This window comes from Candidatus Omnitrophota bacterium (assembly GCA_041653595.1).
Lineage (GTDB): Bacteria > Omnitrophota > Gorgyraeia > Pluralincolimonadales > Pluralincolimonadaceae > Pluralincolimonas.
Window position 1 is genome coordinate 1 of sequence record JBAZFB010000002.1, and the last position, 54,940, is coordinate 54,940.

The following is a 54,940-nucleotide window of genomic DNA, read 5'->3' on the forward strand; positions in this document are numbered from 1 at the left end:
ACTCATAATCCCCGTAGCCTTAGAGAAGGGCTTGCGCTTCGCCATACGCGAAGGCGGCCACACCGTAGGCGCGGGAGCGGTATCAGAGGTTATAGCGTAATCTTATGCAAGAGCAAGTGATTTTTGAATGCACGACCTGTAAGAACCATAATTATTCTTCGTCGAAGAATAAGAAGAACGTTACTGAGCGAATAGAACTGAAGAAATACTGCAGGTTCTGTAAGAAGCATACTGTCCACAAGGAAAAGAAATAGCAAGACCAAACCGCCTTCGGAAATTGAGTCCGCGAAGGCGGATTTAATTTTAGGCCAGTAGCTCTAATTGGTAGAGCAGCGGACTCCAAATCCGCCTGTTGGGGGTTCGAGTCCCTCCTGGCCTGCCAGAAAAAAATGCGATGAAAGCGATAGAAAACGTAAAAACATTTTTGAACGAAGTGAGGGCCGAGATGAAGAAGGTCTCGTGGTCGAGCCGCCAGGAACTGGTAGCTTCGGCGTGGATCGTCATCGTCTCCGTGCTGGTCTTCACCGTGATCTTGGGGTTCTTTGATTTTTCATTCTCGAAAATAGTCCATTTGATATTGAAACAAGGATTGTAAGCGAAGATGGCGAAGAAGTGGTACGTTATCCATACCCAGACAGGCGCGGAAGAGAAAGTTAAGTCCGCGATAGAGAAGCGCGCCGAGTCGAATAATATGAAGGAAGCCATCGCCCAGGTCCTCATCCCGACCGAACAGGTCTCGGAAGTAAAGGAAGGCAAGAAGAAGATAACCCAGAGGAAGTTCTTTCCCGGTTATGTCCTTGTCGAGATGGACCTTAACGACAATACATGGTACCTCGTCAAGAATACCACCGGCGTCACCGGTTTCATCGGCGCCAGGACAAAGCCCGTAGCCCTCAGGGAAGACGAAGTGCAGTCCATATTGAAACAGAGCGAGGACCGCAAGGTAAAACCGACGCCGAAGGTCATATTCGAGAGGGGCGAATCGGTAAGGGTGACGGACGGCCCGTTCACGAATTTTAACGGTGTAATAGAGGAAGTAAACCCGGATAAGGGTAAGTTGAAGGTTTCAGTCACGATATTCGGACGGTCGACCCCGGTCGAATTAGAATACTGGCAGGTAGAAAAACTCTAAAATGGCAAAGAAGATAAAGGCAACCATCAAATTGTATTGCCCGGCAGGCCAGGCTAATCCCGCGCCTCCGGTTGGTCCGGCGCTCGGTCAGCACGGCGTGAACATCATGGAGTTCTGCAAGAAGTTCAACGAGATGAGCAGGTCGCAGGAAGGCCTGACCCTCCCGGTAGTTATCTCGGTTTACGAAGACAAGAGTTTCAGCTTCATCGTGAAGAGCCCGCCCTGTTCGGTCCTGTTGAAGAGGGCGTGCAACCTCGCCAAGGCTTCGGGCGTCCCGAACAAAGAGAAGGTCGGCAAGGTCACGAAGGACCAGCTCATCGAGATAGCGAAGATAAAATTCAAAGACCTTAATACGGAAGATATTAACGAGGCGATAAAGATCGTAGCAGGAACCGCCCGCAGCATGGGCATCGACGTTGAAGGTTAAGGAAGAATCTAAAATGGCAAGCAAAAGAGTAAAGGCTTTCGAAGGTCTGGTAGACAAAAATAAGAAGTATTCACTTAAGGAAGCGATCTCCTTATTAAGGAAAGCTCCCAAGACGAAGTTCGACGAATCGGTGGATCTGGCCATAAAGCTGGATATAGATCCGAAACAGTCCGAACAGATGGTGAGGGGCACTATCGTCCTGCCGCACGGTACCGGTAAGACCAAGAGGGTCGCGGTATTCTGCAAAGGCGAATCGCAGCACAGGGCTAAGGAAGCCGGCGCTGAACATGTCGGCGCGGAAGACCTGATAGAAAAGGTGTCAAAGGGATTCCTCGATTTTGACGTCGCCGTCGCCTCGCCCGAGATGATGAGGGAACTCAGTAAACTCGGAAAAGTGCTAGGCCCGAAAGGCCTCATGCCTAACCCGAAGGCCGGCACGGTCACCGAAGATGTGGCCAAGGCCGTAAAGGAAGTCAAGGCCGGTAAGGTCGAGTTCAAGATGGACAAGATCTCCAATATAAATATATCCGTCGGGAAGGCCTCATTCGAAGATAACAAGATATATGAGAACGCTTATACCCTTATCGAGGCGGTACAGCACGCAAGGCCGGCCACGTTAAAGGGCAATTACATCAGGTCCATATCGATATCGACGACAATGGGTCCCGGAGTTAGGCTGGACCTTTCTAACCTGGCAAGGGGTTAATGGAAATGGAAAAACTTAGCCGCAAAGTCAAGGGAGTGATGGTAGATGAGGTCGCTGGCCTGATAAAGAATAACCCGTACCTCTTCTTCGTAAATTTTGAGAAGGTCAAGGCGTCAAAAACCGAGAAGCTGAGGAAGATGCTTAAGAAATCGTCTTCCGAGCTCAAGGTCGTAAAGAGGTCGATACTTAAGCTCGCGCTCAAGAAACAAAAGCTCGAGCCGTTATGCGATATCGCCGAGAAGTCATCGGCGGTTACGTTCTCCAAGGACGACCCGACCAAGGCCTCGAGGATATTATACGATTTCGCCAAGGCCGAACAGAACATGGTCATAAAGGGCGGGTATATGGACGGCCAGGTGCTTTCGACCGAAAGTGTCAAGGAATTAGCCATGCTGCCGCCGCGGGAAGTCATGCTGGCGAGGGTCATGGGCGGGATGAAAGCGCCTATTCAGGGCCTGGCTAATGTATTGAGGGGAAATTTGCAGAAACTGGTCAGGGTGCTGAACGAAGTCTCAAAGAAAAAGAGCAATTAAAAAAGAAGGAGAAGGAGGTTAAGATGGCAGAAGTGACGGAGAAGGTGGAACTTAGCAAGAAGTTGAATGACATAATGAAGTCGGTCGAGGAGATGAGTGTCCTTGAGCTTTCGACACTTGTTAAGGCGATGGAAGAGAAGTTCGGCGTGACTGCGGCTGTCCCGATGGCTGCAGCGGCTGCAGCGGCTCCCGCAGCAGCTGCCGCGGTAGAAGAGAAATCGACCTTTACCGTAGTTTTGACTGATTGCGGCGCCAACAAGATAAACGTCATCAAAGAGATCCGCTCGGTGACTACTCTCGGTTTGAAGGAAGCCAAGGACCTCGCTGATTCGGCCCCGAAACCGGTAAAAGAGAACGTTCCCAAGGAAGAAGCTGAAGCTATCAAGAAAAAGCTTGAAGCTGCCGGCGCAAAGGTCGAACTCAAGTAACGTTTTTGTTTAAAACCAAATCCGGGAAAACCAAATGGCGATAAAAAGGAAGAATTACGCGAAATTACCTGAACTTTTCGAGATGCCCAACCTTCTCGACGTGCAGGTCCGTTCGTATTATGATTTTCTCCAGACGGACGTGCCCAAGGCGAAGAGAGGGCGTACGGGGCTTGAAGAGGTATTCCATGAATTCTTCCCAATAGAGAGCCCAGACGGTGCGTATAAGCTCGAGTATGTCAACTACTCTCTCGGGAAGCCTAAGTATGACGATTTCGAATCGTTAAAGCTTGGCATGACATTCGCCGTACCCCTTAAACTTAAAATACGCCTAAGGGGAAAGAAGGACATCAAGGAGCAGGAAGTCTATTTAGGCGAACTGCCCCTTATGACCAGGACGGGGACCTTTATCGTGAACGGCGATGAAAGGGTCATCGTAAGCCAACTGCACCGTTCCCCGGGCGTCTCCTTCGAGGAAGAGACCCACCCGAACGGGAAGAAGCTCTTTTCGTCAAGGGTGATACCTTACAGGGGCTCCTGGATAGAGTTCGAGTTCGACGTAAACGATTGCCTGCACGCGGTCATCGACAGGAGGAAGAAAGTCCTCGCTACGGTGCTTTTACGCGCGATGGGCTATTCGACAGACGGCGATATACTTGACGCGTTCTGCGGCATCGATACAAAAACGCTCAAGGAGAAGCAGGACCTCAAAGACCTTATCGGCCATACGGTAGCCGCCGACATCGTGGACGAGAAGAGCGGAGAGGCGCTTAACCTGAAATACAAGAAGCTCGATAAAGAGCTCGTGGAAGAGCTTTGGGACAAGCATCACGTGAGATCGATACAGATACTAAAGCAGGCCTCCCTTGAAATAGAGAATACGCTCCAAAAAGACCATCTCAAGTCGAGGGATGAGGCGCTCATAGATATATATAGGAAGCTGCGCCCCGGCGACCCGGCTACGGTCGAATCGGCGCAGAACCTGATAAACCGGCTATTCTTCGATCCCAAGAGATACGACCTGGGCCGCGTCGGCCGTTATATCATAAACAGGAAAGTCGACCTGAACCTGCCTCTCGACCAGAGGACGATAACTCCCCAGGACCTGGTAGCGATAATCAAATATCTTATAAAGCTCAAGAACGGCGAAGGCCAGCTCGACGATATAGACCATCTCGGGAACAGGCGCATCCGCACCGTCGGAGAGCTGCTGCAGAACCAGTTCAGGATCGGTCTCGCCCGCCTCGAAAGGTCTATACGCGAGAGGCTCTCGATATACGACCTCGAGAACATAATGCCGCATAACCTGATAAATTCCAAACTGGTCTCAAGCGTGATCAGGGATTTCTTCGGACGTTCGCAGTTGTCGCAGTTCATGGACCAGACGAACCCGTTAGCCGAGATGACGCACAAGCGCCGCTTGAGCGCGCTCGGTCCAGGCGGCCTCTCGCGCGAGAGGGCCGGTTTCGAGGTCCGCGACGTCCATCATTCGCATTACGGCCGTATCTGCCCTATAGAGACGCCTGAAGGCCCGAACATCGGACTCATAGCTTCTTTATGCACTTACGCGCGCATTAACGAGTTTGGTTTCATAGAGACGCCTTACAGGAAAGCCGAAAAGGGCAGGGTCACGGAAAAGACCGATTATCTTTCTGCTGACATCGAAGATAAATATATAATCGCCCAGGCGAACGCAAAGCTCGAGTCGTCGGGCCGTTTCGCGGAAGGCGATGTGCTTTGCAGACATAAGGGCGATTTCCCGCTCACGCCCAGGGAAAAAGTCGATTACATGGACGTGAGCCCGAGACAGCTCGTTTCTATCGCTGCCAGTCTTATACCGTTCCTCGAGCATGATGACGCGAACCGCGCTCTTATGGGTTCGAACATGCAGCGCCAGGCCGTGCCTCTCATGGTCACCGAGGCCCCGCTTATCGCGACGGGAATAGAATACAGGGCCGCGAAAGACTCCGGCGCCGTGATAATAGCGGAAGAGGAAGGCGTCGTGAAATCGGTACAGGCCGATGAGATAACGATAGGCGATAAGACATACAGGCTGCGCAAGTTCATGCGTTCCAACGCGAATACCTGCGTCAACCAGAGGCCGATAGTCAAGATCGGTCAGAAGATAAAGAAGGGCGAAGTCATAGCAGACGGCCCCGGCACCTCGGAAGGCGAGCTTGCGCTGGGGAAGAACGTATTGGTCGCTTTCATGCCGTGGAGAGGTTATAATTTTGAAGACGCGATCATAATAAGCGAAAAGCTGGTCAAGGAAGACCTTTATACTTCCCTGCATATAGAAGAATTCGACAGCGAGGCACGCGATACCCGTTTGGGCAATGAAGAGGTTACGCGCGATATACCGAACGTGAGCGAAGACGCGCTCAAGAACCTCGATGAGCACGGTATCGTCAGGATCGGCGCCGAAGTCGAGCCCGGCGATATTTTGGTCGGAAAAGTCACGCCTAAGAGTGAGACCGAGCTTTCCCCCGAAGAGAAATTGCTCCGCGCCATATTCGGCGAGAAAGCCGGCGACGTCAGGGATACTTCCCTGACAGTCCCGCCCGGCGTAGAGGGTACGGTCGTCGAAGTCAAGGTCTTCAGCAGGAAGGGCGGAAAATCGAAGACCAAAGAAGAAGCGCAGAAAGAGATAAACGAGACCGATAAGATCAAGAAGGAATATAGCAGCCAGATAAACAACATACAGAAACAGAAGGCGCAGAAGCTCTCGAAGGTCCTGGTAGGCCAGAAGCTCGCCGCGAGCCTCGTCGATGACGAGACCGGCGAGACCCTCATCGCTAAAGACAAGACGATAAGGCAGACTGACCTCAAGAAACTCGAGAGATGCGACCTGGATAATATAAAGCTTCCCGAGAACAAGGAAGCCGAGGAAGAGATAAAACGCATCATAAAGATACTCGACGACCAGATACACGAACTCGAGTATGAGGAAGAGCGCGAGATAGACAAGATAAAGAGGGGCGACGAGCTCCCGGCGGGCGTATTGAAGAAGGTCGTAGTAATGGTCGCCACAAAGAGGAAGATCCAGGTCGGCGACAAGATGGCCGGTCGCCACGGGAATAAAGGTGTCGTCGCGAGGATAGTCCCGGAAGAGGATATGCCTTTCCTCCCGGACGGCACGGCCGTCGAGATAATATTGAACCCGTTGGGCGTTCCTTCCCGTATGAACGTCGGGCAGATACTGGAGACGCACCTTGGCTGGGCCGCGAAAGTGCTGGGTTTTCATGTCGCTTCGCCGGTCTTCGACGGCGCCAGGGAGGAAGAGATAAAGAAGGAATTGAAAGCCGCCGGCTTGCCCGAGGACGGCCGCATAACCCTCTATGACGGTTTAATAGGCAAGGCTTTCGACCAGAAAGTAACGGTCGGCTACATATATATGCTGAAACTTATCCACCTTGTGGATGAGAAGATACACGCCCGCTCGATCGGCCCGTATTCCCTCGTTACCCAGCAGCCGCTCGGCGGCAAGGCGCAGTTCGGCGGACAGAGGTTCGGCGAGATGGAAGTCTGGGCGCTCGAGGCCTACGGCGCAGCTTTCACTTTGCAGGAATTATTGACGGTCAAATCTGACGATGTCGTGGGACGCACGAGGATATACGAGGCGATAGTGAAGGGCGAGAACGCGCTTCAGCCCGGCACCCCCGAATCGTTTAATGTCTTGTTAAAAGAACTCCAGAGCCTGTGTCTTGACGTAAGGACGGAGAAGAAAAAATAATGTTAAAAGAAGATATTTTAGAAAAAGCCGGAAAGAAATCGAAGAAGGACGATATGTTCCTGAAGCCCCGCGATAAGTCGATGGAGGAACCCACTACCTTCGACGCGATAAGCATCAAGATCGCATCTAACGAGACTATCCGTTCCTGGTCGCGCGGCGAGGTCAAGAAACCCGAGACGATCAACTACAGGACGCTCAAGCCGGAAAAAGACGGCCTCTTCTGCGAGAAGATATTCGGCCCTACAAAGGACTGGGAGTGCAACTGCGGAAAATACAAGAGGATAAAATACAAGGGCATAGTCTGCGACAGGTGCGGCGTCGAGGTGACCCTCTCTAAGGTAAGGCGCGAGAGGATGGGCCATATCGAATTGGCCGCTCCGGTATCTCACATATGGTTCTTTAAGGCCATGCCCACCAGGATGGGCGCTCTCCTGGACATAAATTTAAGGGATCTCGAAAGGGTCCTCTATTACGAAGAATATATCGTCGTCGACCCGGGCGAATCTTCCCTCAAGAAGAAACAACTCCTGACCGAAGAACAGTACCAGGAGGCGCTTGAGAAGTTCGGCCATAAGTTCGAAGCCAGGATGGGCGCAGAGGCGATAAGGGAGCTTATCAAAGAGATAGACCTTGATAAGATGGCTACAAAACTGCACGCCGACCTCAAGAAGGCCAAGGCCGAACAGGCCCAGAAGAAGATAGCCAAGGTCTTGAAGATAGTCGAGGCCTTCAGGAAATCCGGCAACAAGCCCGATTGGATGATAATAGATGTCATCCCGGTCCTGCCGCCTGACCTCCGTCCGCTGGTCCCGCTTGACGGCGGAAGGTTCGCGACGAGCGACCTAAACGACCTCTACAGGAGGGTCATAAACAGGAATAACCGTCTTAAGAAATTACTCGAGCTCAAAGCGCCCGAGATAATCATAAGGAACGAGAAGAGGATGCTCCAGGAAGCTGTCGACGCGCTCTTCGATAACGGCCGCCACGGCAGGCCGGTCCTCGGTCCCGGGAACAGGCCGCTCAAGTCCTTGAGCGATATGCTTAAGGGCAAGCAGGGTCGTTTCCGCCAGAACCTCCTCGGCAAGCGCGTAGATTATTCGGGCCGTTCGGTCATCGTCGTAGGGCCTGAACTTAAGCTTAACCAGTGCGGCCTTCCGAAGAAGATGGCGCTCGAGCTCTTCGAGCCTTTCATCATAAGGAAGCTCAGGGAACAGGGTTTCGTCCATACGATAAAGAGCGCGAAAAAGATGGTAGAGAAGGCGCGCCTTGAGGTATGGGATATACTTGATGACGTCATCAAGGAACACCCGGTCATGCTGAACCGCGCCCCGACGCTCCACAGGCTCGGCATCCAGGCATTCGAGCCGGTCCTTATAGAAGGTAAAGCCATAAGGATACATCCGCTGGTCTGCACCGCTTTCAACGCCGATTTCGACGGCGACCAGATGGCCGTCCATGTGCCGCTTTCGATAGAGGCGCAGATGGAATGCAGGCTCCTCATGCTCTCTACGAATAATATATTCTCGCCGGCTAACGGCAACCCGATAACCACCCCGACGCAGGATATAGTCCTCGGCTGCTATTATTTGACGAAGGACAAAGACGGGGCTAAGGGCGAAGGCAAGGTCTTCAGCGACAAAGAGGAAGCCCTTATCGCTTTTGATGACGACCAGATAACGCTCCACTCGAAGATAAAGGTGAGGATAGACGGCAAGATCATCGACACGACCGTAGGAAGGGTCATATTCAACAACGTCTTTCCCGAAGGTTTCCTGTTCGTCAACAGGCCGATGAGCAAATCCGAACTCGGCGGCGTTATATTGGATGTGCACAAGCAGTTCGGCCAGAAAAAGACCGTCGAGATACTGGATAAACTCAAAAAACTCGGCTTTGAATACGCCACTATAGCCGGCATATCAATAGCGATCGACGACCTCCATATACCGACAGAGAAAGATAAGTTTATCAAGGAAGCCCGCGAAGAAGTCCTCCATGTCGAGACCCAGTACAGGAAGGGTCTTATAACCGACGGCGAAAGATATAACAATGTCATCGACATCTGGACAACTACGACGGACAAGATCTCGGACAAGATATTTGAAGAGCTTGATCAGTTCAATCCTATATTAATGATGGCCAACTCCGGCGCGCGCGGTTCGAAACAGCAGATCAGGCAGCTCGCCGGTATGAGAGGCCTCATGGCCAAACCTTCCGGCGAGATCATTGAGAGCCCGATCACCGCGAATTTCCGCGAGGGCCTCACGGTGCTGGAATACTTCATCTCGACGCACGGCGCGAGGAAGGGTCTTGCTGATACCGCTTTGAAGACCGCCGACTCGGGTTACCTGACCCGCAGGCTCGTAGACGTCGCGCAGGATGTCATTATAGCCGGCGACGACTGCGGCACATTGAACGGTATTTTCGTCAGCGCCATCATCGAAGGCGATGAGGTGGTCGTGCCCCTGAAGGAAAGGATCATCGGCAGGGTAGCGCTGGATAATATAGTGGATATAATCACCGACGAGGTCATAGTCTCGGCCGGCGACCAGATAACCGAAGAGGCCGGCGAACGCATCGAACAGGCGGGGATCGAGAGGATAAGGATAAGATCGGTCCTGACCTGCGAGGCTGACCACGGCTTGTGCGCCAAGTGTTACGGCCGCAACCTTGCGACAAACAGGATGGTAGAGTTAGGCGAGGCTATCGGCATAATCGCGGCGCAGTCTATCGGCGAACCCGGCACCCAGCTGACGATGAGGACTTTCCATATCGGCGGTACGGCGTACCGAGTCGTCGCGCAGTCTTTCATCAAGTCGAAGAACAAGGGTATCGTCAAATACCACAATCTTAAGGTCGCGGAGAAGGAGAAGGGATTCGTGGTCCTGAACAGGAACGGGCAGATCTCCGTCAATGACGAGAACGGCCGCGAACTTGAGAGATACACGGTCCCGCACGGCTCGCTTTTAACGGTCGGGGAAGAAAAGAAGGTCTCGAAGGACGAGATATTCGTCAAATGGGATCCTTACACCGTCCCGATACTTACGGAAGTCTCAGGCAAGGTCCGTTATGAAGATATTAAAGACGGCCAGACGATCAGGGAAGAGGCCGACTCCGAAACAGGGCTTACCGAAAGGGTCGTCATCGAGCATAAGGGCGAATACCATCCGCAGATCGTCATACTCGATAATAAGGATGAAGTCCAGGCCCTTTATTCGATCCCGTCCGGCGCGCACATCGTCGTAAAGGACGGACAGAAGGTTGCGGGCGGCGACCTTATAGGAAAAACACCGCGTAAGACCATCAAGACAAAAGACATTACCGGTGGTCTCCCTCGCGTAGCCGAACTATTTGAGGCACGCAGGCCTAAAGACCCGGCTATCATAAGCGAGATCGACGGTGTCGTGGAATTCGGTCCCTCGAAGAAGGGACAGCGCCGCGTCGTCGTAAAGAATCCGCAGACTAATATGAAGAAGGAATATCTGATCCCGCACGGAAAGCACCTTAACGTGTACAAGGGTGACAAGGTCGTCGCGGGCCAGCAGCTTATAGACGGACCCGTAGTCCCGCAGGATATACTGCGCGTTTCGGGCGATAAGAAACTCCAGGAATACCTCGTGAACGAGATCCAGGAGGTTTACAGGTTCCAGGGAGTCAAGATAAACGACAAGCATATCGAGGTCATTGTCCGCCAGATGCTCAAGAAGGTCAGGATAGACGAGCAGGGCGACACCGATTTCCTCGTCGGTAGCCAGGTCGACAAGTTAAAGTTCCTCGAAGAGAACGAGCGCGTAAAGAAGAAGGGCGGCAAGCCTGCGAGCGCGACACAGATGCTTCTCGGCATAACCAAGGCCGCGCTATCGACCGAAAGTTTCATCTCGGCGGCGAGCTTCCAGGAGACGACAAGGGTCCTTACCGACGCGGCCGCAAGCGGGAAGCGCGATGAGCTCAGGGGCTTGAAAGAGAATGTCATCATGGGCCATCTCATACCCGCGGGAACGGGTTTTGAGGCACACAGGAATATAGAAGTCGGAAAAAATCTGTAATCAGGAGATTAAATGCCAACGATATCGCAATTGATAAGGTACGGCAGGGAACAGAAAAAAAAGAGGACAAAATCCCCGGCGTTGAAGAAATGCCCGCAGAAACGCGGCGTATGCCTTCAGGTCAAGACGATGACGCCGAAGAAACCTAACTCGGCGTTAAGGAAGATCGCCAGGATAAGGCTGACTAACAGCGTAGAGGTCACGGGATATATCCCGGGTGAGGGCCATAACCTTCAGGAGCATTCTATCGTATTAGTCAGGGGCGGAAGAGTTAAAGATTTGCCCGGAGTCAGATATCACATCGTCCGCGGGACATTGGATGCCGCGGGAGTAAACCAGAGGAAGAAGTCGCGCTCGAAATACGGCGCGAAGATGCCCAAGTAAGGTTAAATAAAATATGAGAAGACGTAAAGCCGAAGGAAGAGAGATTTTACCGGACCCGAAATTCAAGTCGAAGATCGTCTCCAAGTTCATGAATATGATCATGGAGTGCGGGAAGAAATCGACCGCCGAACAGATCGTATACGGCGCATTTGAACAGGCGGCAAAGAAAGTCGGCAAAGAGCCGCTCGAGACTTTCCAGAAGGCGATCGATAACGCCAGGCCCCTGGTAGAGCTCAAATCCAGGAGAGTCGGCGGCGCGACATACCAGGTCCCGATCGAAGTGCGCCAGGACAGGGGAATCTCGCTCGCGATGAGGTGGATCAGGGATTTCGCAAGGAGCCGCAAAGGCAAGCCGATGGTCGATAAGCTGGCTGCCGAGATAATTGATGCTTATAACAGCACGGGATCCGCGGTAAAGAAACGCGAGGATATCCATAAGATGGCAGAGGCGAACAAGGCCTTCAGCCACTTCAGATGGTAAAAATGGACGACGATGGCTATAACAACACAGGTTGTACCAAATAGACAAAACATGGCTAGAGAATACTCTTTAGAGAATACAAGGAACATAGGCATCATAGCTCATATAGATGCCGGAAAAACGACCACGTCCGAAAGGGTGCTCTTCTATACGGGCCGTGTCCATAAGATCGGCAGCGTCGACGAAGGCACCGCTACGATGGACTGGATGGCCCAGGAGCAGGAACGCGGGATCACCATTACCTCGGCCAGCACGACGTGCTTCTGGAAAGATGTGCGAATAAACCTTATTGATACGCCGGGACATGTGGACTTCACGGTAGAAGTCGAGCGTTCGCTCAAGGTGTTGGACGGGGCTGTCGTCGTATTCTGCGCGGTCGGCGGTGTCGAGCCCCAGTCCGAGACGGTCTGGCGCCAGGCAGACAGGTACAAGGTCCCGAGGATCGCTTATATAAACAAGATGGACAGGACAGGAGCTGATTTCTTCGGGACGGTAAAACAGATGATAGAGAGATTGGGCGCTGTGCCTGTTCCGATACAGATACCTTACGGCAGTGAAGAGAATTTCAAGGGCATAGTCGACCTTATCGAGATGAAAGCCCTTAAGTATGATGACGTAAAAGGCGTGGAATTCGAGACACAGGATGTGCCGGCCGACCTCCTCTCGATGGCGAAGGAATACCGCGCGCATATGATAGAGAAGATAGCCGAAGTCGACGACCACCTCATGGAAAAATTCGTCCACGGTCAGGAGCCGACCATCGAAGAGATAAAGAAGGCGTTAAGGAAGGCCGTTATCAAGAGCGTCGTGGTCCCGGTCGTCTGCGGCAGTTCGTTCAGGAACAAAGGGGTCCAGCCGGTTTTGGACGCGGTATGCGATTACCTCCCGAGCCCGCTCGACGTGCCCTCCATGAAGGGATTAAATCCCGAGTCGGGACAGCACGAGGAGAGGACGGCATCGGATGACCAGCCGTTCTGCGCGCTGGCTTTTAAGATAATGTCAGACCCGTACGTCGGAAAGCTTACTTATTTCAGGGTATATTCCGGCGTGCTTGAGGCTGGTTCATATATCTATAATTCGAACAAGGACGTCAAGGAGCGCGTCGGCAAGATAGTGCGTATGCATGCCAACAAGCAGGAGATAGTCGAGCAGGTCTATTCCGGTGAGATCGCCGCGGCGGTCGGGTTAAAGGACACAAAGACCGGCGACACGATCTGCGATGAGGAACATCCGATAACTCTCGAGTCGATGCATTTCCCCGAGCCTGTCGTTTCGCTCGCTATCGAGCCGGCGACCAAGGCCGACCAGGACAAACTCGGTATGGTCTTGAATAAATTCATGGAAGAGGACCCCTCTTTCAGGGTCAATTATAACCAGGAGACCGGACAGACCATAATATCCGGTATGGGAGAACTCCACCTTGAGATCATCGTCGATAGGATGATGAGGGAATTCAAGCTCGAGGCGAATGTCGGTAAACCGCAGGTCGCGTATAAGGAGACCGTGACGAAACCTTCGCACAGCGTCGGGAAGTTCATACACCAGTCCGGCGGCCGCGGCCAGTACGGCCATGTGGTTTTGGATATGGAGCCGGGCGAGCCGAATTCGGGCATTACTTTTATAAACAAGATCGTCGGCGGATCTATCCCGAAGGAATATATACCCGCGGCAAAAGCCGGCGTATTGATGGCGGCCAAGAGCGGCGCTCTCGCGGGATATCCGGTAATAGATGTCAAGGTCACATTAGTCGACGGCTCGTATCATGAGGTCGACTCATCGGAAATGGCGTTCAAGACCGCCGGCTCCATGGGCTTTGTGGACGGCCTGAAACGCGGGGGACCGGTATTACTCGAGCCTATCATGGAGATAGAGGTCACTATACCCGATGAATTCATGGGCTCGGTCATAGGAGACCTTAATTCACGCCGCGCAAAGATAGATTCCATCAACCAAAGGGCTAACGCGAAGGTCCTCGCAGGGACCGTCCCGCTGGCCGAGATGTTCGGATACGCATCGGCCCTAAGGTCCTTGACACAGGGCCGTGGAACATATACAATGGAACCTTCGTGCTATACGGAAGTTCCGAGACAAATAGCGGAAAAAGTTATAGCTTCCGCGACGAAAGGCTAAAAGGAGGAATCCAATGGCAAAGGAAAAATTTTTACGCAATAAGCCCCACGTTAACGTAGGCACAATAGGCCACGTAGACCACGGCAAGACGACATTGACCGCCGCCATTACCATGTGCTTGAACAAGAAGGGTATGGCCGAGGTAAGGGCCTATGATTCTATCGATAACGCGCCCGAAGAGAAAGAGCGCGGCATCACGATAAACATCGCCCACGTAGAATACCAGTCCGACAAGCGCCATTACGCCCACGTCGACTGCCCGGGCCATGCCGACTACATAAAGAACATGATCACCGGCGCCGCCCAGATGGACGGAGCTATCCTTGTCGTATCGGCCCCTGACGGCCCGATGCCCCAGACAAGAGAGCATATACTCCTGGCCCGCCAGGTAGGCGTCCCCTATATAGTCGTATTCATGAACAAATGCGACGTAGTCGACGATAAAGAGCTCTTAGACTTAGTCGAGCTCGAAGTAAGAGAACTCCTCACCAAGTATGAATTCCCCGGGGATAAGACCCCGATAGTCCGCGGCTCGGCCCTAAACGCCATGAACTGCGCCTGCGGCAAAGACGACTGCCCCAACTGCAAACCCATCTTTGAACTGGTTAAAGCATTAGACACCTACATCCCCGAACCCAAACGCGAGACCGATAAACCCTTCCTGATGGCCATCGAAGACGTATTCTCCATCACAGGCCGCGGCACCGTCGGCACCGGACGCATCGAGCGCGGTGTCGTCAAGGTAAACGACGAGGTCGAGATCGTAGGTATGCGCAAGGATACGCGTAAGACAGTAGTAACCGGCATCGAGATGTTCCGCAAGCTCCTCGATGAGGGCATGGCAGGAGATAACGCAGGAGTCCTCTTAAGGGGCATCGAGAAGAAAGACCTGGAGCGCGGCCAGGTATTGGCCAAGCCGGGTTCTATCACCCCGCACACCAAGTTCAAGGCCCAGGTCTACATCCTGACCAAGGAAGAGGGCGGCAGGCACACGCCGTTCTTTACCGGATACAGGCCCCAGTTCTACTTTAGGACCACAGATGTCACCGGCGTTTCCACATTGCCCGCGGGTGTCGAGATGGTCATGCCCGGAGATAACGTATCATTCGAAGTCGAACTCATAATCCCCGTAGCCTTAGAGAAGGGCTTGCGCTTCGCCATACGCGAAGGCGGCCACACCGTAGGCGCGGGAGCGGTATCAGAGGTTATAGCGTAAATATGACTACCACAGTCCAGAAAGCCAGGATCAGGATAAAACTTAGGGCATACGACCACAGGGTCCTCGACCAATCCGCGGCCGAGATAGTGGAGACCGCGAAGAGGACCGGAGCGAAGGTCCTGGGACCGATACCCCTTCCGACGGATAAGGAAGTATATACGGTCCTGCGCTCGCCGCATATCGACAAGAAATCGCGCGAACAATTCCAGCTCAAGACGCACAAGCGCGTTTTGGATATCGTCGAGCCTACATCGAAGACGATCGATGCCTTGAAAAAACTCGATCTTCCGGCCGGTGTGGACGTGGAAATAAAGTAAATGAACAAAAGGATCAGGTAACCGTAAAATGCCAGTAGGAATATTAGGAAAAAAAATAGGAATGAGCCAGGTCTTCAGGGATGACGGGAGGGTCATACCCGTCACCGTGATCGAGGCCGGCCCTTGCAATGTTCTGCAGATAAAGACAAAGGTCAAAGACGGATATGACGCCATCCAGATCGGCTTTGGCGAAAAGAAAGAAAAGAACGTAAGCAAGCCTGACATGGGAAAATTCAAGAAGACAAAAGTGACCCCTAAAAGGTACGTCAGGGAGATCAGGATTTCAGCCGACCAGAAGTTCGAGCTCGGCCAGCAGGTAAAGGTCGATGTTTTCGCCGCGGGCGATGCCGTAGATGTCATTGGCACCTCCATAGGTAAAGGGTTCCAGGGCGGCATGAAGAGATGGCACTGGAGGGGCGGAAAGAAGACGCATGGTTCCACATCGCACCGCAGGGTCGGTTCAATAGGTTCATCTACTACCCCCGGTAGGGTTATAAGGGGTCATCATATGCCCGGGAGAATGGGCGGCGATACTGTGACCGTCCAGAACCTCGAGGTGGTAAAGATAGATACGGAGAATAACCTCCTTGTAGTGGAAGGCGCTGTCCCCGGGCCTGCTAACAGCCTTTTGGTCATAAAGAAGGCGTTGAAACGCGCCAAGGCCAAGATCCCGCAGCTGGTACTCACCATGGAGAAGAAAGACAAGAAGAAGGAAGCGGCCCCAAAGAAAGAGGCTAAGAAGAAATAATGGCAGAAATAGAGATTTATAATATAAAAGGTAAATCGGTCGGAAAGATCGAACTCGATAAAGATATATTCAACGGCGAGGTCAACGAAGCGATACTTCACCAGGTGATAAGGATGTATGAAGCCAACCAAAGGCAGGGCACCGCTTCCACGAAGACGCGTTCGGACGTTTCCGGCGGCGGCAAGAAACCTTGGAAGCAGAAGGGCACCGGCCGCGCCAGGGCAGGCACCATAAGGTCTCCTTTGTGGAGAGGCGGCGGTATAGTATTCGGCCCGCATCCGAGGGATTATTCCTACCAGGTGCCAAGGTCGGTTAAGAGGCTCGCGCTGATCTCGAGCCTTAACGCGAAATTAAACGACAAGAATATGATAGTTATTGATGAGATTAAGCTCGAGAAGGCGAAGACGAAAGAGATCGCCGCAGCACTGCGTAATTTAAAGGCCGAAAAGAAACCTTTGCTGGTGCTGGAAGAAAGAAATGAGACGGTGGTCAGGGCTTCCCGTAATATAGCCAACCTCCTGCTGAGGGATTACAAGTCGCTCAACGCGTACGAAGTGCTGAAACAGCAAAAGCTTGTTATGACCCAGAAGGCGCTTGCCGCCCTCACTAAAATACTGGTGAAACAATGATACGGAAATATAAGATATTGAAAGGATTGCTCCATTCGGAGAAGGGTTCGACGCTGCTGCCTTTTAATAAATATGTTTTCGAAGTCTACAAGGACGCCAATAAGGCGGAGATAAAGAAAGCCATCGAGCTGGTATACAAAGTCAAGGTGAAAGACGTCAACACCATGATAATGTCCGGCAAATGGCGCAGGGTAAGGTTCAAACCGGGCAAGACGCCCGATTGGAAGAAGGCGATAGTGACATTGCGCAAGGGCGACAAGATAGACGTGACGACATAAGGTAAAGCAAATGCTAAAGACATATAAACCATATACGAAATCGAGAAGGTGGATGACATCGTCGGATTTCTCGATGTTGACGAAGAAAGAGCCGGAGAAGAATCTTCTCCTTCCGAAGAGGAAGAAGGCCGGGCGCAATAACCACGGCCATGTGACCGTACGCCACCAGGGCGGCGGCCATAAGAGGATGATCAGGATTGTGGATTTTAAGCGTGACAAGGCCGGCGTACCTTCCAAGGTCATCGCGCTGGAGTACGATCCGAACAGGTCGGCTTTCCTCGCGCTGCTTGAATATGAGGGCGGGGAGCGCAGGTATATCATAGCCCCGGTTGACCTGAAGGTAGGAGATGCGGTGATGTCCGGACCCGATGCCGATATAAAACCCGGCAATGCGCTCCCTATAAAGAATATACCGGTAGGTACATTTATACATAATATCGAGCTGGCCAAAGGTATGGGCGCGAAGATCGTCCGTTCGGCGGGAACGAGCGCGCAGCTCATGGCGAAGGAAGGCGAGTACGCCAACATAAAACTGCCTTCGGGCGAGATACGTCTTATCCACCTGGACTGCTATGCGACGATCGGTCAGGTCGGCAACGTCGACCACGGAAAAATATCGATAGGAAAGGCCGGAAGGAAGAGATGGATGGGTATACGCCCGACGGTAAGAGGCGTTGCGATGAACCCGCACGACCATCCGCACGGCGGCGGCGAAGGCAAGTCCGGGCAGGGTAACCCGCATCCGGTTTCACGTGAGGGTTTGCTTGCCAAGGGTTTTAGGACCAGGAAAAAGGGCAAGTATTCTGACAGATTGATAATTAAGCGGAGGAGATAATAGATGGGTCGTTCGGCTAAAAAAGGGCCGTTTGTTGAACCGAAACTGCTCAAGAAGATAGAGAAGATGAAGGGCGACAAGAAGCCCATCAAGACATGGTCAAGAAGGTCGACCGTCATCCCGGAATTTATCGGTTATACTTTCCTGGTGCATAACGGGAACAAGTTCATCCCGGTCTTTGTCACCGAGAATATGGTAGGGCACAAACTGGGGGAGTTTTCCCCAACGAGGACGTTCAGGAAGCATGGCGGCGTCAAGTCTAAAGAAGCGCCGGCTGTAACTTAAACCAGAGGATAATCGGAAGAGATGGTATCAGCAGGAAGAGTAGTAGCTAAATATATCAAGACATCCCCTTATAAGATGCGCAAGGTCATGGACGTTATCAGGGGCAAGGACGTGAATTCAGCGCTCGGCATTTTAGAGAATATCGAAAAGCGTTCCCGCATCTACCTGATCCGCGCTTTGAAATCAGCGATCGCCTCGGCAAAGCAGGGCGGGAAGGTAAAGCAGGATGAGCTTTTCATCTGGAAGATAACCGCAGATGACGGCCCCACAATGAGGCGGTATAAAGCCGCGGCTATGGGCAGGGCGACTATGATACGCAAGAGGACCAGCCACATAATAATTGAACTGGGCATGATGGAAGTGCCGGTCAAGAAAACTCCCGCCACGGGTGGGGTCAAAGGCGCCGCGCCAAAAACGGGGAAGAAATAGGAGGGGTTAGTGGGTCATAAAGTAAATCCGATATCAATGAGGTTGGGATACATAAAGACCTGGAAATCCCGTTGGTTTGCCAGGAAGAAGGGTTATGCCGATTTCCTCCACGAGGATCTAGATATCCGTAAATACGTCAAAAAGAGTTTTTCCGCGGCCGGCATATCATCCATTGATATCGAACGCGCCAGCAACAAGGCGAAGGTTATAATTTATACCGCCAGGCCCGGTATCATAATCGGCAGGAAGGGCGCCGATATCGACCGCCTGCGCGACGACCTCCAGGATAAGACGAAGAAAGAAATATATATAGAGATAAAAGAGGTGAAGAACCCCTCCATAGATGCACAGCTTGTGGCGGAGAACATCGCCTTCCAGTTGGAGAAGCGCATCGCCTTCAGGCGCGCAATGAAGAAAGCGGTCCAGCAGGCGATGAATTCCGGCGCCCAGGGCATAAAGGTCAAATGCGCGGGAAGGCTCGGCGGCGCAGAAATGTCACGTACCGAGGGTTATAAAGAAGGAAAGGTCCCGCTGCAGACTTTCAGGGCGGACATAGATTACGGCTTCACCGAGGCGCATACTACCTACGGCCTCATAGGCGTAAAATCGTGGATATACAAGGGCGATATCCTCGACAAGAAAGAGATAGCGAAGGCATCGGGTGAGGATACTGAGGGAACAGGTAAGGCGCCCGAGGCGCCCGCGCAAAGTTAATCAAGCCCCGCAAAAAACGCGCGGGACGAGGAGCATTTAGATGGCGTTATTTCCAAAAAGAGTAAAATACAGAAAGTCGCAAAGAGGCAGGCGCAAGGGCGTAGCGATGACCGGCTCGTCGATAGCATTCGGCGAATACGGCCTCCAGTGCCTCGAGAACGGCTGGATAAAGAATACACAGATAGAGGCGGCAAGGGTAGTCATCTCGCGCCACCTTAAAGGCGGCGGCAAGGCCTGGATAAGGATATTCCCGGACAAGCCGGTCAGCAAGAAGCCCGCTGAAACGAGGATGGGTAAAGGAAAGGGCATGACCGACCACTGGGTCGCCGTAATAAAGCGCGGAAGGATCCTGTTCGAGGTCGAGGGCCTTCCCGAGTCGATAGCCAAAGAGGCGATGCGCCTGGCTTCCTCGAAACTTCCTTTAAGAACTAAATTTGTGGCCAGGGCCAGAGCGGCCGCATAACCCGGGGAATTAACTTAAGATGCCGATAAAAACACAGGAATTAAGGAATATGGCGGCGGAGGAGCTTAAAGCGAAATATAGCCTGCTTACGGAATCGCTTTTCAAGCTGAACCAGCAGGCTAAGATCGGGAAGCTCGAGAAGCCCGACCAGATCCGCCAGATGAGGAAGGATATCGCGCGGATACTGACCATAATAAGGGAAAAGGATATCAAGATATGAACGAAAGAGGAAACAGGAAAGAATTATTAGGGATAGTGACCAGCGACAAGATGCAGAACACCATCGTCGTGAAGGTAGAGTCCTTCTCGAAGCACGCTGCCTACAAGAGGACCATCCGCAGGGTGAAGAAATTCAAGGTCCACGACGAGGAAAAGAAGGCGAAGGTCGGGGACAGGGTAAAGATAGTCGAGACACGCCCGATCTCCAAAGACAAGAGATGGAGATTGGTTGAGGTACTGAAATGATACAGTTGCGTTCTATATTGGTTGTAGCCGATAATACCGGCGCGAAGAAAGCCGCCATGATACAGGTCCTGGGACGCCACGGAAAGGTAATGGCAGACCTTGGGGATATAATCAAGATACACATAAAGGAGTCGACGCCGGACGCGATAGTAAAGAAGGGCGAGGTCGCCAACGCCGTAGTGGTAAGGCTGAAATCGCCGACCAGGAGATCCGACGGTTCTTATCTCAGGTTCGACAGCAACGCGATCGTCATAATAGACACCCAAAAGAACCCCAGGGGCACGAGGATATTCGGCCCGGTGGCAAGGGAACTGCGCGACAGGGGTTTTTCGAAGATAATATCGTTAGCTCCAGAGGTAATATAGATGATAAGGATAAGGAAGAACGACACGGTAATGATAATGAAGGGCAGGGATAACGGCAAAACGGGCCGCGTCATGAGGATACTGTCCGGTACCGGTAAGGCTATAGTCGAGGGGCGTAACTTCGTGAAGAAACATGCCCATAAGACACAGAAGAATCCGCAGGGCGGGATAATACAGATAGAGAGCCCGATAGCGCTGTCGAATATCATGCCTGTCTGCCCCAAATGCGGAAAACCGGTCAGGATCGGGATAGCGGCCGGTAAGGACGGCAAGAAGACGAGGATATGCATGAAATGCAAGGAGGCGCTTGCCTGATGAAAACGGCCACTATTACACCCAGGCTCGTCGGCTTCTACCATAAGGAAGTGATACCGCAGCTGACCAAGAAATTCGGATACAAGAATCTCTTCCAGGTGCCGCGTATAAAGAAGATCGTCGTAAATATGGGGGTCGGGAAAGGCGCGGAAGACATAAAGATACTCGAAGCGGCGCTTGCCGACCTCACTACCATAACCGGGCAGAAGCCGGTAATAACGCGCGCCAAAAAGGCTATCGCGAATTTCAAGATAAAAGAGGGTTCTCCCATAGGATGCAAAGTGACCCTGCGCGGCGCGAAGATGTATGAATTCCTGGACAGGTTGCTCAATATCGCCCTCCCCAGGATCAAGGACTTCCGCGGCGTGCCGGCAGATACGTTTGATGGGTCCGGCAATTACGCCCTCGGCCTGCGCGAGCAGACGATATTTCCGGAGATAGAGGTTGACAGGGTCGCGAGGGTCCAGGGTATGGATGTCATAATCGTGACGAGCGCCAAGTCGAATGACGAGGCGAGTGAGATGCTGCGTCTTTTCGGTATGCCTTTCAAAAAACAAGGTTAGGATATGGCTAAAAAATCTTTGATAGAAAAATGGAAGAGGCCGGCTAAATTCTCGGCTAGGAAATACAACAGGTGCCGTCTCTGCGGCAGATCAGGCGGTTATCTGCGCAGGTTCGAGCTCTGCCGTATCTGTTTCAGGGAATTGGCATCGAAGGGTGAGATCCCCGGTATAACAAAAGCGAGCTGGTAATAATCTAAAAGGAATAGAAATGTCCATTACAGATCCGATAGCTGATTTTTTGACACTGATAAGGAACGCGACCCGCGCCAAGAAAGAGAACGTGGATGTCGTGAAGTCCAGGATGAACAAGGAGATCCTCGAGATCATGAAGAGGGAGGGCTACATCTCCGACTTCAAACCGCTCGAAGAGTCACGCAAGGTCCGTGTCTACCTGAAATATTCATCGAACCGCAGCGTCATAAAGAATGTGAGGAAGATATCTAAGCCGGGTTTAAGGGTATATACGCCTTATAGCAAGATCCCGATCGTACTGCGCGGGCTCGGCGTGGCTGTCATATCGACCTCCAAAGGCGTAATAAGCAATAAAGAAGCCCGGGAACTTAAAGTGGGCGGCGAAGTATTGTGCTATATATGGTAATTCCCCCTCAGGGGATAAACCCGCTTCGGGGGATAAAAGGTGAAAAATGTCAAGAGTAGGTAAGAAACCAATACAGATAATCAAAGGCGTCAAAGTCAGCGTTAACGGGGATTCCGTGATTGTGGAAGGCCCGAAAGGCAAACTTTCGATGCAGGTACATCCCGCGATCAAGGCCGAAGTGAAAGGCGAGCAGGTCATAGTGGCTCCCCACGAGGCCAGCGAATCGCTTAAGAGCGCGGGCGCGCTGCACGGCCTTACCAGGTCGCTCATCAACAACATGATCATAGGCGTCACAAGCGGCTATCAAAAAGAACTTGAGATACAAGGCGTAGGTTTCAGGGCCCAGGTCAGCGGGAAAAAACTCGTGTTACTGGTCGGGTTTTCGCATCCGGTGGATTTCCCGATCCCTGATGGGATAGTTATCGAGGCGCCGAAACCCACGCAGTTGATCATAAAGGGAATAGACAAACACAAGGTCGGACAGGTTGCCGCGGAGATAAGGGATATATTCCCGCCTGAGCCGTATAAGGGCAAAGGCATCAGATATTTGGGCGAATACGTGAGGAAAAAAGTAGGAAAGGCGGTAGGTTAATACCCATGGCTGTTAATAAAGAATTCCACAGGAAGAGGCGTCATAATAGGATCAGGAGAAGGATCATCGGCACTAAAGATAAGCCGAGGATGTCCGTCCATAGGAGCATAAACAATATCTGCGTCCAGCTCATAGACGATATCGGCGGCGTGACGATCTGCGGCGTGTCGACTATGGACAAGGGTTTTAAGGAAAAGGCCAAGACCGGCGGGAACGTAAAGGCCGCTCAGGCTTTAGGCGAGATGATCGCGAAAGCGGCCCAGGCAAAAGGCGTAAAGAAGGTCGTCTTCGACAGGGGCGGGTATCTTTATCACGGCAGGATCAAGGCCCTGGCAGATTCCGCCAGGAAAGCCGGACTCGAATTTTAGCCCTAAGGGGTTCGAAAAAAAGTAATCCAGGAGAGAAAAATTGGCAGAACGCAGAGATCAGGATAAGCAATTAACCGAAAAAGTATTAAGCATTAACCGCGTCGCTAAGGTCACCAAAGGCGGCAAGAAGATGTCGTTTTCCGCACTGCTCGTCGTCGGCGACGGAAAAGGTAAGGTCGGATTCGGATACGGCAAGGCTAACGAAGTGGCTGAGGCTATCAGGAAAGGCCTTGTCGACGCGAGAAGAAGGATGTTCCAGGTGGAGATTTGCGGAACGACCATACCCCATGAAGTGATAGGCAAATACGGCGCGGGTAAGGTATTGCTTAAGCCCGCTTCTCCCGGTACCGGAGTAATCGCCGGAGGTCCGATAAGGGCCCTTTGCGATGCCGCCGGGATAAAGGATATACTTTCCAAGTCATTTGGCTCGGACAATGCCATAAACGTCATCAAGGCGGCGGTCGTGGGCCTCAAGAGCCTCAGTAACAGGGAAGAGAGCAAGAGAATAAAAGGAGCGATCTAAGTGAAGCTAGGTGAGATACATGTCCCGGTAGGGGCAACGAAAAAAAGAAAAATAGTAGGCAGGGGCCCGGGTTCCGGCCACGGCAAGACCTCCACGAGAGGCCAGAAGGGCCAGAAGTCCAGGTCCGGCGCCCATATCCATCCGGAGTTCGAAGGCGGCCAGATGCCTTTGATAAGAAGGATCCCGAAGAGGGGTTTCACGAACAGGTTCAAGAAAAAGTTCCAGATCGTAAACCTCGCGGACCTTAAGTCCTTTAAGGAGAACTCCATAGTCACTCCCGAGGAGTTGCTTAAGGAAGGTATCATCAAAAATACGAAAATTAAGGTCAAGATATTGGGCGGCGGCGAGATATCGAAGCCCCTGACCGTAAAAGCGGATTCGTTTTCGGCGGGCGCGGCCGAAAAGATACAAAAAGCTGGCGGTAAAGCAGAGATCACCAAATAATGATCAGGGCGTTCGGCAATATATTAAAGATACCCGAGTTAAAAAGGAAGCTCCTCGTCACTGTGGCGCTTCTCGCGGTCTACTGCCTCGGCAGGTACATACCGACGCCGGGTATTGACGGTCACGCTCTTTCTCAATTTATAGAGCAGGAATCCAAGAGGTCGGGCGGGTCGCTGTTCGACATAATGGACCTTTTCACCGGAAACGCCATGTCCCAGATGACGATCTTCGCGTTCGGCATCATGCCTTATATATCGAGCTCCATCATAATGCAGCTTTTGACGTTCGCTTTCCCTTATTTCGAGAAACTTGCGAAAGAAGGCGGGGAGCACGGCCGCAGGATGATAACCCAGTATACGCGTTACGGGACCCTCGTGATCGGCGCCATACAGGCGTTGTTCACCAGTTTCTGGCTCGAGAACCTCCATAACACTATCGGTATCCAGATAGTCCAGAACCCGGGCTGGGGTTTCCGCCTGGTGACCATCCTGACCCTGGTCAGCGGCACCGCTTTCATCATGTGGCTCGGCGAACAGATAACCGAATACGGCATCGGCAACGGCATGTCCATAATAATAACCGCGTCCATAATTTCGAGGATACCGACGGCGATGCATAACCTCGCCACCCTCGTTGGCGCCGGTCAGTTGAGCGTATTTACCCTGATCTTCATGGCGGTGATGATCTTCGCGGTGATCATCGCGGTCATAATGATAACCCAGGCCCAGAGAAGGATCCCGGTGCAATACGCGAAACGGATCGTAGGAAGAAGGGTGATGGGCGGCCAGAGCACATATCTCCCGTTGAGGGTGAACCAGGCCGGTGTCATCCCGATAATCTTCGCCCAGTCGATCCTGCTATTTCCCGCGACGATAGCGCAATTTATACCCAACCAGACGATAAAGAGCATGCTGGCGTTCCTGCAGCACGGCGGCGTCGTCTACACGATATTCTACGCGGCATTGATCATATTCTTCACATATTTTTACACGGCGGTAACGCTTAACCCGCGCGACCTGGCGGATAACATGAAAAAATACGGCGGTTTCGTCCCGGGAGTAAGGCCGGGCAGGCCGACCGAGGATTATTTTAATTTTATTTTAAACCGCGTCACGTTGCCCGGAGCTATTTTCCTGGCGATAATAGCCGTGATCCCTGATTTCATCGGGAAATGGCTCCAGATACCATATTTGGTGGCGAGCTTCTTCGGCGGCACCGCGCTCCTTATCATAGTCGGTGTCATGCTCGATACGATGAAGCAGATCGAGTCGTTCCTTTTGATGCGCCACTATGACGGTTTCATGAAGTCGGGCAGGTTGAAGTCGAGGGGCCGTTGAGGCTCGTGCTCCTGGGCCCGCCCGGCGCCGGAAAAGGGACGCAGGCAAAAGTTCTTTCTAAGGAATACAATATTCCGCATATCTCTACCGGGGATATCTTGCGCGAAGCCGTAAAGACTAAGACGCCGATAGGCCTGAAGGCGAAGGTCTATATGGATAAGGGCGAGCTCGTTCCCGACGATGTCGTGATAGAGATGGTCGCCCAGCGCGTCGCGAAACCGGATTGCGAGAATGGTTTCATGCTCGACGGTTTCCCGAGGACAGCGGCGCAGGCGAAGGCCCTCGACGCCACGCTGGCGGAACTCAAACGGCCGGTCGACCTGGTCCTTTATTTCAAGACGTCGGTCGAAACGATAATACAGCGGCTCTCCGGAAGGAGGGTCTGCAGGATCTGCGGCGAGAATTACCACGTAAAGAATATACCCCCGAAGGTAGCCGGCAAATGCGATAAGGACGGCGGCGAGCTTTACCAGAGGGATGACGATAAGGAAGATACGATCTTAAACAGGATAAAGGTCTACGACAAGACGGTCCCGGAGATAATAAGTTATTACGAGGGCAAGGGCATGCTCAGGACCGTATCCGGGGATTTCGACGTAGATGAGGCGCACGATTACCTGTCTAAGCTCTTTGTCAAAGAGAATCTAAAATAGGGCAGGGCGGCAGATGATAATGCTAAGGTCCGGGGCCGAGGTCGAGAAGATCGAAGCGGCCTGCAGGATCGTCGCAGATACCCTGGAATATCTCGGTTCGAAGATAAAACCGGGTATGGCGACGGCAGAATTGGACAGCCTTGCCGAAGTATATATTAAGGCGAGAGGGGCTGTTTCCGCCTTTAAGGGATATAAAGGATTTCCGGCGAATATATGCACGTCGGTGAATGAGACCGTGGTCCACGGCATCCCGGGGAAACAGACCTTGAAAGAAGGCGATATAATCGCCTTGGATATAGGTGTCAAATTAAACGGTTATTTCGGCGATGCCGCGATGACGTTCCCGGTAGGCGGGATCTCCGAAGAGGCAAAGAAGCTCATCACCGTGACGGAAGAATCCCTTTATAAGGGAATAGAAAATGCCCGTCCGGACAAAAGGCTCTGTGATATATCGAGCGCGGTCCAGGAATATATCGAGAATAACGGGTTCTCGGTTGTGCGCGAATTCGTAGGGCACGGCATCGGCACAAGGATGCACGAGGATCCGCAGATCCCAAATTACGGCGTGCCGGGCACAGGGCCGAGATTAAAGGCTGGGATGGTTCTCGCGATAGAGCCGATGGTCAACGCCGGGACGCACAAGGTAGAGATATTGGAGGACGGGTGGACAGCCGTGACGAAAGACAGGAAACTGTCGGCCCATTTTGAACACACGGTTTATATAGGCGATAACGGTCCGGAGATATTGACGGAATGGCGAAAGAAGAAGCTATAGAAGTAGAGGGCGTGGTGCTTGAGGCGCTGCCGAACGCGATGTTCCGCGTGGAGCTCGACAACGGCCATAAAGTGTTATCCCACGTCTCCGGAAAGATGAGGATGAACTTCATCCGCATACTCCCGGGTGACAGGGTCAAACTGGAGCTTTCGCCGTACGACTTAACCAGGGGCAGGATAACTTTCAGGGTGAAATAAGATGAAAGTCCGTTCAAGTGTAAAGAAGATATGCGAGAAGTGCAAGATAGTAAAAAGAAGGGGAATAATCTACGTGATCTGCGCTAACCCGAAACACAAGCAGCGCCAGGGTTAGGCCGATAATTTAGGAGGACGTAATGCCGAGGATTTTAGGTATCGATCTGCCGAAGGAAAAAAAGATAGAGTTCTCTCTCTGCTACCTCTACGGAATAGGCAGGGCACTCTCGAGGAAGATCCTCAAGGAGGCGAACATCAATCCCGATGTGCGCGCAAAGGACCTTACCGACGAAGAGGTGTCGCGCATAACGACGATCCTGCAGAAGGAATATAAGGTCGAGGGAGACCTGAGGAGAGAGATCGCGCAGAATATAAAGAGGTTGATGGACATCGGCTCGTACAGGGGGATCAGGCACAAGAGGGGCCTGCCGGTGCGCGGCCAAAGGACAAAGACTAACGCAAGGACAAGGAAAGGCCCGCGCAGGATGGCGGTCACTTTAAAGAAGAAGGATACCAAGCCGGGAGCATAATATGGTAGAAGAGAAGAAGGAAGAAGAGCATAAGCCTAAGAAGAAAAAGACAAAGAAGAAAGTCGCCAAGAATATACCGAACGCGATAGCGCATATCCAGGCGACTTTCAATAATACGATCGTTACGATCTGCGATAAGTCGGGAAATACCATCTGCTGGGCGTCAAGCGGCGGAAGCGGTTTCGCGGGATCGAAGAAGTCGACGCCGTTCGCCGCGCAGGTGGCTGCGGAAGTTGCCGCAAAGAAAGCCATGGAACACGGCGTAAAGGAAGTCGAAGTCTACGTAAAAGGCCCCGGCGCCGGACGCGAATCCGCGATACGCGCGCTGCAGGCGACCGGCCTGGCGATATCGTTAATAAAAGATGTCACGCCTATTCCACACAACGGCTGCAGGCCGCCGAAGAGAAGGAGAGTATAGTAAATGGCGAAATACAAGGATGCCGTATGCAGGCTATGCAGGAGGGAGGGCTCCAAGCTTTTCCTCAAAGGCACGCGCTGCTATACGCCGAAATGCGGGATCTCCCGCCGCGAGTACGCGCCGGGCCAGCACGGCCAGGGCAGGATCAAGCTGTCCGATTACGGCCTTCAGCTGAGGGAGAAGCAGAAGCTCAAGAGGATCTACGGAGTCCTTGAGAAGCAGTTCAGGAATTACTTCAAGATGGCGAATAAATCGAAGGGCGTCACCGGTGAGATCCTGCTGCAATTACTTGAGAGAAGGTTCGATAACACATTGTTCCGTTCCGGCCTGGCTAATTCCACCGCCGACGCGCGCCAGATCATCGCGCACGGCCATGTGAAGATAAACGGCCGCAGGACCGACATACCTTCGTATTCGGTCAAGGTCGGAGATACAGTAAAGATAGAGAGCAAGGAAGGTATCGTAAAACATATAAAGAGCAACATCGAGCTTACGAAGGACAGGGGCATCCCTAAGTGGATGGCGGTCGACGCAAACGGCCTTGAGGTAAAGATCGTCAAGCTCCCGTCCAGAGAAGATATCGGGTTCCCCATCCAAGAACAATTAATAGTCGAGTTGTATTCGAAGTAAGAGGAGAAAAATAATATGGGTATTGCCTGGAAAGATTTTGAAATGCCAAAGAAGTTGGCTTGCGATGACGCTAGCTATTCGGATACCTACGGAAAGTTCACCGCAGAGCCTTTTGAGCGCGGCTACGGCACTACGCTCGGCAACGCTTTAAGGAGGGTGCTGCTTTCCTCGATAGAGGGAAGCGCGGTGACCTCTATCAAGATAGATTCCGTCCACCACGAGTTTTCCAGCGTGCCCGGCGTCTCGGAAGATATACCGGAGATAATCCTGAATATCAAAAAACTCGTCCTGCGCTCCCATTCAAGGCAGCCCAAGGTCATCGAGATCAAGGCCGACAGCAAGGGCGACGTGAAGGCCAAGGACATAATCCATGACGAGACGATAGAGATAATTAATCCCGAACTGCATATCGCCACGCTGACGAAGAACGCCAAGTTCCACGTCGAGATGGAAGTAGGCAGGGGAAGGGGTTATTATCCGGCCGAGAAGAACAAAAGGGAAGGCCAGCCGATCGGGGTCATACCCGTGGACTCGATATTTACCCCTATCGTGAAGGTCAACTTCGAGGTGGAAAATACCCGCGTCGGCCAGATAACCGATTACGACAAGCTCATATTGGAGATATGGACCAACGGAAGCGTGACGCCGAAAGACGCGTTGCTATATTCGGCCCACATACTCGAGAAACACCTCGAGATATTCCTCGATTACGGGAAACTTCCGGAAGAGGAAGTCGAGGAAGAGATCAAGGTCGACGAAGAGCTCTATACGAAGCTCAGGATGCCCGTCTCGGAGCTCGAGCTTTCCGTGAGGAGCGCCAACTGCCTCAAGGAAGCGAAGATAAAGACGATCGGAGAACTCGTCCAGAAAAATGAGGCGGAGATGCTCAAGTACAGGAATTTCGGTAAGAAATCCCTGGCGGAGATAAAAGAGATCATAACCGGGATGGGTTTGGGCCTCGGCATGAAAGTCGATAAAAAGTTACTGAAGAAGGAATAACGGGTATACAACCATGCGCCATAAAAAACTGAACAAGAAATTCGACAGGAACAAGCCCGAAAGAGATTCGATGATGAATAATCTCGTGAAGGGGCTTTTCATCTACCAGAGCATCACAACCACGACCCAGAAGGCGAAAGAGGCCCGCAGGTTCGCCGAGAAGCTCATAACGACCGCCAAAAAGGACGATCTTAGCTCCCGGAGGAAGGCTTTCTCGATCTTAAGGGACGAGACCCTTGTCGGGAAGTTGTTTAAGGAGATCGCCCCGCTTTTTAAAGACAGAAAAGGCGGGTATACGCGGATAATCCACCTTGGGAAACGGAAGGGCGACAATGCCGAGCTTTCGATACTTGAATTGACAGAGAAGAAAGTCATCGCTCCTAAGGTAAAGCATAAGAAAGAGAAACCGGCCGAGGCCAAACCGTCCGCGGCAGAAAAGGCTCCCGCAAAAGGAGCCGGTCCCCACGCTCCGGAAAAGGCTAAAGAAGCGGCGCACGAAAAGAATATCCCGCCTAAGAAAGAGGAGAAGGAGACACATAAAACGCCGACCCATAAGGCGCCGGCCGGCGGTTTTGTCGGGACTCTCCGCAAGTTCTTCAGGGGCAGGACCAAGTAATCCGCTAAGGCGGGTATATATAAGAGGGGATAACCTTGAAGATCTCAAGACGTATTGAGAAAGTCAAAGAATCTCCTACGCTCGCCATCACCGCCAAAGCCAAGGAGATGAAGCTTAAGGGCGAAGACGTCGTAAGCTTCGGCGCCGGCGAACCGGATTTTGATACACCCTCCCACATCAAAGCCTCCGCGATAAAGGCCATTGAGGGCGGTTTCACCAAATATACCGCGTCTTCGGGGATCCCCGAGCTAAAAAAAGCTATCTGCGAGAAATTCCTGAACGATAACGGCCTCTCCTATGAACCTTCCCAGATCGTAGTATCGTGCGGCGCAAAACACTCACTCTATAATATATTCCAGGCGATCTGCGACGAGGGGGATGAAGTGATCATCCCTTCGCCGTATTGGGTAAGCTATACCGAGATGGTAAAACTTGCCGGCGGGAGGCCTGTCATCCTGGACACGAAACAGAGCGACGGGTTTAAAGTTAAGCCCGATGCCTTGAAGAAGGCTATCACTAAAAAGACGGCCGCATTCGTCCTCAACAGCCCGTCCAATCCCACCGGATGCGTCTATAACAGATCCGACGTCGAAGGCATAGCGGATATCCTTATCAATGATAAAATAACAGTGATCTCGGACGAGATATACGAGAAATTGATATACGACGGCGAGAAGCATATCTCGTTCGCCTCTCTCGGCAAGGAGGCGCACGGCCTCACTTTTACCGTGAACGGCATGTCCAAATCTTATTCTATGACCGGCTGGCGCATCGGTTACCTGGCCGCGCCGACGAATGAACTGGCGGCAGCGGTCGGAAGGCTCCAGGACCATTCGACCTCAAATCCCGTTTCGTTCGCGCAGAAGGCGGCGCTCGAGGCGTTGAAGGGCGACCAGAAGTGCGTCGCGGAGATGGTCGAGGAATTCAAAAAGAGGCGCGATTATATGGTTGACAGGATCAACCGGATGAAGAATATCAGCTGCGTAAAGCCTAAAGGCGCGTTTTATGTCTTCTGCGACATATCGAAGACGAAGATGGGCTCTTTCGATTTCTCGAAGAAGCTACTTGAAGAGGCGAAGGTGGCGGTCATCCCGGGCGAGCCGTTCGGATGGGATACCCACATTAGGCTGAGTTTCGCGACCGGCCTCGACGATATCAAGAAGGGCCTCGACAGGCTGGATAACTGGCTTAACGCCAGGCAATAAAGGAGATATCTTGGGACACAAGATCACTTTCATACCCGGCGACGGCGTAGGGCCGGAACTCTCGGATGCGGCGAAACGCTGCATAGAAGCGACCGGCGTCGATATCGAATGGGAAATCTTCGACGCGGGCATAGATGTCATGGAGAAATACGGCACGCCGCTTCCCGAGCACGTCCTCGCTTCCATAAGGAAGAACAAGGTAGCCATCAAAGGGCCGATCACGACGCCTGTCGGCACCGGAATACGCAGCGTAAACGTTGAGCTCAGGAAAGCCCTGGAATTATACGCCTGCCTGCGCCCGTGCAAATCTTATAAAGGGGTCAGGAGCAGGTACGATAAGGTCGATATCGTTATCGTGCGGGAGAATACCGAGGACCTTTACGCGGGAGTGGAATTCGAACCGGGCACCCCGGACTGCAAGAAAGTCATAGACAATATCAACGCCTTATCCAAAAAACAGATAAGGCCGGATTCAGCGATAAGCATAAAACCGATATCGAAGTTCGCATCGGAACGGATAGTGAAATACGCTTTTGAATACGCGGTAAAGAACGGCAGGAAGAAGGTGACCTGCATACATAAAGCTAATATCATGAAGGCGACCGACGGGTTGTTCCTCGCGACAGCGAGGGAAGTCGCCGCTAAGTACGCGGGAAAAGTGGAATTCGAGGACAGGATCGTCGATAACATTTGCATGCAGCTCGTCCAGAGGCCCGAGGAATATGATATTCTCGTCCTTCCCAACCTGTACGGCGACATAATATCCGACCTTTGCGCCGGGCTTGTCGGAGGGCTGGGGCTGGCTCCGGGCGCGAACATCGGCGATAATTGCGCGGTCTTTGAGGCGACTCACGGCAGCGCGCCTAAATATAAAGGCATGAACAAGGTAAATCCCACCGCTATGATCCTTTCCGGAGTGTTGATGCTGCGCCATATAGGCGAGAAGAATGCCGCAGACCGGCTGGAGAACGCCGTGAAGAAGATGATCGCCGACGGAAAATTCGTCACTTACGACCTGAAGGCGGAACGCAGCGACCCGACCGCGGTCGGCACACGCCAGATGGCAGACGCGATAATAAAGGCGCTCTAACCCGCCGGAATATCTTCCCATGAAAAACTACGATATATGCATCATCGGCGCAGGACCCGGCGGCACGGCCGCGGCGCTCGAGGCCTCATTTCTGGGTGCGACGGTTGCGCTCATCGAAAGGGATGAGATCGGCGGCGTATGCCTGAATAGGGGCTGCATCCCGACCAAGGCCCGTTTAAAGTCCGCTTTTCTTTACGATGAATTCAAGCGTTCAGCCGAATTCGGCATAACGTCAAAAAATTTCGACTTCGACCTTTCTTCCATACGCCACCGCTCCTCCGATATAGTGGCCCGCCTGAAAGACCAGCTCGACCAATCGCTAAAGGCCCGGAAGGTGGATGTAATAAAAGGCGAGGCGGTTTTTGAGGATAAAGGGACGGTAACTGTCGGCGGAGAGAAGTTATCCGCGAGCGTCTTTATTATAGCGACCGGGTCCACGCCGAAAGCGCTCGGGACGGCCAAGTCGGACAAAAAAAGGATATTCTATTCCGAAGAGATACTCGGCCTCGATAAGATGCCTGAGGATATCACGATAATCGGCGGCGGCGCCATAGGATGCGAATTCGCGTCTTTCTTCTCGGCCCTTGGCTCCAAAGTTACCATTATAGAGATGATGGAGCGGATATTGCCGAGGGAAGATAAGGATCTTTCGAACAGGCTCGAAGGCATATTTAAGAAAAAAGGCATAGAGGTGATAACAGGCGTGGCTTCGCCGGATATCGGCAAGATCTCCTCCGAGGTCATCCTCGTCTCGGTCGGACGTTCGCCGAATACGGTCGGAATGGGATTGGAAAAAGCCGGCGTATCCGTAAAGGACGGCCGCATAATCGTCGACGGGTATTTAAAGACATCGGCCCCAAATATTTTCGCCAGCGGGGATTGCATCGGAAGATATAACCTCGCGCACGCCGCGTCGGCCGAGGGAAAGGCTGCCGCGCGAAACGCCCTCGGGAAAGAGGCGGCGATGGATTACGGGATAATGCCTGTTTGCGTCTATTCGTTCCCGGAGGCCGGGAGCGTAGGCCTGAACTCAGATGAGGCGGGTAATAAAGGATATGAGGCGGTAACCGGCCGCGCTTTCTTCGCGGGATCGGGAAGGGCACTCGCCCAGCGGGAAACGGAAGGCTTTGTAAAGTTGACGGCCGACAAAAAGACAGGCAAGATACTCGGGGCGCAGATATTGGGCTATAACGCGTCGGAACTCATTGGCATAATAAGCGTCGCCATAAAGGGCGGGCTATCCCTAAGAGACCTGGCCGATGTCGTCCAGCCGCATCCGGCTTTCTCCGAGGCGGTCCAGGAGGCTGCAGCAAATATATTGAGGCAGCCGAAATGATAGCCAAGCCCCGCTGGCTTAGAAGGGATATCGTATCCTCGCCGAAGATAGAGGAGACAAGAAAATTCCTCAGGGATTCTTCGGTCAACACCGTCTGCGAAAGCGCCAAATGCCCTAATTTATGCGAATGCTTCGGCAGGGGCGTGGCGACTTTTATAATTCTCGGCGATACCTGCACGAGAGGATGCAGGTTCTGCGCGGTAAATGAGGGGATCCCTTCCGCGCCTGACCGGGAAGAGCCTTCGAAAGTTTACGAGGCCGCCAGGAAATTAAACCTTAACTATATTGTCGTCACATCGGTCACAAGGGATGACCTCCCGGACGGGGGAGCGGCGCATTATGCCGCGACTGTCGGATACCTGCGCGAGAGATTAAGCGGCGTAAAAATAGAGGTCCTCGTCCCGGATTTCATGGGGCGGGCGGAGCATATCGATAAGGTATGCGGAGCGGGGATAGATGTCTTCGCGCATAATCTCGATACGGTCAGGAGGCTCCATAAAGCCGTCAAGCCGAAAAGCGATTACAATCTTTCGCTTACCGTATTGGGGAAAGCCAGGGATATATCGCGCGGCGGCATACCTACCAAGAGCGGCCTCATGCTCGGCCTCGGCGAGACAGAGGAAGAAGTGGTCTCAACGATGAAGGACCTGCGATGGGCGGGGTGCGATATTATCACTCTCGGGCAATACCTGAAGCCGTCCCTGGGCAAGACAGAGGAGCGTGAGTTTATATCTCCAAAAATGTTTGAAAAATACGAAGAAATAGCGTATAATTTAGGCTTTACAAGGGTGAGCTCAGGACCGTTTGTCAGGAGTTCCTATCATTCAACCTGTTAAGTCAATTTTGGGTCAAGGAGGAGGATATGGCAAAAGTCATATTGCCTGAAGTCGGAGAAGGGGCCCGGGAAGCCACCATATCTTACTGGCATTTCGAGGAAGGCGACAGGATAGAGGAAGGCGAAGACCTTGTGGAGATCGCCACGGACAAGTCCGCTATCAACGTGCCGGCTCCGTGCTCCGGAGTATTGACAGAAGTTTATTTTGAAGAAGGCGATATAGTCGAGGTCGGAGAAGTCCTCGCCAATATCGAAGAGGAAGAAGCGCTTTTTGAAGAGGAGGAATAAGTTAAATTAGATGCATGAAGCTAACAGGCTTAAAAGGTTACCGCTGTATCTTTTCACTATCCTTGACGAGCTGAAGGAGAAGGCCAAGTCCCAGGGCATGGAGGTCATAGACCTCGGCATGGGCAGTCCTGACCTTCCGCCGGCCCGCCATATAGTGGATGAATTATGCGAGCAGACCAAACACGTCGTCAACCACCGCTATTCCAGGCCTACCGGAGAAGTCGAGAAGGCCTTCAAGAAGGCGATAGCCGATTGGTATAAGACCAAGTTTAACGTGGATCTCGATCCCCGGACCGAAGTATTGCCTCTCATCGGTTCTAAGGAAGGCATCGCGAACTTATGCCTCACGTTCCTCAACAACGACGATATAGCCATAGTGCCGAGCCCGGGATATACCGTTCATTTTAACGGCCCGATCATGGCCGGGGGCATATTATACAGCTTGCCTATAAGCAAGGAGAACGGGTACAAGCCGGACTTAAAGAGCCTCGGCCGGGAGATCACCAGGATGGCCAAGATACTTTTCCTTAGCTATCCGCATAATCCCACCACAGCTGTCGCCGACCTGGCTTATCTTGAAAGCGTCGTCGATTGGGCGAAGGACAAGGATATAATAATAGCTTACGACAACGCCTATTCTGACTTTGTCTTTGAGGGGCCGCCTGCCCCGAGCATACTCCAGGTAAAAGGGGCTAAAGATAAATGCGTGGAGTTCCACACGCTGTCCAAGTCGTATAACATGGCGGGGTGGAGGATAGGCACGGTCGTAGGCAACTCCAACATCATACGCTCCCTTGAAAAGACGAAGAGCTACATAGACTTCGGCCTTTTCCGGCCGATACAATACGCCGCTATAAAGGCGTTGACCGGCCCTCAGGACTGCGTAAAGGAACTCGTTGCTACATATAAGAAGAGAAGGGATGTCTTTGTCGACGGGCTTAACAAGGCCGGTTGGGAGATCGACAAGCCGCAGGGGACTTTTTATGTCTGGGCCCACATCCCTCCCAAGTACAACGCTCTTACATCTATGGAATTTTGCGCGCTTCTGGTCGAGGAAGCGGGCGTCGTATCTTCCCCGGGGACGGGCTTCGGAGAATTCGGAGAAGGTTTCGTGAGGTTCGCCCTCGTGGAACCCGAAGACAAACTTAAGATAGCCGTCGACAGGATAAAGAGACTCCTGGAGAAGAAAGACTAAACGCATTCTTTAAGTTGCCGTACGATACGCCCGCCAGGATAACGGCGGGCGTATTTCATTGGAGGCCTATGTCGGCGAAGAAAAGGGTCCTGTTGCTTTATATCTCGGTCAACTCCGGGCACCAGAAGGCCGCGCTTGCCATCGAGAAGGCGCTGCGGCTTCTGACCCCCGAAGCGGAGATCCTTGCCGTAAACTCCTTCAATTACACGAACCCGCTCGTCGAGAAAGTCATAAACAGGACCTACCTGGGAGTGATAAAGAACAAGCCTGAAGTCTGGGAATATCTCTACGACAACCCGAAGGTCTTCCGGAGCTTGGGGAGATTGCGCGATTTCATACATAAATTCAATTCCGGGAAACTGAAGACCCTCCTCGATGAGTTCAAGCCGGACGTCATCGCCTGCACCCAAGCGTTCCCTTGCGGGATGATCGCGGATTATAAGACGTCATTCGGGTTGAAAGTGCCGCTTATCGGCGTGCTCACCGACTGCTACCCGCATTCCTACTGGTTCTTCGATTCGGTCGATCATTATATCGTCAACTCCGAGGCGGCGACAAAAAGACTGGTCGAACACGGCATCCCCAGGGAAAAGATAAAGGATTACGGCATCCCGATAGACCCGAAATTTACCGAGAAGGCCGATGACGAGGGAGTAAGGAAGAAACTCGGGCTTGATCCGGGATTGCCGACGGTCTTGATAATGGGCGGCAACCAGGGGCTCGGACCGCTCGCGGAACTCGTGAACGAGCTGAACAGGATATCGTGTCCCCTCCAGCTGATCGTCGTGGCCGGAAGCAATAAGCGGCTGTTTGACTGGCTGGAGAGGAGGAAACGGTCTCTAAGGTTCAAGACCGTTGTCTACGGCTATACTACGGAAGTATACGAGCTGATGTCGGTCTCGACGCTAATAGTGACTAAACCGGGCGGACTTACGATATCCGAAGCCCTTTCAAAGGATTTGCCGATCATAATCCTGAACCCGATACCGGGACAGGAGGCCAAGAATACCGAGTATCTGACAAACGAGGGCGCCGCCGTTAAGGCGGACAGCGCTGCAGATGCAGCGTTACTGACGGAAATGCTCCTGGGCAACAGGTCGAAGCTCGAACATATGCGCGGAAACGCCCGGCGGATAGCGAAACCGCGGTCATCAACCGATATAGCGAGGCTTATTCTCGAATGTGCGAACTCCTGATATACAGGTTAGGACAATTCCTGGCGCTGGCCCTGCCGCTTAATGCGGTATACGCTGTCGCGGCCTTCCTGGCGAAGCTGCAGTATTCTTTTTCGCGGAAAGACCGGCTTACAGTATACGGGAACCTGCGCGCCATATTCCCCGATAAAGACGAGGAGGAGATCGCCCGGATCGCGAAAGAAGTATTCGTTAATTTCGCCAAATATCTGGTGGATTTTTTCCGGTTCGAAAAGGTCGACAAGAAGTTCCTTGCCGAAAAGGTAAAGGTCACGGGCCGTGAGAACCTGGACCAATCCCTTAAAGAAGGAAAGGGCGTCATAGCGCTGTCGGCCCACATCGGGAACTACGAACTGGGCGGCGCGGTGATATCGCTTTTAGGTTACCGGTTTAATGCCGTGGCTCTTGACCACGATAACAAGCTGATAAACGATTTTTTCATAGGGCAAAGAGCGCGCACAGGCGTACAGGTCATATCCCTCAGATCGGCCTTGAGGAGCTGTTTCGAGGCGCTGGACAGGGGAGAGGTACTCGCTTTACTGGGTGACAGGGATTTTTCAAATCACGGCATAGTCACCAATTTTTTCGGGAAGAGGACGATGATCCCGAAGGGCCCGGCTGCCTTTTCCGTTAAGATCGGGGTCCCTATCGTGCCCGGCTTTTTGCTCAGGATGCCGGATGATACCTTCGAGCTGATATTCGATAGACCCATATCATACCGCGCCATCGGGAACCGCGAAGCGGATGAAAAGAAAGTCACCGGCCTTTGCGTAAAGGTCATCGAGGATTATATAAGAAGATATCCGTCGCAATGGTATATGTTCAGGAGGTTCTGGCTGTGAGAGGTTTCGTAATAATTCCCGCGTTTAATGAGGAGATGCGTATCGGACATATCGTGGGAGAGGCCAAAGCCAAGGGCCTCGATTGCATAGTGATAGACGACGGCTCAGCCGATAAGACCAAAGAAGAGGCAAAGGATGCAGGCGCCGATGTCATCTGCCATACGAAGAACCTCGGCAAGGGTGTGTCGCTGAGGGATGGTTTCAAGAAAGCCCTGGAAAAAGGCTGCGATTTTGTGATAACGATGGACGGCGACGGACAACACCACCCGGGCGAGCTGGAAGGTTTCGTCAGGGCAGCCGAAAAAAGCGGCGCGGCCGTTATCCTCGGGAACAGGATGGGCGATCCTAAAGGCATGCCGCTCAAAAGAAAGCTCACCAATTGGGTGATGTCGAGCTTCATCTCCCTGATCGCCGGCCAGAGGATGCCGGATACGCAGTGCGGGTACAGGCTCATAAGGGCGGAAGTCCTGAAAGCCGTGCCTCTTACCACAGATAAATACGAGATAGAGTCGGAGCTCCTGATAGGCGCCTCGAAGGCGGGTTTCAAGATCGAATCAATTCCCATAAAGTCCATCTATGGGGGAGAGAAGAGCCAGATACACCCGTTCGTAGATACCATCCGTTTCTTATCCTTCATAATAAAAACGGCCTTCAAAAAATGAAAGAGCGGGACGACGACTTAATCCTCAGGAATGAAATGGTCGAAGGTCAGCTGATACCGCGCGGGATAATGGATGCGGCGGTCTTGACTGCCATGAGGAAAGTCCCGCGCCACCTTTTTACTTCCGGTAAAAGCCTCGAAAACTCCTATGCCGATTATCCTCTGCCTGTAGGCGAGGGCCAGACGATCTCCCAGCCCTATATGGTCGCCCTGATGACGCAATGTCTCGAGCTTAAAGGCGGGGGAAAAGTGCTTGAGATAGGGACCGGCTCGGGTTACCAGGCGGCGATATTGCGGGAGATAGCCGCGGAAGTCTATTCGGTCGAGCGGTATGACACATTGGCGCAAAAGGCGCGGGAGCTCCTGGACGGGCTCGGTTATAAGGATATAAAAATAAAAGTAGGCGACGGCACCGAAGGGTGGGACGAATTTGCCCCCTATGACGGGATAATCGTTACCGCCGGAGCGCCGTCGGTCCCCGCGCCTCTCGTTGAGCAGTTAGCCGAGGGAGGGATAATGGTGATCCCGGTCGGCGGGGCGTTCAGCCAGGAACTCCTGCTCATCAGGAAAAATCAGGGCGAGATAACGCAGGAAATCATCTGCGGCTGCACCTTTGTGCCGCTTGTGGGCAAATACGGGTGGCAGGAATAAGCCACGAACGGCGACTTGTCCTCTCCGGGTCGCTGGCTCGCCCCTGCGAGTCTCGCTGCGCTTGGGGAAATTCTCGCTCTCCCTCGCTGTCGCTCGGGATCCGTGCCCGCTCGAATTTCCCAATCCCTCCGAGGACAAAGGTCGCCGTTCTTGACATACTTCCTGCGGCTTTTGTGCTTGAAGTAGGCGATTTAAGCGTTATAATGATACCAGGGTAGTACAAAAACCCGTAAACTACGAATTCGTGTATTATATGTTAGAATGGGGGGAATAATCAGGGACGATTCCAATGGTAAAGCCAGAGGTGTCCCTGACGGCGGAGAGAGACACTTGATATGACGACCGGGCAATCTGGCGAGCGAAGAGGCGATTTATGCCGCAGTCCCGCCGTTGCGGGACGAGGAATAAAGAAAGCCCGAGCGAGCCGATTGACTGGGAGTTAGGTAGATGGAGAATGAAACGTCCCCAATAAACCTAGGGAGGGAAAAATGAAAAGTGTAATAGTGGCGGTAATAACGGTAATAGGCTGTTTGTTGTCGGGTAGCCTGCTGGCAGACGAGGTCTCTGCTGTAGCATCGGTCGATTTAAATCAGATCCAGAATGAAGTCGGATACCAACGACTTGTATTTATGGACGCGAACGATGAAGTTAAGGCTGAGATGCTAAAGCTGCGGAAAGCGCTCGATCAAGCACTCATTGAGTGTGTAAGAGAAAATGACGATGGCAAGTTAGCGATCCTTCAAACGAAGATCCAGTCCATGAATAACAAGCTCAACACCATACGGAATACAATGAGCTACAGGAACTCTGATCACAGGAGGGCCCTGACAAAGTTTATTAAGAGTCGATATTCCGGAAAATACGCGCTGGTCATCGACGCTCAAATGGCTAGAAATAACAGCCAGGTAATCATTTGGGATGCTCCAAGGATGACCGATCTAACCGATGAGATCATCCAAGAGCTGGATCGAGAGTTACCCTAGAAGGAGGCGACAATGCCGGCTAATATCAGGATTATCCGCGCGCAGGAGTTCATAAAGGCGAACCCGGAAGGACAGCTCAATCTCGACGAGTCCAGGAAAATGCTTATTGAGATCGCGTCAGCCTCGGCCCCTTTGACCGAATACGACATAATCCTGGACACTCGAAAGACGCAGTCAAAAATGTCCGAAGCCGACCTTTGGTTTCTGGCGTCTGAACTCACCAACTACTTTAGTAAGGCTTTTTCCCGGACTCAAAAGACGGCAGTTCTTTGTCCGCTTGATCAGTTTGACAACGCAAAGTTCTTCGCGCTCTGCGCCAAAAACAGAGGCTTCCAAGTCAAGGCATTCACTTCTTTCGAGGAAGCATACGAATGGCTGATTGCGGATAGGACCTGACGCCTGCCGTTAAATATTTTTGCTTGCTTTTTGTTTTTCATCGTGTTAACATAACACTGCTTTAAGCGCGGGAAGCCCGTGAAATACGGGCACGGCCCCGCCACTGTAACCCCGCACCTTACTGACAAGTAAGGTAGCGCCTTAGACTACCGAAAGAATATTCTTTCGGAAAAGACCACTGTTAAAAACGGGAAGGTTTAGTTTAAGGTGCGGGGGAGTCAGGATATCGCGCTTAGGGTTTTCAAATTCCTTCGAGGGTGAGGAGAATTTTTTTATTACCTCATTCCAACAAAGGGATGAGGTTTTTTTATTTGCGAAACACAAGTTCCCGGAGGGGGAAAATGTCTGAATTGGTATTGGTAACCGGAGGCGTCCGGTCCGGCAAGTCTTCTTACGCGCAAACGATCGCCGCGGCATCAGGCGCGAAGGTCTTCTATATCGCGACAGCCGAAGCGCTGGATGTCGATATGAAGAAGAGGATAGGCGCTCACAAAAGGTCCCGCTCCAAATCCTGGGCCACCGTAGAAGAGCCCATCCGTCTAGTTAAAGCGATCGATTCACTGCCCGCGGAGAATATTACCGTAATACTCGATTGCCTCACCCTTTTCATCTCAAATCTCATCCACAAAGGCCTGACTGACGCGCAGGTATATTCTGAAATAAAGAAAATAATAATTGCCCTGCGGAAGAAGGCCGGGCTTTCCATAATAGTCACTAACGAAGTCGGAAGCGGCATCGTCCCCGAGAACAGGCTCTCCCGCAGGTTCAGGGACCTGCAGGGGCGGGTAAACCAGATAACCGCCAAGGAGGCGGACAGGGTATGTCTATTGGTGTCAGGAATACCGTTACAGGTAAAGTAAAGATCGATGAGGTCGTAAAGGCGATCGGGCCAGTTGATGCCGTCTATTACGCCAAGGCGCAGGCCAGGCTCGATACTTTGACGAAGCCGAAGGGAAGCCTGGGCCGGCTCGAGGAGATAGCCGCGCGCGTTGTCGCGATAACCGGGAACCTGAGGCCCTCGGTAAAGAATAAAGTGATATTCACGATGGCCGGTGACCACGGGATATGTGAGGAGGGCGTCAGCGCCTATCCGCAGGAGGTCACCCCGCAGATGGTCTACAATTTCCTGAGGGGCGGCGCCGGGATAAATGTCCTGGCCAGGGACGCCGGGGCTGAAGTCATCGTCGTAGATATGGGAGTGAAGGGGAAGATAAAAGCGGATAAATCGCCTAATTTTAAGGATAAAAAAGTAAACCACGGGACGAAGAATTTCGCCAAAGTCCCCGCGATGACAAGGGAAGAAGCCCTGAAGTCGATAACCGGCGGGATAGAAGCGTTCAATGAGGCCTATGCCGAAGAAAAGATCGAGCTCGCCGGCGTCGGGGATATGGGGATAGGGAACACCACTTCCTCGAGCGCGATAGTCGCCGCAGTCACAGGCGAAGATATCGCCCTGGTGACAGGCAGGGGGACAGGCATAGACGACACCTCTTACGCCCGTAAGATCGATGCCATAAAGAAAGGCCTGTCTTTGCATAAGCCCGACCCGAAAGACCCCATAGACATCCTTTACAAAGTGGGCGGATTCGAGATAGGCGGGATAGCGGGCGTGATATTAGCCGCCGCATCGAAGAAGGTGCCTGTCGCGGTAGACGGTTTCATTGCTTCCTGCGGCGCCCTGATAGCGTTTGAGATCTGTCCTGCCGTAAAAGATTATATCTTCTTCGCGCACCAATCTGTTGAGGCGGGGCAGTCGGCCATTTTAAGGCGCATCGGCCAGAGGCCGTTGTTGAATCTCGATATGCGTCTCGGGGAAGGGACAGGCGCGGCGCTCGCGATGGGCATAATCGAGGCGTCCGTTAAGATATTGAACGAGATGGCGACATTCGGCGAAGCGGGAGTTTCGGAGGAAAGCGACCCCATCAATCACTCTCTGGGGAGTGGTGAGCGAAGCGAACCATGAAAAGTTTTCTTATTGCGCTGCAGTTCCTGACGTCTATACCCGTAAAGGTAAAAGGCGAGATAGCCGACAAAGACCTTGCCGGCTCGATGGCCTATTTCCCGCTGGTCGGGCTTTTAGCAGGCGCCCTTCTCGCGCTGTCATACAATATCCTGATCCCGTTCTTGCCGCACGCGGCCGTATGCGCTTTCATAATGATAATAAACGTCATTATATCCGGCGGGCTGCACATAGACGGTTTCGTAGATACCTTCGACGCGATAGCCAGCGGCGCCGACAGGAAGAGGATGCTGGAGATAATGAAAGAAGGCAGGCCCGGAGCGGTCGGGCTCGCCTCTGTCGTACTTTTGTTTATCGCGGAATACTCGCTTCTTATCTCGCTTCCTAAAGGGGCGATCGAGGGGGCATTGATAGCGATGGCGGTTTTAAGCAGGACATCGTTCGTCGCTTCAAGCGCGCTCTATCCTTACGCGAGAGATACGGACGGCTTGGGAAAGAAATTCTCCGGGCGCTTGGAAAAAAGGAATATCGCGGCCGCGTTTCTCACCGCGGCAATAGCCTTCTTCCTTATATTCGGGTTAAAAACGTTCGTCTTTATACCCGCGGCATGCTGCGTCATTTTGGCGTTTGACATTTATTTTTTCAGGAAATTCGGAGGGATAACAGGGGACACGATGGGCGCGCTGGGGGAGATAATGGAGATAACGGCTCTCGCGCTTGCCGTAGCATTGATATGAGAAAGATCATTATCGTGACGTTTATGCTTCTTTTTATCTGCCGGCATGCCGCAGCGGGACAGATGAGGATCATATCTATCGCGCCGGCCACTACTGAGATCGCCTGCGCCCTGGGCCTGGAGGATAATCTCGTCGCGGTCTCCACTTATTGCGATTATCCGCCGGAGGTGAAGAGCAAGGAGAAGATAGGCTCTTTCAGTGAACCTAATATAGAGAAGATACTCATCCTTAAGCCTGATATCATCCTCGCCACAGGCCTGGAACAGGCGCAGGCCGTAGGGAAATTGAAAACATTAGGGCTCCGGGTAATGGTCTCAGACCCGAAGAATTTCCGGGAGTTGTATGATTCTATCCTCGCGATAGGCAAAGCGTGCGGGAAAGACGCTGAGGCGGTTTCATTGATAAGTAAAATGAAGAAGACCGTATCGGCTGTCTCGGCAAAGGCCGCCCTGGTAGATCCGGATAAACGGCCGAAGGTGTATTTCGAGATATGGCACGACCCGATCATGACCGCGGGCAAAGGGTCCTTTATAGACGAGATGATAACGGTCGCCGGCGGTGTCAATATAACTTACGACGCGCCGAGGCCGTTCTCGCAGTTCAGCCCCGAATTGATCGTCAAGCGCGACCCTGACGTGATAATACTCGGCTATATGGTAAAGGGAGAAGGTGCGGCAGAGTCTCTTTCGAAGAGGTTCGGCTGGGACAAGATAACGGCAGTAAGAAAAAACAGGGTCTATGATAATATCGAGCCGAATATCCTCTTCAGGCCCGGGCCGCGGCTTGCGGATGCCGTTGTCCAATTGAACGAAAGGTTCTACAGGTAACCTATGGAAGTGCGCCAGGCATCACAGATATCAAGGAAGAGGGGACATAAGGCCTTCATTATCGCGGCCGCGATATTGGTCGCGGTCGCCGCGGTCTCGGTCTATTTCGGCGCGGCAAAGGTCGGTTTTCTCTCCGCGCTTACCGATATGGACAAGCGCATACTCGGACTCAGGGCCGGAAGGATATTGCTCGCGTTGACCGTCGGCGGCGGGCTCTCGGTGGCAGGCGTTATATTGCAGGGGCTTATGCGTAATCCTTTATGCGAGCCGTATGTCCTCGGCATCTCGAGCGGCGCGGCGCTTGGCGCGGTAATCTCGACTATCTTATTAGGCATGCAGCATTTCCTGGGTTTAAGCGCCCTTCCTGTCTGGGCTTTCCTGGGAGCGGTCGCCGCGTTCTTTATTGTATACAGGATATCAGAGGTCAACGGGAGGATACCGATACAGAACCTCTTGTTGACCGGCGTCATAGTCGGGGCTGTGCTTTCGTCTGTCGTGATCTTCCTCGTATCGTTCTCGGAGAAGGAGTACCTGCACAGCGTAATATGGTGGCTTCTCGGCAACCTCCAGATATTCGATATGAACCTGCTTCTGTCGGTGATGATAATAGTCATCACGGCGGTCATCCTCGCGGCCCTTAATTCGAGGGAGCTTAACGCCATCTCCCTCGGGGAAGAGGAGGCGGCGCACCTCGGGGTCGATATCGAGAAGACGAAAAAACGATTGTTCATCATAGCGTCGGTCATCACCGGCGCAGCGGTATCCGCGGCAGGCATGATCGGTTTCGTCGGGCTGATAGTGCCCCATTTTGTCAGGTTGGTGATAGGGGCCAACCACAGGGCTGTCATACCCGTCTCGTTTGTCGCAGGCGGCGCGTTCCTTATCTTCTGCGATCTTATCGCCAGGATGGTGATGCTTCCGGCCGAGGTGCCGGTAGGCGTTATAACGGCTTTATGCGGCGGGCCGTTCTTTTTGTATTTATTGAGGAAGAGGTCGAGGGCCAGATGACGCTTCTTAAGGCCGAGTCGGTAACAGGTGGTTATGGCAGAGAGCCGGTCATAAAAGATATCTCCTTCTCTGCCGCAAGCGGCAAGTTTATCGGGATCATCGGCCCGAACGGCGCGGGGAAGACGACATTTTTGAGGATGTTAAGCCGGGTCCTGCATCCGTCAGCAGGCAGGGTGGCCATCGACGGCAAAGATATATACAGGATGCCAATGAAGGAGTTCGCGGCGTCCGCGGCGTTCGTCGCCTCGGAGTCAGGCGTCATCTTCCCGTTCACGTGCCTGGAGATAGTGATGATGGGCAGGTTCCCGTATCTCCATCCCCTAAGGGGCGAATCCGAGAAAGACCTTGAGGCGGTCCGGCGCGCGATAGAGATGACCGACTGCTCCGCGTTCGTATCCCGCCAGATAGACCAGCTCAGCGCGGGCGAGAGGCAGAGGATATTCATCGCCAGGGCGCTTGCCCAGGAGCCGCGGCTGATATTCCTCGATGAGCCGACATCGCATCTAGACATATCGCACCAGGTCCAGATACTCGACCTGATAAAGGACTTGAGCGAGCGCGGGGGTATCACCATCGTCGCGGTCTTCCACGACCTCAACCTGGCGTCGGAATATTGCGACACGCTGATGCTTATGGACGGCGGACGCGTTGCCGCTCTCGGCGAGCCGAAAGAAGTCATCAGCTATGAATTGATAGAGAAGGTATACAAGACCGTTGTTGTCGTTAGAGAAAATCCCGTCAGCGGCAAGCCGTATGTCCTGCTCGCGCCGAGGATAAAGAAAACAGGAAAGGGAATTTAATACCATGTTTTTCGCGAAGATCATCCCGGCGGTTTTATCCGTCCTCATATTCATCCCGTCAGCCCGAGGAGAGGAGACGGCGAACGTCGAACTTGAAAAGATAGTGGTCACGCCGCTCGGCACAGAGCAGAGTTACGGCACAGTCTCCCGGAGCATGGATATTATAGATAAATACGACCTTTCGGAGGTCCATTATGATAATGTCTCAGAGCCGGTAGGCAGGCTCACTTCATCCCAATCCATAGATTACGGGTCGGAAGGCGCCCTCAAAACGATCAGGCTGCGCGGTTCCAGCGCCGAGCAGGTGCTGATCATGATAGATTCCAGGCCGATCACCGATTCGAGGACCGGCCAGGCCGAACTCCACGCTATCCCGGTCGATTCGGTCGAGAAGATCGAGGTCATCAAGGGGCCTGCCTCCGCGGTATACGGCTCAAGCGCGATAGGGGGCGTGGTCAATATAATAACAAAAAAGCCCTCTAAAAAACCCAAGACCGTCATAGAGTCGAGTTTCGGCAACAACCAGACTCTCCATGATTCGCTCTCGACATCCGCGACGATAAATAATTTCGGATATTATTTTAACTATTCATACGATTCGACGCACGGCAACAGGGATAACTCGGAATACCGCTCGCATAACTGGACGGGAAGGTTCGATTACGAGGTCGGAGAGGACAACAGGATATTTTTCAACACCGGCTATTTCCAGGATAAAGGCGGGGCGCCGGGGTCTATCTTCCTGCCGGCACTCGACGATTTCCAGCTTAATTACAAAAATTATTTCGACCTCGGCTGGAGGGCAAAATTGTTCGAGGAGAGCGAGATAAGCGTAAGAGCCTACCAGAACAACGACAAGCTCATATTCATAAATTCGACAACCCCGTTCTCCAGCGACGCCGCAAGCGGCCGCACGCAGGGGATGATCGCCCAGTATTCCCAGAAGTTCTTCGATTGTTACAAGGTGATCGCGGGCTTCGACGGGAAGATGAACCGGGTGGACGCTACTCTCGTCGGGAAACACAAGAATATCGTGCGTTCGCCGTTCGTGCAGAACGAGGTCTCTATCGGGAAGGATCTCGAGATGAATTTCGGGTTCAGGGATGACGATTATTCAAATTTCAAGGGGACGGTCTCGCCCAGCGCCGGCGCCGCGTATAAAATAGGCGAATATTCTAAGATCAGGGTCAATTACGCGAAAGGGTTCCGCGCGCCGTCATTCAACGACCTCTATTGGCCGTTCGACGGGTTCACGCAGGGCAATCCCAACCTCAGGCCCGAGAAATCCTGGTCGTGGGAAGGCGGGTTCGACCTCGGCTATAAGAGCGGCCTCCAATTGAGCGCGACATATTTCACAAATAAGCTGAAGGACCTGATAGACTGGGCGCCCGGTGACGATTTCGTCTGGAGGCCTTCCAATATCTCCTCGGCGAAGATTGACGGGGTCGAGTTCAAGACCTTGGTACCTTTGACCAAAAGCCTGAAATTCGATTTCGGGTACAGTTACCTGAACGCGATGGACGTTGACCTCGACAGGTACCTGATCTACAGGGCGAAGAACAAGTTCGACATGGGCCTGACGCTGGAATACGGCAAATGGGACGTGAGGTTTTACGGCGAGTCGCTCGGCAGGAGGTATACAGATACCGCAAACACCGCTTTCCTGAAGAAGAATTTCGTCGCATACCTCGATGCCTCCTATAAGATAAACAATAATTTGACTACTTTCGTTTCTATTGATAATATATTCAACAGGAGTTACCAGTTGGCGCTTGGTTACCCGATGCCGGGTTTCGCGATAAACGGGGGTGTAAGGGGTGAATTTTGATTACGCTGTGGAGAAGGACAACAAACTTTTAATAGCGCTGATCTTCTCCGCCGTCATCCACATATTATTATTGTGCAATTGGCCTGTCTACCGGAATTTCTTTACGGATAGGATGCGTTCCGGAGACGTCGAGGTGACGTATCTTAAGTCCAGGGAGCAGCCGGTAGTCACGCAACAGCAGGCGCCGTCGAGAAAATCGGAACCTTTGCCCGAGCCGTCGCCGCCGCAAAAACTGGTCTCCGCGGAACTTCCGAAAGCGGCCCCGGAAGCGAAGAAGAGCGAACCCAAGGTCCTGAAGGGAGAACTTCCTTCCGCGCCGCCGAAAAAAAGCCCGGCGGCAGAGCAGGCCTCCAGGATCGTCATAAAACAACCCCTCGTGCCGAAGATCGAGACGACCGCTTCTGTCGACGCGTCTGTTGAGGCGCGCGGGCTTAGCCTTATACCGCCTTCTTACTCGCAGGTCGTCAGGGACAGGATAATAGATAATATCGATACCAGGAGGACGGGAGGGGAGGGCGACGTATATGTGCGTTTTGTCATCACTTCTTCCGGGACGTTAAAAGAGATCAGCATAATCGATGAAAAATCCAGCGACGACGGGGTCCTGAGGGCGGCCGCTTTCCAGGCGGTCAAGGATTCCTCGCCTTTTCCCGTTTTCCCGGAAAACGTCCGGCTCCCGGAGGTGGTCTTCACCTGCCAGATCAGTTTTGCCCGCAAGTAACCCAATTTTTCTTGACAACATTATAACCGTCTGTTATATTGGAACTAACGAAAATCCACAAGAAAGGGATGATAACTAATGCCTATGGTAGAAGTCGGCCAAAACGAGCCTTTGGAAAAGGCCCTGAGGCGGCTTAAAAAGAAGATCGAAAGAGAAGGGATCTTAAAAGCTATAAGGGCGCGCAAACATTACGAGAAGCCAAGCGTCAAGAAGAAGAGAAAGCAGATGGAGGCGCTCAAGAATAAGAGAAAGAGATTCAGTTTTTAGGCTCTTTTAAGAGCGTGACATCATGAGAATTTTATATCTTTTCATACTGCTGTGTCTTATAGCCACAGCAGTTTTTATATTCCACCCGGCCGTCACTCCTCGGTACCAATACGAAGACTCGGTCCACAGCCATATCCTGGATAACGGGATGGCTGTCATAACCAAGAGCGCCCATAAGGTCCCTCTCGCGGCGGTCCGTCTTGTCATAAAAGCCGGCTCGGCGACCGAAGGCAAATTTTCCGGGAGCGGAATATCCCATTTCGTCGAGCATATGCTCTTCAAGGGGACAGCCGGCCTGCCGGTCGGCGAGATAGAAAGACGCATAAAATCCTTCGGCGGATATATAAACGCCCAGACCTCCCACGATACCACCGAAGTCTACCTCATCGTCAAGAGCGAATACCTCGATAAAGCGCTTTCGCTCCTGTCTGATTTCGTATTTAACGCTTCTTTCGAAGAATCGGAGTTCGTAAAGGAGAAGGACGTGATCCTGAACGAGATAAGGATGGGCCGGGACGAACCGTCAAGAAGGGCCTCATACCTGTTATGGGAGGCCGCTTATCTCGTCCATCCATACAGGTATCCGGTCATCGGATACGAGGACCTCTTCAGGCAGATAAGCAGGGAAGACCTCGTGGAATACCACAAGTCGAAATATACCCCGGACAATTGTGTCCTTTCCGTCGTCGGAGATATAGATGAAGCCGACGCCCTCCTGGCGTGCGAAAATACTTTAGGTAAGCTTCCGCGCAGGGCCGTCGCCGGACCGCTAAAGCCGGCCGAGCCCCTGCAGATGTCGGTCAGGAGGGCCGATGCGCAGATAGAAGGGCTTAAGCTCTCCTACCTCCTGATAGCTTTTCACACCACAAGCCTCGCCGATAAAGACTTGTATCCCCTGGACCTTTTGGCCGCCGCGCTGGGGCAGGGGGAAAGCTCAAGGTTATATAACATTCTCGTCAAAGAGAAGAAACTGGCATATGCGGTGTCGTCGTCTAATTATACGCCTTCCGACCCGGGGCTGTTCATAGTTTCCATGAGGCTTGAGGAGGGAAATATAGACGCCGCCTTGAAAGAGGTGCGCGCCGAAATAAAAAGGATAAAGGCGCATTCCCTGCGCGGCAGGGAGCTGGAAAAGGTCAAAAGGTCGGTCCTGACCGATTATATATACGGCAAGGAATCTATCGGGGCGCAAGCGAATGATTACGCCTCGGGTTACGCCTCTACCGGGGACTATAATTTTTCACGGAAATATATAGACGGCCTGGGCGCAGTGAAGCCGGCCGGGATCTCGAAGGCGGCGGCGAAATATTTGAATGATGAGAATATGACTGTTGTCACTCTCGTCCCGAAGAAGGGCGCGCCTGTCTTGGAACCGGAGGCGGGGACGCCGAAGAAAGAATTCGATGTCCGTAAAGTCGTGCTGCAAAACGGCGCGGTCGTGCTTTTTGACGTCGACCGTTCACTTCCTGTCGTTTCGATGAGCGTCGTTTTTAAGGGTGGCGTGAGGGCCGAAGACGAGAAGACGAACGGGATATCGCGCCTATTCTCCGACGTCCTGGTGAAAGGCACGTCGTCGCGCTCGGCCGAATGGCTCTCCGAGACGACCGAGTCGCGCGGAATACTGTTCGGGGGTTTCAGCGGCAAGAATTCATTCGGCATATCGTTGAAATGCCTTAAAGAAGATTTCGGCCTTTCCCTTGATATCGTTTCGGATATCCTGAAGAACGCGGCTTTCCCGGAAAAAGAGCTGAAGATATCGAAAGAGCAGCAACTCGCCGCTGTAAGGTCGCGGGAGGACGATATCTTCGCCGTGGCCTCAAAGGAATTGATCAAGACGATATTCATATCCCATCCCTACGGGATGCCTGACCTGGGTGAAAAGGGATCAGTCTCGGCCCTGACCAGGGCAGACCTCCTGGATTATCACAAACGTTATATAGTTCCAGGGAACATGGTCGTTTCCGTATTCGGGGACATAGACGCGGCGACGCAGAAGAGGGTAGAAGATGCATTCGGAAGCCTTAAAAAAACCGCCTTTAAAGATATAGTGACGATAAGCGAGCAGGAACAGCTGGCGCCGCGCAAGGACGTAAAAGAGATGAATAAGGAACAGGCGGTCCTTATGCTCGGCTACCCCGGCGTTGACGTCAAGAACCCGGACAGGTATGCCCTGGACGTGATAAATTCGATACTTAGCCGCGAAGGCGGAAGGCTTTATAGGGACATAAGGGAGAAGCTCGGGCTCTCGTATACGCTGGGTTCTTTCTCCGTATTCGGGCTCGACCCGGGTTACAACGCGTTTTATGTGGCGACCACCCCTAAAAATATCCCGGACGCCAGGAACATAATATTAGGCCATATCAGGTCCCTGAAGGCCGAGGGGCCGACCCAGGAGGAGATGGAGCTCGCGAAGAGCGACCTCCTTGGCGGGTATTTCCGTGGGATCGAGGTCAATTCCGACGTCGCCCTTAAGGCCGCGTTGGATGAACTTTACGGCATAGGTTACGACGACGTTTTCAAATATCCCGAAATGATAAAAGCGGTGGACGCGCAGGAAGTCATGAGGGTCGCTAAGCGGTATTTTATCGATTCCAGGCTCAATGAAGTGATGATCCTTCCCGTTGCCGGACCGGCGAAAGCCAAAAGTCAGCCGTTAAGCGGGGCCGGGGTAAGATAAGATGATCAGAAATCCTGCCGTATCCGGTCAGTTCTACCCGGGCACAAAGGCGGGCCTCAGCGAAGAGATAGAAAAATACATAATCAGGGACGCCGGAAAGATAAAGGCGATCGGCGTCGTCTCTCCCCACGCGGGATATATGTATTCGGGAGCGGTTGCCGGGGCGACATTATCGTCGGTGGAATTGGCCGGGACGTGTGTTGTGATGGGCCCTAACCATACCGGCAGAGGAAGGCCTTTCTCTATAATGACTGAAGGCGTATGGAAGCTGCCTTCCGGGGATTGCGAGATAGATGAAATTCTCGCCAAGGCCATCCTGTCGAATTCAAGGCATCTGGAAGAAGATGAGGATGCCCACAGGGACGAGCATTCGGTAGAGGTCCAGATACCGTTTTTGCAGGCCCTTAAAGAGGATGTGAAAATAGTCCCGCTTGTGCTGGCCGATGCCGGGCTTGAGGTCTACAGGGATATCGGCCGGGCCGTCGCGGTATCGATAAAAAAGAGCGGCCGTCCGGCGACTGTCATCGCGAGCTCGGACATGACCCATTACGAACCGCTCGAGGCCGCAAAAGAGAAAGACAGCAAGGCGATCGAGGCGATCATCGCCCTCGACGAAGAGGCGCTCGTCGGAGCGATAAGGAGATACCGCATCTCGATGTGCGGTTACGCCCCGGTCTGCGTCATGCTCGCGGCCGCGAAGGAGTTGGGCGCGAAGAAGGCCAAACTCATCAAATACCAGACCAGCGGGGAAGCCTCCGGAGATTATGAAGCCGTCGTAGGCTACGGCGGGATAATCGTCTATTAACCGTTGAAGAGCGTTTAAAATAGGAGTAATATAGGCCGTTATGGAATCCCAGAACAAGATGGGCAGCGCAGGACCCGGATACGAACCGAGCTTCAACATATTTTTGACCAGCCTCGGGATGCAAGCGATGATATTCCTCGGTGAGATGCCCAACCCGGTCAATAATGAGACCAAGGTAGAGCTCGAGCGGGCGAAATATATGATAGATACCATCGCGATGATAAAAGAAAAGACCCAGGGCAACCTCTCCGTCGAGGAACAGAAACTTATAGACGATATACTCTACGGGTTAAGGCTTAAATACGCGGAGAAGAGCAAGTGACGTTGACGGTCCTCATCATAATATTTTCGGCGATCGCTTTGGCGTCTATGGTGATATCCCTATATCTTTTTACGAAACTGCGCCATCTCCCTAAAGATATATCCGCCGGCGTGACCGGCGCGATGCAGGCCACTACCGGCGCGATAGGAGATATGAACAGGAGCCTCGGCGAGATAAAGACCAGGGGAGAGCGCCTCGAGGAGTTCGGGAAGGCGATAAACGAAATAGGCAGCCTGCTCAAGCCTCCGCAGATGCGCGGTATGACAGGCGAGGTGCTCCTTGAGAAGATGCTCTCGGACATGCTCCCGTCCGGAAATTACCAGATGAAATATTCGTTCCGGTCCGGCGACCAGGTCGACGCGATCATAAAATTCCGCGAGTTCATCCTTCCCATCGACTCGAAGTTCCCGCTGGACAGCTTCAGGCGGATGCTCGAATGCGAGTCCGAGGACGATAAGCGCAGGTGTTTCAGGGAATTCGTCCAGGCCGTCAAGAAGCAGGTGGACAATATAGCGAGAAAATATATCGCGCCGAACGAGAAGACCTTCGAATTCGCGCTCATGTATGTCCCGTCGGAGAGCGTATATTACGAGGCGATAGTGCGGGACAAGCAATTCGGGGAGGAGACATCACTCCTCTCGTACGCGACCAAGAACAGGGTATATATAGTCTCGCCGTCCACGCTCTACCCGTATATCTCGACGATAGTCCACGGCCTGAAGGCGTTCAAGATAGAGGAGAACGCCAAGCAGATCCTCGAGAGGATAGGCTCGCTCAGGAAGGATTTCGAGGATTTCAAGACGGTATTCGATATAGTAGGCGCGCATTTGAGCGACGCCCATAAGAAGTATATGTCCGACGCGGCGCACAAATTAGCCAAGGTCGAAGCGGACCTCTCGTCGCTCGAGCTGAGGCATAATGATGAAAAATAAGTTATCCATCCTCCTCAGGGCGTCCGTAAGCCTGGTCCTGGTCGGCGTCCTGGTCTGGGTCTTCAGGAAAGACATACCCGGCATATACGCCGTTTTGAAGAGCGTAAGCCCTTATTATTACCTGGCGGCGGTATTATTCAATATAGCCGCCGTGGTGGTGGTCTCGGAAAGGCTTCGCATAATCCTCGGCGTGCAAAAGCTTAAACTCAGCCTGGGCGAGGCGGTATATCTTAGCTTTATAGGGAACTTTTTCAACAATTTCCTTCCCACGTCGATAGGGGGGGATCTCGTCAAGGCCTATTACGCCACAAAGAAGAGCGAGAGGAAGCTCGAATCTTTTTCCGCGGTCTTCTTCGACAGGTTCTTCGGCTTCTTGTCGATCGGGCTGCTGGCTTTTCTCGGCGTCCTGCTCATGAACGGCCGTATCAAGGACCCACAGATCTTTTGGGGCTGCCTGGTCTTTTCGGTGGTCGTGCTGGTGACCTTCATCCTCTTCCTTAATAAATCTATAACTAAGGCCATATTCTCCAGGCTGCTGCATTTTCCCGCCTTCCAGAAAGATTCGAAATTGCGCAAATTATACAACGCCCTCAATGCCTATAAGGAGCATAAGTTCATCATCGCGAAAGTCGTCCTGATATCCCTGGCGGCGCAAGTCCTCTCCGTAGTATTATTATATTGTATAGTCAGGGGCATCTCCCAGGACATAGCCTTCCTTAACCTTCTTTTGGTGATGCCGCTCGTTTCGGTCGCCTCGATGATACCTTCGATAAACGGCCTGGGGGTAAGGGAAGGCGCCTTTGTCATCTTTTTGGGTGAGTTTATAAGCAAAGAGAGCGCGGCGGCGGTTTCAGTATTGTATTTAGGGATCATCCTGATAACGAGTTTTATAGGAGGAGTACTCTACCTTTTTTCAGGGAAGCTTTATAAAGTACCGATAAAGATAAAGGAGTTCGTTTGATGGACGAAAAACTTATTAAGATCCTCGCGTGCCCTAAGTGTAAGTCCGGCGTGGAATTCAGGGATGATAAGATAATTTGCAAAAATCCCGAATGTGGGTTAAAATATCCTGTGAAAGACGGGAT

General features: G+C 52.6%; 69 protein-coding genes, 1 tRNA gene, 2 pseudogenes and 1 riboswitch (1 of these 73 cut by a window edge). All 72 genes and pseudogenes read left to right on the forward strand.

The window, feature by feature from the left end:
* Positions 1–100, forward strand: a 100-nt coding sequence (locus WC317_00920) for an elongation factor Tu (protein MFA5338695.1), incomplete at its 5' end; no start/stop codon positions are given.
* A 4-nt stretch (positions 101–104) separates the two neighbouring features.
* Positions 105–254, forward strand: coding sequence for a 50S ribosomal protein L33 (gene rpmG / locus WC317_00925; GenBank protein MFA5338696.1), 150 nt, complete (start codon positions 105–107; stop codon positions 252–254).
* 51 nt (positions 255–305) lie between these two features.
* Positions 306–382: transfer RNA gene (locus tag WC317_00930), tRNA-Trp, on the forward strand.
* Between the two features lie 12 nt (positions 383–394).
* Positions 395–595, forward strand: a complete 201-nt coding sequence (gene secE, locus WC317_00935) for a preprotein translocase subunit SecE (GenBank protein ID MFA5338697.1) — start codon at positions 395–397, stop codon at positions 593–595.
* 6 nt (positions 596–601) lie between these two features.
* A complete protein-coding gene (gene nusG, locus WC317_00940) occupies positions 602–1,132 on the forward strand; it encodes a transcription termination/antitermination protein NusG (protein ID MFA5338698.1) in 531 nt (176 codons plus the stop codon).
* 1 nt (position 1,133) lies between these two features.
* The gene (gene rplK, locus WC317_00945) at positions 1,134–1,559 is read left to right on the forward strand and encodes a 50S ribosomal protein L11 (protein MFA5338699.1); all 426 of its coding nucleotides are present in this window, start codon (positions 1,134–1,136) and stop codon (positions 1,557–1,559) included.
* A 13-nt stretch (positions 1,560–1,572) separates the two neighbouring features.
* Positions 1,573–2,265, forward strand: a complete 693-nt coding sequence (gene rplA, locus WC317_00950) for a 50S ribosomal protein L1 (protein ID MFA5338700.1) — start codon at positions 1,573–1,575, stop codon at positions 2,263–2,265.
* Positions 2,265–2,798, forward strand: a complete 534-nt coding sequence (gene rplJ / locus WC317_00955) for a 50S ribosomal protein L10 (protein MFA5338701.1) — start codon at positions 2,265–2,267, stop codon at positions 2,796–2,798. The genes rplA and rplJ overlap by 1 nt, the downstream gene beginning before the upstream one ends.
* A gap of 23 nt (positions 2,799–2,821) precedes the next feature.
* The gene (gene rplL, locus WC317_00960) at positions 2,822–3,226 is read left to right on the forward strand and encodes a 50S ribosomal protein L7/L12 (protein ID MFA5338702.1); all 405 of its coding nucleotides are present in this window, start codon (positions 2,822–2,824) and stop codon (positions 3,224–3,226) included.
* 34 nt (positions 3,227–3,260) lie between these two features.
* A complete protein-coding gene (rpoB, locus tag WC317_00965; protein MFA5338703.1) occupies positions 3,261–6,956 on the forward strand; it encodes a DNA-directed RNA polymerase subunit beta in 3,696 nt (1,231 codons plus the stop codon).
* Positions 6,957–7,009: 53 nt separating this feature from the next.
* Positions 7,010–10,978: pseudogene (gene rpoC / locus WC317_00970) on the forward strand (DNA-directed RNA polymerase subunit beta').
* A gap of 33 nt (positions 10,979–11,011) precedes the next feature.
* Complete coding sequence (gene rpsL / locus WC317_00975; GenBank protein ID MFA5338704.1) at positions 11,012–11,383, forward strand: 30S ribosomal protein S12; 372 nt, start codon at positions 11,012–11,014, stop codon at positions 11,381–11,383.
* A gap of 13 nt (positions 11,384–11,396) precedes the next feature.
* Entirely contained in the window at positions 11,397–11,864 is a 468-nt protein-coding gene (gene rpsG, locus WC317_00980; GenBank protein MFA5338705.1) for a 30S ribosomal protein S7, read from the forward strand.
* 51 nt (positions 11,865–11,915) lie between these two features.
* Positions 11,916–13,994, forward strand: coding sequence for an elongation factor G (gene fusA / locus WC317_00985; GenBank protein ID MFA5338706.1), 2,079 nt, complete (start codon positions 11,916–11,918; stop codon positions 13,992–13,994).
* A gap of 13 nt (positions 13,995–14,007) precedes the next feature.
* Positions 14,008–15,210: an elongation factor Tu gene (gene tuf, locus WC317_00990; GenBank protein ID MFA5338707.1), complete on the forward strand. Its 1,203-nt coding sequence runs from the start codon at positions 14,008–14,010 to the stop codon at positions 15,208–15,210.
* A gap of 2 nt (positions 15,211–15,212) precedes the next feature.
* Positions 15,213–15,530 (forward strand): 30S ribosomal protein S10, encoded by a 318-nt coding sequence (gene rpsJ, locus WC317_00995; GenBank protein MFA5338708.1) that lies wholly within the window; start codon positions 15,213–15,215, stop codon positions 15,528–15,530.
* Between the two features lie 28 nt (positions 15,531–15,558).
* Positions 15,559–16,182 (forward strand): annotated as a pseudogene (gene rplC / locus WC317_01000) (50S ribosomal protein L3).
* Between the two features lie 95 nt (positions 16,183–16,277).
* A complete protein-coding gene (gene rplD / locus WC317_01005; protein ID MFA5338709.1) occupies positions 16,278–16,907 on the forward strand; it encodes a 50S ribosomal protein L4 in 630 nt (209 codons plus the stop codon).
* Positions 16,904–17,185: a 50S ribosomal protein L23 gene (gene rplW / locus WC317_01010; protein ID MFA5338710.1), complete on the forward strand. Its 282-nt coding sequence runs from the start codon at positions 16,904–16,906 to the stop codon at positions 17,183–17,185. The genes rplD and rplW overlap by 4 nt, the downstream gene beginning before the upstream one ends.
* 10 nt (positions 17,186–17,195) lie before the next feature.
* The gene (gene rplB, locus WC317_01015; GenBank protein ID MFA5338711.1) at positions 17,196–18,020 is read left to right on the forward strand and encodes a 50S ribosomal protein L2; all 825 of its coding nucleotides are present in this window, start codon (positions 17,196–17,198) and stop codon (positions 18,018–18,020) included.
* 3 nt (positions 18,021–18,023) lie between these two features.
* Positions 18,024–18,305, forward strand: coding sequence for a 30S ribosomal protein S19 (rpsS, locus tag WC317_01020; protein ID MFA5338712.1), 282 nt, complete (start codon positions 18,024–18,026; stop codon positions 18,303–18,305).
* Positions 18,306–18,326: 21 nt separating this feature from the next.
* The gene (rplV, locus tag WC317_01025; protein ID MFA5338713.1) at positions 18,327–18,734 is read left to right on the forward strand and encodes a 50S ribosomal protein L22; all 408 of its coding nucleotides are present in this window, start codon (positions 18,327–18,329) and stop codon (positions 18,732–18,734) included.
* 9 nt (positions 18,735–18,743) lie between these two features.
* Complete coding sequence (rpsC, locus tag WC317_01030) at positions 18,744–19,448, forward strand: 30S ribosomal protein S3 (protein ID MFA5338714.1); 705 nt, start codon at positions 18,744–18,746, stop codon at positions 19,446–19,448.
* A gap of 40 nt (positions 19,449–19,488) precedes the next feature.
* Entirely contained in the window at positions 19,489–19,911 is a 423-nt protein-coding gene (gene rplP / locus WC317_01035) for a 50S ribosomal protein L16 (protein ID MFA5338715.1), read from the forward strand.
* A gap of 19 nt (positions 19,912–19,930) precedes the next feature.
* Positions 19,931–20,131 (forward strand): 50S ribosomal protein L29, encoded by a 201-nt coding sequence (rpmC, locus tag WC317_01040; GenBank protein MFA5338716.1) that lies wholly within the window; start codon positions 19,931–19,933, stop codon positions 20,129–20,131.
* Positions 20,128–20,376 (forward strand): 30S ribosomal protein S17, encoded by a 249-nt coding sequence (gene rpsQ, locus WC317_01045; protein ID MFA5338717.1) that lies wholly within the window; start codon positions 20,128–20,130, stop codon positions 20,374–20,376. Before rpmC ends, rpsQ begins: the two co-directional genes overlap by 4 nt.
* Entirely contained in the window at positions 20,373–20,741 is a 369-nt protein-coding gene (gene rplN, locus WC317_01050; GenBank protein MFA5338718.1) for a 50S ribosomal protein L14, read from the forward strand. The genes rpsQ and rplN overlap by 4 nt, the downstream gene beginning before the upstream one ends.
* On the forward strand, positions 20,742–21,056 hold the full coding sequence (rplX, locus tag WC317_01055; GenBank protein MFA5338719.1) for a 50S ribosomal protein L24: 315 nt from the start codon (positions 20,742–20,744) through the stop codon (positions 21,054–21,056).
* A gap of 14 nt (positions 21,057–21,070) precedes the next feature.
* Positions 21,071–21,619, forward strand: coding sequence for a 50S ribosomal protein L5 (rplE, locus tag WC317_01060; GenBank protein MFA5338720.1), 549 nt, complete (start codon positions 21,071–21,073; stop codon positions 21,617–21,619).
* Between the two features lie 3 nt (positions 21,620–21,622).
* A complete protein-coding gene (locus WC317_01065) occupies positions 21,623–21,808 on the forward strand; it encodes a type Z 30S ribosomal protein S14 (protein ID MFA5338721.1) in 186 nt (61 codons plus the stop codon).
* A gap of 19 nt (positions 21,809–21,827) precedes the next feature.
* Positions 21,828–22,217: a 30S ribosomal protein S8 gene (gene rpsH, locus WC317_01070; GenBank protein MFA5338722.1), complete on the forward strand. Its 390-nt coding sequence runs from the start codon at positions 21,828–21,830 to the stop codon at positions 22,215–22,217.
* Between the two features lie 46 nt (positions 22,218–22,263).
* Positions 22,264–22,809 (forward strand): 50S ribosomal protein L6, encoded by a 546-nt coding sequence (gene rplF, locus WC317_01075; GenBank protein ID MFA5338723.1) that lies wholly within the window; start codon positions 22,264–22,266, stop codon positions 22,807–22,809.
* Positions 22,810–22,814: 5 nt separating this feature from the next.
* Positions 22,815–23,177 carry a 50S ribosomal protein L18 gene (gene rplR / locus WC317_01080; GenBank protein MFA5338724.1) on the forward strand — a complete coding sequence of 121 codons (363 nt, stop codon included), beginning with the start codon at positions 22,815–22,817 and terminating at the stop codon, positions 23,175–23,177.
* Between the two features lie 40 nt (positions 23,178–23,217).
* Entirely contained in the window at positions 23,218–23,700 is a 483-nt protein-coding gene (gene rpsE / locus WC317_01085; GenBank protein ID MFA5338725.1) for a 30S ribosomal protein S5, read from the forward strand.
* Complete coding sequence (gene rplO, locus WC317_01090) at positions 23,701–24,144, forward strand: 50S ribosomal protein L15 (protein MFA5338726.1); 444 nt, start codon at positions 23,701–23,703, stop codon at positions 24,142–24,144. It begins immediately after the preceding gene.
* Positions 24,144–25,481: a preprotein translocase subunit SecY gene (gene secY / locus WC317_01095; protein ID MFA5338727.1), complete on the forward strand. Its 1,338-nt coding sequence runs from the start codon at positions 24,144–24,146 to the stop codon at positions 25,479–25,481. The genes rplO and secY overlap by 1 nt, the downstream gene beginning before the upstream one ends.
* 5 nt (positions 25,482–25,486) lie before the next feature.
* The gene (locus WC317_01100; protein MFA5338728.1) at positions 25,487–26,134 is read left to right on the forward strand and encodes an adenylate kinase; all 648 of its coding nucleotides are present in this window, start codon (positions 25,487–25,489) and stop codon (positions 26,132–26,134) included.
* A 13-nt stretch (positions 26,135–26,147) separates the two neighbouring features.
* Positions 26,148–26,909 carry a type I methionyl aminopeptidase gene (gene map / locus WC317_01105; GenBank protein ID MFA5338729.1) on the forward strand — a complete coding sequence of 254 codons (762 nt, stop codon included), beginning with the start codon at positions 26,148–26,150 and terminating at the stop codon, positions 26,907–26,909.
* Positions 26,888–27,106, forward strand: a complete 219-nt coding sequence (infA, locus tag WC317_01110; GenBank protein MFA5338730.1) for a translation initiation factor IF-1 — start codon at positions 26,888–26,890, stop codon at positions 27,104–27,106. Before map ends, infA begins: the two co-directional genes overlap by 22 nt.
* A 1-nt stretch (position 27,107) precedes the next feature.
* Positions 27,108–27,221, forward strand: a complete 114-nt coding sequence (gene rpmJ / locus WC317_01115; protein MFA5338731.1) for a 50S ribosomal protein L36 — start codon at positions 27,108–27,110, stop codon at positions 27,219–27,221.
* 22 nt (positions 27,222–27,243) lie between these two features.
* Positions 27,244–27,633, forward strand: coding sequence for a 30S ribosomal protein S13 (gene rpsM, locus WC317_01120; GenBank protein ID MFA5338732.1), 390 nt, complete (start codon positions 27,244–27,246; stop codon positions 27,631–27,633).
* 1 nt (position 27,634) lies between these two features.
* Positions 27,635–28,051, forward strand: a complete 417-nt coding sequence (gene rpsK / locus WC317_01125) for a 30S ribosomal protein S11 (GenBank protein MFA5338733.1) — start codon at positions 27,635–27,637, stop codon at positions 28,049–28,051.
* A 3-nt stretch (positions 28,052–28,054) separates the two neighbouring features.
* Entirely contained in the window at positions 28,055–28,681 is a 627-nt protein-coding gene (gene rpsD / locus WC317_01130) for a 30S ribosomal protein S4 (GenBank protein MFA5338734.1), read from the forward strand.
* Between the two features lie 15 nt (positions 28,682–28,696).
* The gene (locus WC317_01135) at positions 28,697–29,680 is read left to right on the forward strand and encodes a DNA-directed RNA polymerase subunit alpha (GenBank protein MFA5338735.1); all 984 of its coding nucleotides are present in this window, start codon (positions 28,697–28,699) and stop codon (positions 29,678–29,680) included.
* A 13-nt stretch (positions 29,681–29,693) separates the two neighbouring features.
* The gene (gene rplQ, locus WC317_01140; GenBank protein MFA5338736.1) at positions 29,694–30,296 is read left to right on the forward strand and encodes a 50S ribosomal protein L17; all 603 of its coding nucleotides are present in this window, start codon (positions 29,694–29,696) and stop codon (positions 30,294–30,296) included.
* A 35-nt stretch (positions 30,297–30,331) separates the two neighbouring features.
* Positions 30,332–31,501, forward strand: a complete 1,170-nt coding sequence (locus WC317_01145; protein MFA5338737.1) for a pyridoxal phosphate-dependent aminotransferase — start codon at positions 30,332–30,334, stop codon at positions 31,499–31,501.
* Between the two features lie 10 nt (positions 31,502–31,511).
* Positions 31,512–32,591 carry an isocitrate/isopropylmalate dehydrogenase family protein gene (locus WC317_01150; GenBank protein ID MFA5338738.1) on the forward strand — a complete coding sequence of 360 codons (1,080 nt, stop codon included), beginning with the start codon at positions 31,512–31,514 and terminating at the stop codon, positions 32,589–32,591.
* A gap of 19 nt (positions 32,592–32,610) precedes the next feature.
* Positions 32,611–33,927 carry a dihydrolipoyl dehydrogenase gene (lpdA, locus tag WC317_01155; protein MFA5338739.1) on the forward strand — a complete coding sequence of 439 codons (1,317 nt, stop codon included), beginning with the start codon at positions 32,611–32,613 and terminating at the stop codon, positions 33,925–33,927.
* Positions 33,924–34,763 carry a lipoyl synthase gene (gene lipA / locus WC317_01160; GenBank protein ID MFA5338740.1) on the forward strand — a complete coding sequence of 280 codons (840 nt, stop codon included), beginning with the start codon at positions 33,924–33,926 and terminating at the stop codon, positions 34,761–34,763. Before lpdA ends, lipA begins: the two co-directional genes overlap by 4 nt.
* Before the next feature lie 26 nt (positions 34,764–34,789).
* A complete protein-coding gene (locus WC317_01165; GenBank protein ID MFA5338741.1) occupies positions 34,790–35,050 on the forward strand; it encodes a biotin/lipoyl-containing protein in 261 nt (86 codons plus the stop codon).
* 10 nt (positions 35,051–35,060) lie between these two features.
* Entirely contained in the window at positions 35,061–36,245 is a 1,185-nt protein-coding gene (locus WC317_01170) for an aminotransferase class I/II-fold pyridoxal phosphate-dependent enzyme (GenBank protein MFA5338742.1), read from the forward strand.
* 68 nt (positions 36,246–36,313) lie between these two features.
* Positions 36,314–37,441 carry a glycosyltransferase gene (locus tag WC317_01175; protein MFA5338743.1) on the forward strand — a complete coding sequence of 376 codons (1,128 nt, stop codon included), beginning with the start codon at positions 36,314–36,316 and terminating at the stop codon, positions 37,439–37,441.
* Positions 37,426–38,280 (forward strand): lysophospholipid acyltransferase family protein, encoded by an 855-nt coding sequence (locus tag WC317_01180; protein ID MFA5338744.1) that lies wholly within the window; start codon positions 37,426–37,428, stop codon positions 38,278–38,280. Before WC317_01175 ends, WC317_01180 begins: the two co-directional genes overlap by 16 nt.
* Positions 38,277–38,942, forward strand: coding sequence for a glycosyltransferase family 2 protein (locus tag WC317_01185; GenBank protein ID MFA5338745.1), 666 nt, complete (start codon positions 38,277–38,279; stop codon positions 38,940–38,942). The genes WC317_01180 and WC317_01185 overlap by 4 nt, the downstream gene beginning before the upstream one ends.
* 35 nt (positions 38,943–38,977) lie before the next feature.
* The gene (locus WC317_01190; GenBank protein MFA5338746.1) at positions 38,978–39,592 is read left to right on the forward strand and encodes a protein-L-isoaspartate(D-aspartate) O-methyltransferase; all 615 of its coding nucleotides are present in this window, start codon (positions 38,978–38,980) and stop codon (positions 39,590–39,592) included.
* Positions 39,593–40,080: 488 nt separating this feature from the next.
* Complete coding sequence (locus tag WC317_01195) at positions 40,081–40,575, forward strand: hypothetical protein (GenBank protein MFA5338747.1); 495 nt, start codon at positions 40,081–40,083, stop codon at positions 40,573–40,575.
* 12 nt (positions 40,576–40,587) lie between these two features.
* Positions 40,588–40,971: a hypothetical protein gene (locus WC317_01200; GenBank protein ID MFA5338748.1), complete on the forward strand. Its 384-nt coding sequence runs from the start codon at positions 40,588–40,590 to the stop codon at positions 40,969–40,971.
* A 25-nt stretch (positions 40,972–40,996) separates the two neighbouring features.
* Positions 40,997–41,220: riboswitch (cobalamin riboswitch) on the forward strand.
* Between the two features lie 92 nt (positions 41,221–41,312).
* On the forward strand, positions 41,313–41,831 hold the full coding sequence (gene cobU, locus WC317_01205) for a bifunctional adenosylcobinamide kinase/adenosylcobinamide-phosphate guanylyltransferase (GenBank protein ID MFA5338749.1): 519 nt from the start codon (positions 41,313–41,315) through the stop codon (positions 41,829–41,831).
* A complete protein-coding gene (gene cobT, locus WC317_01210) occupies positions 41,792–42,934 on the forward strand; it encodes a nicotinate-nucleotide--dimethylbenzimidazole phosphoribosyltransferase (protein ID MFA5338750.1) in 1,143 nt (380 codons plus the stop codon). The genes cobU and cobT overlap by 40 nt, the downstream gene beginning before the upstream one ends.
* A complete protein-coding gene (cobS, locus tag WC317_01215; protein ID MFA5338751.1) occupies positions 42,931–43,668 on the forward strand; it encodes an adenosylcobinamide-GDP ribazoletransferase in 738 nt (245 codons plus the stop codon). Before cobT ends, cobS begins: the two co-directional genes overlap by 4 nt.
* Positions 43,665–44,495, forward strand: coding sequence for a cobalamin-binding protein (locus WC317_01220; protein ID MFA5338752.1), 831 nt, complete (start codon positions 43,665–43,667; stop codon positions 44,493–44,495). Before cobS ends, WC317_01220 begins: the two co-directional genes overlap by 4 nt.
* Before the next feature lie 3 nt (positions 44,496–44,498).
* A complete protein-coding gene (locus WC317_01225) occupies positions 44,499–45,503 on the forward strand; it encodes an iron ABC transporter permease (GenBank protein MFA5338753.1) in 1,005 nt (334 codons plus the stop codon).
* Complete coding sequence (locus WC317_01230) at positions 45,500–46,303, forward strand: ABC transporter ATP-binding protein (protein ID MFA5338754.1); 804 nt, start codon at positions 45,500–45,502, stop codon at positions 46,301–46,303. The genes WC317_01225 and WC317_01230 overlap by 4 nt, the downstream gene beginning before the upstream one ends.
* 4 nt (positions 46,304–46,307) lie before the next feature.
* Positions 46,308–48,131 carry a TonB-dependent receptor gene (locus WC317_01235; protein MFA5338755.1) on the forward strand — a complete coding sequence of 608 codons (1,824 nt, stop codon included), beginning with the start codon at positions 46,308–46,310 and terminating at the stop codon, positions 48,129–48,131.
* The gene (locus tag WC317_01240; GenBank protein ID MFA5338756.1) at positions 48,121–48,852 is read left to right on the forward strand and encodes a TonB family protein; all 732 of its coding nucleotides are present in this window, start codon (positions 48,121–48,123) and stop codon (positions 48,850–48,852) included. Before WC317_01235 ends, WC317_01240 begins: the two co-directional genes overlap by 11 nt.
* Positions 48,853–48,930: 78 nt before the next feature.
* Positions 48,931–49,119, forward strand: coding sequence for a 30S ribosomal protein S21 (gene rpsU, locus WC317_01245; protein ID MFA5338757.1), 189 nt, complete (start codon positions 48,931–48,933; stop codon positions 49,117–49,119).
* A gap of 22 nt (positions 49,120–49,141) precedes the next feature.
* Positions 49,142–51,796, forward strand: a complete 2,655-nt coding sequence (locus tag WC317_01250) for a pitrilysin family protein (protein MFA5338758.1) — start codon at positions 49,142–49,144, stop codon at positions 51,794–51,796.
* A 1-nt stretch (position 51,797) separates the two neighbouring features.
* Entirely contained in the window at positions 51,798–52,601 is an 804-nt protein-coding gene (amrB, locus tag WC317_01255; GenBank protein ID MFA5338759.1) for an AmmeMemoRadiSam system protein B, read from the forward strand.
* Positions 52,602–52,641: 40 nt separating this feature from the next.
* Complete coding sequence (locus WC317_01260; protein MFA5338760.1) at positions 52,642–52,923, forward strand: DUF1844 domain-containing protein; 282 nt, start codon at positions 52,642–52,644, stop codon at positions 52,921–52,923.
* Positions 52,920–53,855 (forward strand): DNA recombination protein RmuC, encoded by a 936-nt coding sequence (locus tag WC317_01265; GenBank protein MFA5338761.1) that lies wholly within the window; start codon positions 52,920–52,922, stop codon positions 53,853–53,855. Before WC317_01260 ends, WC317_01265 begins: the two co-directional genes overlap by 4 nt.
* The gene (locus tag WC317_01270; GenBank protein ID MFA5338762.1) at positions 53,842–54,816 is read left to right on the forward strand and encodes a lysylphosphatidylglycerol synthase transmembrane domain-containing protein; all 975 of its coding nucleotides are present in this window, start codon (positions 53,842–53,844) and stop codon (positions 54,814–54,816) included. The genes WC317_01265 and WC317_01270 overlap by 14 nt, the downstream gene beginning before the upstream one ends.
* On the forward strand, positions 54,816–54,940 hold the 5' portion of the coding sequence (locus WC317_01275) for a Trm112 family protein (protein MFA5338763.1). It continues 40 nt past the right edge of the window; only the first 125 of its 165 coding nucleotides appear in the window; the start codon lies at positions 54,816–54,818; its stop codon lies off the right edge, out of view. The genes WC317_01270 and WC317_01275 overlap by 1 nt, the downstream gene beginning before the upstream one ends.

What these genes read in the sequence shown, in the direction of transcription:
- rpmG (MFA5338696.1), top strand. Translation starts at nt 105, where the DNA reads ATGCAAGAGCAAGTGATTTTTGAATGCACGACCTGTAAGAACCATAAT.
- secE (MFA5338697.1), top strand. Translation starts at nt 395, where the DNA reads ATGAAAGCGATAGAAAACGTAAAAACATTTTTGAACGAAGTGAGGGCC.
- nusG (MFA5338698.1), top strand. Translation starts at nt 602, where the DNA reads ATGGCGAAGAAGTGGTACGTTATCCATACCCAGACAGGCGCGGAAGAG.
- rplK (MFA5338699.1), top strand. Translation starts at nt 1,134, where the DNA reads ATGGCAAAGAAGATAAAGGCAACCATCAAATTGTATTGCCCGGCAGGC.
- rplA (MFA5338700.1), top strand. Translation starts at nt 1,573, where the DNA reads ATGGCAAGCAAAAGAGTAAAGGCTTTCGAAGGTCTGGTAGACAAAAAT.
- rplJ (MFA5338701.1), top strand. Translation starts at nt 2,265, where the DNA reads ATGGAAATGGAAAAACTTAGCCGCAAAGTCAAGGGAGTGATGGTAGAT.
- rplL (MFA5338702.1), top strand. Translation starts at nt 2,822, where the DNA reads ATGGCAGAAGTGACGGAGAAGGTGGAACTTAGCAAGAAGTTGAATGAC.
- rpoB (MFA5338703.1), top strand. Translation starts at nt 3,261, where the DNA reads ATGGCGATAAAAAGGAAGAATTACGCGAAATTACCTGAACTTTTCGAG.
- rpsL (MFA5338704.1), top strand. Translation starts at nt 11,012, where the DNA reads ATGCCAACGATATCGCAATTGATAAGGTACGGCAGGGAACAGAAAAAA.
- rpsG (MFA5338705.1), top strand. Translation starts at nt 11,397, where the DNA reads ATGAGAAGACGTAAAGCCGAAGGAAGAGAGATTTTACCGGACCCGAAA.
- fusA (MFA5338706.1), top strand. Translation starts at nt 11,916, where the DNA reads ATGGCTAGAGAATACTCTTTAGAGAATACAAGGAACATAGGCATCATA.
- tuf (MFA5338707.1), top strand. Translation starts at nt 14,008, where the DNA reads ATGGCAAAGGAAAAATTTTTACGCAATAAGCCCCACGTTAACGTAGGC.
- rpsJ (MFA5338708.1), top strand. Translation starts at nt 15,213, where the DNA reads ATGACTACCACAGTCCAGAAAGCCAGGATCAGGATAAAACTTAGGGCA.
- rplD (MFA5338709.1), top strand. Translation starts at nt 16,278, where the DNA reads ATGGCAGAAATAGAGATTTATAATATAAAAGGTAAATCGGTCGGAAAG.
- rplW (MFA5338710.1), top strand. Translation starts at nt 16,904, where the DNA reads ATGATACGGAAATATAAGATATTGAAAGGATTGCTCCATTCGGAGAAG.
- rplB (MFA5338711.1), top strand. Translation starts at nt 17,196, where the DNA reads ATGCTAAAGACATATAAACCATATACGAAATCGAGAAGGTGGATGACA.
- rpsS (MFA5338712.1), top strand. Translation starts at nt 18,024, where the DNA reads ATGGGTCGTTCGGCTAAAAAAGGGCCGTTTGTTGAACCGAAACTGCTC.
- rplV (MFA5338713.1), top strand. Translation starts at nt 18,327, where the DNA reads ATGGTATCAGCAGGAAGAGTAGTAGCTAAATATATCAAGACATCCCCT.
- rplP (MFA5338715.1), top strand. Translation starts at nt 19,489, where the DNA reads ATGGCGTTATTTCCAAAAAGAGTAAAATACAGAAAGTCGCAAAGAGGC.
- rpmC (MFA5338716.1), top strand. Translation starts at nt 19,931, where the DNA reads ATGCCGATAAAAACACAGGAATTAAGGAATATGGCGGCGGAGGAGCTT.
- rpsQ (MFA5338717.1), top strand. Translation starts at nt 20,128, where the DNA reads ATGAACGAAAGAGGAAACAGGAAAGAATTATTAGGGATAGTGACCAGC.
- rplN (MFA5338718.1), top strand. Translation starts at nt 20,373, where the DNA reads ATGATACAGTTGCGTTCTATATTGGTTGTAGCCGATAATACCGGCGCG.
- rplX (MFA5338719.1), top strand. Translation starts at nt 20,742, where the DNA reads ATGATAAGGATAAGGAAGAACGACACGGTAATGATAATGAAGGGCAGG.
- WC317_01065 (MFA5338721.1), top strand. Translation starts at nt 21,623, where the DNA reads ATGGCTAAAAAATCTTTGATAGAAAAATGGAAGAGGCCGGCTAAATTC.
- rpsH (MFA5338722.1), top strand. Translation starts at nt 21,828, where the DNA reads ATGTCCATTACAGATCCGATAGCTGATTTTTTGACACTGATAAGGAAC.
- rplF (MFA5338723.1), top strand. Translation starts at nt 22,264, where the DNA reads ATGTCAAGAGTAGGTAAGAAACCAATACAGATAATCAAAGGCGTCAAA.
- rplR (MFA5338724.1), top strand. Translation starts at nt 22,815, where the DNA reads ATGGCTGTTAATAAAGAATTCCACAGGAAGAGGCGTCATAATAGGATC.
- secY (MFA5338727.1), top strand. Translation starts at nt 24,144, where the DNA reads ATGATCAGGGCGTTCGGCAATATATTAAAGATACCCGAGTTAAAAAGG.
- map (MFA5338729.1), top strand. Translation starts at nt 26,148, where the DNA reads ATGATAATGCTAAGGTCCGGGGCCGAGGTCGAGAAGATCGAAGCGGCC.
- infA (MFA5338730.1), top strand. Translation starts at nt 26,888, where the DNA reads ATGGCGAAAGAAGAAGCTATAGAAGTAGAGGGCGTGGTGCTTGAGGCG.
- rpmJ (MFA5338731.1), top strand. Translation starts at nt 27,108, where the DNA reads ATGAAAGTCCGTTCAAGTGTAAAGAAGATATGCGAGAAGTGCAAGATA.
- rpsM (MFA5338732.1), top strand. Translation starts at nt 27,244, where the DNA reads ATGCCGAGGATTTTAGGTATCGATCTGCCGAAGGAAAAAAAGATAGAG.
- rpsK (MFA5338733.1), top strand. Translation starts at nt 27,635, where the DNA reads ATGGTAGAAGAGAAGAAGGAAGAAGAGCATAAGCCTAAGAAGAAAAAG.
- rpsD (MFA5338734.1), top strand. Translation starts at nt 28,055, where the DNA reads ATGGCGAAATACAAGGATGCCGTATGCAGGCTATGCAGGAGGGAGGGC.
- WC317_01135 (MFA5338735.1), top strand. Translation starts at nt 28,697, where the DNA reads ATGGGTATTGCCTGGAAAGATTTTGAAATGCCAAAGAAGTTGGCTTGC.
- rplQ (MFA5338736.1), top strand. Translation starts at nt 29,694, where the DNA reads ATGCGCCATAAAAAACTGAACAAGAAATTCGACAGGAACAAGCCCGAA.
- lpdA (MFA5338739.1), top strand. Translation starts at nt 32,611, where the DNA reads ATGAAAAACTACGATATATGCATCATCGGCGCAGGACCCGGCGGCACG.
- lipA (MFA5338740.1), top strand. Translation starts at nt 33,924, where the DNA reads ATGATAGCCAAGCCCCGCTGGCTTAGAAGGGATATCGTATCCTCGCCG.
- WC317_01165 (MFA5338741.1), top strand. Translation starts at nt 34,790, where the DNA reads ATGGCAAAAGTCATATTGCCTGAAGTCGGAGAAGGGGCCCGGGAAGCC.
- WC317_01170 (MFA5338742.1), top strand. Translation starts at nt 35,061, where the DNA reads ATGCATGAAGCTAACAGGCTTAAAAGGTTACCGCTGTATCTTTTCACT.
- WC317_01175 (MFA5338743.1), top strand. Translation starts at nt 36,314, where the DNA reads ATGTCGGCGAAGAAAAGGGTCCTGTTGCTTTATATCTCGGTCAACTCC.
- WC317_01180 (MFA5338744.1), top strand. Translation starts at nt 37,426, where the DNA reads ATGTGCGAACTCCTGATATACAGGTTAGGACAATTCCTGGCGCTGGCC.
- WC317_01190 (MFA5338746.1), top strand. Translation starts at nt 38,978, where the DNA reads ATGGTCGAAGGTCAGCTGATACCGCGCGGGATAATGGATGCGGCGGTC.
- WC317_01195 (MFA5338747.1), top strand. Translation starts at nt 40,081, where the DNA reads ATGAAAAGTGTAATAGTGGCGGTAATAACGGTAATAGGCTGTTTGTTG.
- WC317_01200 (MFA5338748.1), top strand. Translation starts at nt 40,588, where the DNA reads ATGCCGGCTAATATCAGGATTATCCGCGCGCAGGAGTTCATAAAGGCG.
- cobU (MFA5338749.1), top strand. Translation starts at nt 41,313, where the DNA reads ATGTCTGAATTGGTATTGGTAACCGGAGGCGTCCGGTCCGGCAAGTCT.
- cobT (MFA5338750.1), top strand. Translation starts at nt 41,792, where the DNA reads ATGTCTATTGGTGTCAGGAATACCGTTACAGGTAAAGTAAAGATCGAT.
- cobS (MFA5338751.1), top strand. Translation starts at nt 42,931, where the DNA reads ATGAAAAGTTTTCTTATTGCGCTGCAGTTCCTGACGTCTATACCCGTA.
- WC317_01220 (MFA5338752.1), top strand. Translation starts at nt 43,665, where the DNA reads ATGAGAAAGATCATTATCGTGACGTTTATGCTTCTTTTTATCTGCCGG.
- WC317_01225 (MFA5338753.1), top strand. Translation starts at nt 44,499, where the DNA reads ATGGAAGTGCGCCAGGCATCACAGATATCAAGGAAGAGGGGACATAAG.
- WC317_01230 (MFA5338754.1), top strand. Translation starts at nt 45,500, where the DNA reads ATGACGCTTCTTAAGGCCGAGTCGGTAACAGGTGGTTATGGCAGAGAG.
- WC317_01235 (MFA5338755.1), top strand. Translation starts at nt 46,308, where the DNA reads ATGTTTTTCGCGAAGATCATCCCGGCGGTTTTATCCGTCCTCATATTC.
- rpsU (MFA5338757.1), top strand. Translation starts at nt 48,931, where the DNA reads ATGCCTATGGTAGAAGTCGGCCAAAACGAGCCTTTGGAAAAGGCCCTG.
- WC317_01250 (MFA5338758.1), top strand. Translation starts at nt 49,142, where the DNA reads ATGAGAATTTTATATCTTTTCATACTGCTGTGTCTTATAGCCACAGCA.
- amrB (MFA5338759.1), top strand. Translation starts at nt 51,798, where the DNA reads ATGATCAGAAATCCTGCCGTATCCGGTCAGTTCTACCCGGGCACAAAG.
- WC317_01260 (MFA5338760.1), top strand. Translation starts at nt 52,642, where the DNA reads ATGGAATCCCAGAACAAGATGGGCAGCGCAGGACCCGGATACGAACCG.
- WC317_01270 (MFA5338762.1), top strand. Translation starts at nt 53,842, where the DNA reads ATGATGAAAAATAAGTTATCCATCCTCCTCAGGGCGTCCGTAAGCCTG.